The sequence below is a fragment of the Bacillus sp. RC51 genome, assembly GCF_044908115.1.
GTDB lineage: Bacteria > Bacillota > Bacilli > Bacillales > Bacillaceae_G > Bacillus_A > Bacillus_A mycoides.
Genome location: NZ_JBIYCW010000008.1, coordinates 115,344 through 173,014 on the forward strand (window position 1 = coordinate 115,344; position 57,671 = coordinate 173,014).

The following is a 57,671-nucleotide window of genomic DNA, read 5'->3' on the forward strand; positions in this document are numbered from 1 at the left end:
GAGGCTTTAGTCTCTGGCTTAGTATGTGCTGATAATTATAAAGTAAAAGAAGGCGAAATCACCGGAAAGATGATTGCAACTAAAAAATTAGCTATCTATGCTTTAAAAGAGGGCGGAACAGAGACAGGGCAGATTGAGCCGGCTCAGCAAAAGATTCAAACACTTACGGAACAACAAATAATACAACTAGCACGCATCGGAAGGCAAATTGAAGCTTATTTTGGTTGTCCGCAAGATATTGAATGGTGTTTAGTGGATGATACATTTTATATTGTCCAAAGCAGGCCGATAACGACTTTATATCCAATTCCAGAAGCAAATGATCAGGAAAATCATGTGTATATATCGGTTGGTCATCAGCAAATGATGACCGATGCGATGAAACCACTAGGATTATCTTTTTTCCTGTTAACGACTAGTGCTCCTATGCGTAAAGCGGGGGGCAGGCTATTTGTTGATGCTACACAAAGATTAGCTTCACCTGCTAGCAGAGATTTCTTAATAAACACTTTAGGAAAATCTGATCCGCTCATACGAGATGCATTAACAACTGTAGTCGAGCGAGATGATTTTATTAAATTGTTACCAGATGATAAAAAAGAAAAGAGTGTTGGTAAAAGTGGACCACCTGCAAGCTCGCAACCACAAATCGAAAACGATCCGGCAATCGTTACGAATTTAATAAAGACTAGTCAAGCATCACTTGAAGAGTTAAAACGAAATATTCAAACGAAATCAGGGATGGATGTATTTGATTTTATTTTGGAAGACATCCAGCAATTAAGAACAGTATTATTCAACCCGCAAAGTATAGCCGTCATTATGGCAGGTATGGACGCTTCATCATGGATTAATGAAAAGATGGAGCAATGGCTAGGTGAAAAAAATGTAGCAGACACACTTTCGCTATCTGTACAAAACAATATTACGTCAGAAATGGGTTTAGCATTACTCGATGTTGCTGATGTGATTCGGCCATATCCAGAAGTTATTGCGTATTTACAACATGTAGAAAATGATAACTTTTTAGATGAATTAGTTCAATTTAAAGGCGGAGAAAAAGCTCGAGATGCCCTTCTAACTTTTCTAAATAAATACGGAATGAGATGCAGCGGAGAAATCGACATTACGAAAACACGCTGGAGTGAAAAGCCAACTACAATTATCCCAATGATTTTAAATAATATAAGAGACTTTGAAGCGTGGGCGAGTAAGCGGAAGTTTGAAGAAGGACTGCAAGAAGCTTTGAAAAAAGAAGAAGAGTTATTAAATCGATTACAGCACTTGCCCGATGGTAAACAAAAAGTAGAAGAAACGAAGCGAATGATTCATAACATCCGGAATTTTATCGGTTATCGTGAATATCCAAAATACGGTATGATTAATCGCTATTTCATATATAAGCAGGCAATATTGAAAGAAGCCGAGCAACTCGTGCAAAATAAAGTTATTGATGAAGTAGAAGATATATACTATCTAACTTTTGAAGAACTTCACGAAGTTGTCCTTACGAATAAACTAGATTACGAGCTTATTCATAAACAAAAAAATGATTACAAATTATATGAAAAACTAACGCCTCCACGTGTAATGACGTCTGATGGAGAAATCATTACAGGTAAATATAAACGAGAAAATCTTCCGGCTGACGCGATTGTAGGTTTGCCTGTTTCTTCAGGAGTGATTGAGGGGAGAGCTCGCGTTATTTTAAACATGGAAGATGCGAATTTAGAAGATGGAGATATATTAGTTACTGCCTTTACTGACCCTGGATGGACACCATTGTTTGTGTCTATAAAAGGGTTAGTCACCGAAGTTGGCGGACTGATGACACATGGGGCAGTGATTGCACGTGAATATGGATTACCAGCAGTTGTCGGAGTAGAGAATGCTACGAAACGAATAAAAGACGGACAGCGAATCCGGGTACATGGAACAGAAGGGTATATTGAAGTGTTGTAATGAAATAAAAGATCATCCGCTATTATAGTGGATGATCTTTTATTATATAGCGGACTTATTTCTTTAAACCAGCCGCATAAAAAGGTCCATGAACTGCGATTGTTGATAAAATACGAGCAATCTCCTCAGGTGTTTCTTTTTGTCCATTATTTAACCATTGTTGAATGACACCTATATGAGCAGATGCCATATAAGAAGCTAAGTATTGGCTTGGGACAAGTAAATTCTCCTTATTAATGAGAGGACCATTCGTATCTTCAAATAGTGTTTTCCACATAAAGTCTTTCAGTTTCGTTTGGAAAGATAAATCTCCTTTTGGGCTTAGTACAGCTTTCATAAAATCACTATTTTCATTTAGAAATTCAAGAATAGAAGCTATAAGTATAAATGGCATTGTTGGGGAAGGGCTTGATCCAAGATCAGCAATAACTTCCGGTAATCTCTGTTTAGCAATGCTAGAGAATTCATACATAATTTCTTCTTGGCATTTTGTCATTAAATCAAATTTATCTTGGTAATGTGTATAAAATGTACCACGATTTATGTTTGCTTTCGTAGTAATATCTTTCACTGTAATGGCGTCAAAACCTTTTTCCTCAATTAATTCCACTAATGCATTTCGTATGGCAGTTTTCGTACGAATAACACGTAAATCTAAATTACTATCGCGCAAAGTATGTCCCTCCTTAATTTTAGCCAACACATTTCAAGGATGTGTCTTATAACCGACACATTCACGATTTTTGATTATTGTATAAGGCTCAACTCGAACATATAATTCAAATATAAATAAACAACACGTTGTTGGTTATTATAAATCAAATTAAAGGAGGAGAAAAGAAAATGTTTAAAAACAAACTTTTATTGTTATCTCCAGTTATTGCACTACTTGTTGTTTTTATTTTTTCATTAACATTATTTCCAACCGTTCAACCTAAGCCGAAAAACTTACCAATTGCAATTGTAAATGAGGATCAAGGAGTAGAAATTCCGAATCAACCGAAGATGAATATGGGGCAAACGATTGTTGATAATATGAAAAAGACATCAAAATCAGAGGAAGAACCTGCGGTAAAGTGGGTAGAAGTACAAAATAAAGAAGCAGTTCAAAAAGGCTTAAATAATCAAGAATATTATGCAGCATTGGTTATTCCGAAAGAATTTAGCACAAAACAAGCATCATTACGAACACCACAGCCATCTTCGCCAGAGGTAGAAATATTCATCAATCAAGGAATGAATACAGCAGCATCAACTATGGCAGGACAAATGTTAAATGCGATCGTTGATAATATGAACAATACTGTTCGTACACAACTATTAGAAGGATTGAAAGCAAAAGGAGCTACATTAACAGCAGACCAAGTTTCAAATGTAGTAACACCTATTACGAAGAAAGTGACAAATGTGAATGAAATCGGCAAAAATAGTGCGAACGGTAACTCGCCAATGTCTTTATTCCAGCCGTTATGGATTGCAAGTTTAGCGAGCGCAGCAATTATCTTTATTGCGATAAGTAAAATGCAAGTGGGTACAAGAAAAGAAAACTTTGTATTAAAACTAAAACAAATAGTAACAGGAGCAATTACTACACTTGTAATTGGATTTGGTCTTACATGGATTGCGGATGGAATGGTAGGATTAAATATCCCGAATTTCACGGATACGGCTTTGTTCTTATCCATTACTTCTTTTTGTTTCTTCTTAATGATTTCTGCGGTGCTTTCATTAGTTGGTTTAAAGGGAATCGGGTTATTTGCACTGTTACTTTTCTTTGGTGCACCGCTATTGGCGCTAGCGCCTGAAATGATGTCTCCATTTTATCAAGACTGGATTTACTCCTGGTTACCGATGCGATTTATGATAGAAGGTCTCAGGGAGATATTCTTCTTTGGGAAAGGGTTAACTTGGAATACTCCTACTACAGTGCTCGTTTGGATTGGAGTAGTAAGTATGTTTATCATACTAGGAAGTGCTTTAAAACGTAGTGCGGTAAAGGGGCATAAAACGGAATTAAATGCTTAAAAATAAAAACCGTTTCACTCGTAGTGAAACGGTTTTTTGTGATGAAATCGATAGGGAAATAATTCAATGATAGATAGGCTTTTTCGATGTTTTAAAGGTGAGTGAAGAACTAGTATTTGCTGTCCCTTTATGTATACATGCTCCTACTATTTCGAAATGCATAAAATGTTATGTGAAATAACGGAGGGGATACGATGTATAATTCGAATTATGATGATTGGTATAGACAGAATGATAAGCTAATTAGTGATATTGAAAAAGCTATAAACGGAGAGTATAGCGCTATAAGCTGCTATGCAAAATTAGCTAACATGGCTCCAAATCAAGTAGAACAAAAACAAATTCTTGAAATCCGTAATGATGAAATAAGGCATTTTCATCATTTTGTACAAATCTATACGAATTTAACTGGCAGACAGCCGAAACCACAGATTACGGAAAATTGCCCTAATACGTACTTACAGGGATTAGAGTTCGCTATACAAGATGAGCAAAAGACCGTAGATTTTTACTTAGAAATTTCAGATGAGGCAGCAGATGCATCTATGAAAGAGTTATTGCGCAGAATAGCTGCAGATGAACAAAATCATGCGGTGTGGTTTTTATATTATTTTGTGAAAACGAAGTGAGTGTTAAAAATGAATGGCTGATGTGCTGAACATATTAGAAATTATTTTAAAACGCAGTGCAATAATTGAATGGAAAACTTGAATATAAATAGAAAGAAACCGTTTCATAAGTAGTGGGACGGTTTTTTCGCGGTGAAATACAAGTTACATAGGTATCGACAAAATATAGTAGTTGAATTAGGTATATAATGTATGAAATGAAAACGAAAATAAATAAGCGAGGAGCAAACAAATGAAAAGAGGAATTACAGTAGATATTCCAAATGAATATGATAATTTACTTTGGAAAGTGTTAAAGTCGATTGATATTTCTTCATTTAATTGGTGGATGGGGAGTGAGGAGTCATACTTAGTAGCACGTGGTGGATTGGATGAGGCATTATTTCCAGAAGAACCAAGTATAGTGGAAGGATCAGATTTGAAAAGATTATTTAAAGACAATATATATTATGTTATTTTTGCAGATTTAAAAGCGTATCCAAAAGGAGAGGAAGTAGTAGATATTGAAACATATGAAGAATTTAAAGAGAGTAAGTGTGAATTAGTTTTACTAGTTGCGGATTGTACATACGTCACAGTTTACGCTAAAGACCAAGAAGCGATTGAATTGATGTATGAAAACGCAATTGATCAAGGGTTTTATGTTGAATATGTTACAGACGAAAATGACGGTAGAACGCGTTTATCCGTGTGATAGGTATATAAAGGGGGAAGGAAATGAATCATATTAATGCTGATTTAGTTAAAAGGTTAGTAGGGGCACAATTTCCAGAATGGGCCCATTTAGAAGTGAAGCCTGTAAAGTTTAGTGGGCATGATAATAGAACGTTTCATCTAGGGGATGAGATGAGTGTAAGATTGCCAAGTGACGCGGCATATGTACCACAAGTAGAGAAAGAAAATAAGTGGTTACCTCTATTAAGTAAGAATCTTTCTTTACCGATTTCTACACCAGTTGCGAAAGGAAATCCATCTGAAGAGTATCCGTGGCCTTGGTCTATTAATAAGTGGATAGAAGGAGATACTGTTACGAAACAAAATGTCCGTGACCTAAATGAATTTGCGGCGGACTTAGGAGCATTTTTAATAGAATTGCAATCCATTGATGCGAGTAACGGACCGATAGCTGGAGCACATAATTTTTACCGAGGTGGGCTTATATCTGTATATGATGAAGAGGCGAGAGGTGCTATCGAAAATAATAAGGATGTTTTTGATGAGACATTATTACAGCATCTTTGGGATTTAGCACTTAGGTCAACGTGGGAGCGTAAACCAGTTTGGGTTCATGGAGATGTTGCACCAGGAAATTTACTCGTTAAGGACGGAAAGCTTTGCGCCGTAATTGATTTTGGTATTTTAGGAGTAGGCGATCCGGCTTGTGATGCAGCGATGGCATGGACATTTTTGGATAAGAGTAGTAGAAAGGTATTTAAGGAAGTATTGCGCATGGATGAAGAAACGTGGAATAGAGCGAGAGGATGGGCGCTTTGGAAGGCGTTAATTACATATGATGCGAATAGGGATAGTAATGAGAAAGTAGCAGAAGAATCTTATCGTGTAATTCAAGTAATTGTGGATGATTATAAGAGGTAATAGAAAAAGCTTATTTTGATTGTATATTTCAAAATAGGCTTTTTTGCATGATTAAATATTCGGAATTAAAAGAAGGGATTTAATGTAATTATACAGAATATTTAGATAATAGGAGGTGTCGAATTTTGAGTGAAATTGAATTAAAAAGGAATGTAATTAAGACAGGGCGAGAGAAGGGGATTATACTTCGGTTTATACTTGCTAGTCTAGTTGGTGTGTTTATGTTTTTTGTTCCTGTTACGATAAACGGTGCTTCGTCTATTATGATTGATCATATCGTATCGTGGATAAGAGCTACGGTTCCTTCGGTAGTACCTTATTACGCACTACTTGTTATGGCAATGGGTGCGATTTATCCATTTTATACGAAGAAATGGAATGCATCTATTGTAGACATTTGTTTTTCTATTTTAAAAGTAGTAGGTGTTGTTTTTGGCGTATTATATTGTTTGAAAGTAGGACCAGCTTGGTTCTTTGCGCCAGATGTTGGACCGTTTTTGTATGAGAAGTTAGTTATATCAGTAAGTTTACTCGTTCCAATCGGCTCGGCTTTTTTAGCGTTATTAGTCGGGTACGGATTGCTTGAGTTTATTGGCACGTTTTGTCGTCCAATTATGAGACCGTTATGGAAAACACCTGGGCGATCAGCAATCGATGCGGTGGCTTCCTTTGTGGGAAGTTATTCGCTTGCACTTCTTATTACGAATCGAGTGTATAAAGAAGGAAAGTATACGACGAAAGAAGCAGCAATTATCGCTACAGGTTTTTCTACAGTATCCGCTACATTTATGATCATCATCGCAAAAACATTAGACATTATGCATTTATGGAATGTTTACTTTTGGACTACTCTTGTTGTAACATTCATCGTGACCGCTATCACCGTAAGAATCCCACCTCTTAGTAGAAAACCAGATACATATATTACGAAAGAAGGGTTCCCAGAGCCCGTTTATAAAGAGAAAATGTTAGAGCGAGCTTGGGAAGATGCATTAGAAGTATCGAAGTCTGCGCCAAGTATTATGAAAAATATCGCAGTGAATTTAAAAGACGGATTTATAATGACGATGGGGATTTTACCATCAATTATGTCAGTAGGATTAATTGGTATCGTCTTAGCAAAGTTTACGCCAATATTTGATTGGATTAGTTATATTTTTTATCCATTTACATGGGCTTTACAACTTCCAGAAGCAGACCTAGCTGCTAAAGCAGTATCAGTTGGTATTGCAGAAATGTTTTTACCTTCTCTTTTAGTTGTAAGTGCACCGCTTGTGACAAAGTTTGTTATTGCGGTTGTTTCGGTATCATCTATTTTGTTTTTCTCCGCTTCAATTCCTTGTATATTATCAACAGATATTCCGTTAAAAGTATCTGAGCTTATTATTCTATATGTGCAAAGAACGATTTTAACGTTGCTTATTATTACGCCGATTGCTTATTTGTTGCTTTAAAAAGGAAAGATATTATCAAAAGGGGAAAGTTGGAAACATATAAAAAGTAGATTTGAAAATCAATATTTGTGATAAAAATATTAGTAATATACATGTGTTATATAAATGCGGGAACAGTTATTTCTGAGTTTTAAAGAGATAAATCTATAATAAAGAAGGACCCTTCTATAAAGGGTCCTTCTTTATTATAAAGCGTTCGCTTGGATAAGTAACTTAGAAATGTTATTTACAGATCCTTGTTCAAATGCATTGATATGAGCATTGATAGCCCTTTTAAATTGTTCTATTTGACTATTACTACCTATATCAGATTCTAAATCTTGAACATGCTCAAGAACAAATTTCAAATCACTATTAATAGCTACTACATCATGTGTATTTAACTTTCCACCATTCATAGTTTTCCAAGAATTAATATTATCATTTAAACGATTAAGGGTGGTTTTAATCGCATCTTTCGAATAAGAGCCACCATTTACATCTGCTTTAGTGCCATTCGGAGTAGCTGGTGTTTTGGGTTGTTCTTTTTCTTTCTCTATTTGAGCAAGTTTTTGTTGTTCTTCAGCCTCTTTTTTAACTTTAGCCTCAGCTTCTTCTTGAGCTTTCTTCTCTTGTTGCTCTTGCTTTTTCTTTTCTAATTCAGCTTGTTTTTGTTGTTCTTCAGCCTCTTTTTTAACTTTAACCTCAGCTTCTTCTTGGGCCTTTTTTTCTTTAGCTTCCTTTTGTTTACGCTCATTTTCTTCTTTTTCTTTCTTTTCGTTTTCTTGCTGGATTTTTTTCTCTTCAGCTTTTTTCTTTTTTTCTTGCTCTTTAGCTATTTGTTGTTCTTCTCTTTTTTTATCCATAGCTAATTTTTCTTCCGGTGTAATAGATTTAGAAGCGAAATAACTAGCGAATATAAACGAAACAAGAATAGTAGGTACTGTAATTAATAATACCCGGCGGCGAGTACGAGTAGCACCCCAACGGATCACTCTTCCCGGCTTAATAAGACCTACCACTAAAGCTACTATCGCACTAATAGAAAGTAGCAAAAATAAAAACATAAATACAGTTAACAAATAAAAACAACTCCTTAAATATATTCCAATATTCAGTATAACAATTATACCGATATAATTTAAGGGATAATTTGCGAAAAGTAGAAAGAACATACCAATAAAAGACCTAAACTATCAAATAAAAAGATGACAAAAAATACTGTAGCGTTAAATAGTATTAAAAGTGTTAAAGATTTCTTGGACCAAATAAAAACAAAGCCTTCGCGAAAATCGTTCCAAAACCCACTGACTAAAGCACCACTTTATCGTAAAACATAGGTTTGTGAAATGTTTTTAATCCATTCGTATTATTAAGTAACGATGTGGTATTACTTTAGTTTTAGAATATTCCTTGACGGGAATATTCCTCTTTGGTTATAATCGATTCAACAGGAAAATAATATTAGTGATGATATTGATGTGTTATAACCGGAGACCATCACTTAACGAGGTGAGTGATATGTCGGGGAAAATTCCGGGCGTGAATATGACGACGTTGAGCGCTTTATCTGAACCGAATCGTATGAATATCGTTGAACTCTTGCGTGACGGTCCCTTAACCGTTGGGGAAATCGCCGAACATTTGGGATTAAGGCAACCACAAACTTCGAAACATTTAAAAGTGTTAAGCGATACAGGGATTGTGGAAGTGCAGGCTGAAGCTAATCGCCGGATTTACAAGCTCCGACCTGAGCCTTTCCAAGCACTTGATTGTTGGGTGCAGTCATTTAAGCGTGTGATGGAAGAGAGATTCGATAATTTAGATGAGTATTTGAAGGAATTGCAAAAAAAGGAAAAGTTATAAAATCAGTTCATATTTAAGGAGGAATTAACATGTCAAACAATACAATGGTATCAAGAGTAGAGAACGATCGAGTATTAGTACTGGAGCGTGTTTTCGATGCACCACGTGATCTTGTATTCAGTATGTTTAAAGAAGCAGAGCATTTGAAACACTGGTGGGGACCAAGGGGCTGGGAAATTCCAGCATGCACTGTCGACTTCCGTCCGGGAGGCGTTTGGCATTACTGTATGAAGTGTGTCGATCAGAACCTGGGGCAATTTTTTGGTATGGAATCATGGGGGAAAGCAGTTTATAAAGAAATTATTGAGCCAGAGAAAATTGTCTACACCGATTACTTTTCGGATGCTGAAGGCAATGTAAATGATTCTATGCCGTCAACCGAGATGACATTGGAATTCATCGATTTAGGTGGAAAGACAAAGCTAATAAACCGTGCTGAATATGTTTCCGAAGCAGCCCTTAAGACCGTTATGGACATGGGCATGCTACAAGGTATCACCGAAACTTGGGATCGTTTGAACGAGCGATTGGAGTCGCTGAAATAGATTTTTGTACCGCAACTTTATTTTCGGTGATAATTAGGTGTAAGTGTATGGAGTTTAATAAAAATTGTTTATAAAGGAGCGTTAAAATAAATGATTAATAATGTTGGTCAAATCATGTTGTATGTAAATAACCAAGATGAAGTGAAGGAATTCTGGACAGAAAAAGTAGGATTTATTGTAATTTCAGAGGAAGATAACGGTCAAGGAATGCGATGGATTGAAATTGCTCCAACTAAAGAAGCTGAAACAAGTATTATTCTCCATAATAAGGAGCTAATTGCTAAAATGCAGCCGGAGTTAAATCTTGGTACACCTTCTTTAATGTTCTTCTCAAAAGAATTCGATCGTTTATATAGTGATTTAGTAAACAAAAACGTTACAGTTGGAGAAATTGTAAATATGCCTTCAGGTAGAATATTTAATTTTGCAGATAGCGAAAATAATTATTTTGCGGTAATGGAAAAGAAGTAAATTTCAATTCAATTTATGAGTGCGATGCTTGAATAAAGGCATCGCATTTTTTATTTTAAAGATATATTTTATTCCTCAATATAAAACATTTTTATGTTATTATATAACAATATAACATTGATAGAGTATGATATAGTTACAACAAAGGGGGCTTACAAATGGAAATGATTCACGAAAGAGCAAAGTTACGGTTAATGGATAGCAATGATGTCGAAAAAATGTTTTCAATTGTGGAAGGAAATCGAGATATTTGGGCGTATTTAATCTCTAAAATGGATACTGTTCAAGATATGCAGCAATATGTTCAAAAGGCGATAAAAGCATATGGGGCAGGGAAGGATTTGCCATTTGTTGTTGTGGATCAAAAGACAAATGAAATAGTAGGGAGTACACGCTTATATAACATTTCAGTTGAAGATAAGACAGTGGAATTAGGGCAAACGTGGTATGACCCGAGTGTACAGCGTACGAGTATGAATACAGAATGTAAGTATATGTTATTACAATATGCTTTTGAAAAATTGTATATGCGGAGAGTACAAATTAAGACGGATGCACGAAATGAAAAAGCACAAAGAGCAATTGAAAGACTCGGCGCAGTAAAAGAGGGTGTACTTAGAAACGAAAGGAAATTACCGAGTGGGCATGTTAGAGATGCAGTTGTATATAGTGTTATTGCAAATGAATGGCCAGCTGTAAAGGAAAGGTTATTAGAAAAATTAGATTCATATAAAGAAAAACGATAATTCATATTAAGAAAGGTGTATTGATCGTCTAGTTGAAAAATATACCTTTTTTCTTACAAAACAGTTACTTCTTTTATTTACTTTTGTTTCATCATTCCATTATGATAAAAAATTCGTTACAATGTAGTTGTATGGTAATAAACTTATAAATTACATAAATGTAATGAAAACCGCAAACGAAAAATGAATTGATAATCCTCAATTTTAAATGAAAACCCTTTAATGCATATATATGATAAGAAAAATTCCTTCTTTTAAACAAATTCAAACAAAATGATTTGATATATACGTTTTTATATAGAAGTATGGATGATGTACGGAGGCAGTTATAAATGAAAGAAAATAAGAAAAGTAAGAAAAGAAGAATCTTGCAAGTATTCTTGCTTATGATTTGTTCTATTATTTTATATGTAAGTTATGCAGCTTACGATATTTGGAGTTATCGCTTTAAAACAGATGATGGTGTGAAGACAGATGCTGGTATCGTGCTGGGAGCAGCTTCATGGAACGGAAAACCATCTCCTGTATTTAAAGAAAGAATTAATCATGCAATTTCATTATATAAGAACGGTAATATTAAAAAGATTATTTTCACAGGTGGTACAAAGTTTGAGGCAGAGCTTGAAGAAGCTCGTACTGCTAGAGTGTATGCAATGAAACATGGTGTAAAAGAAGAGGATATTTTAATTGAAACAAAATCCCTTTTCACAGAGGATAATTTAAAGAATGCAAAGCAAGTTGGAATAGAGAACGGAATACGCACATATACGATTGTAAGTGATCCACTTCATATGAAACGTGCGATGAGAATTGCAAAACATATTAAAATTGAAGCGTATGCATCACCAACTCCAACGTCAGCGTATAAAACGTTAGATACAGAGATTCCATTCTTTTTTAAAGAATTATGCTCGTATATTGGATATGTAACCTCTTTGCCATTAAAGGCATTGAAAGGGGATTAATATAAGAAAAGAACCTATCCTTTTTATAGGAACTTTTCTTATTGTTCAAAAGCATTGTATTTTTATCGGAATAGTGAAACAATAGAGAAGTAACTTCATATAATCATAATGACAAAATGAACGGTTTTTGAATCGGACATAAAGGAGATTATGTATGGCACTCTCATTTGTTGAAACAGAAGAACAATCTTTAGTTATTGAGAAAATAAATAAATTGATTCCGAAGTTCATGGAAAGGGAGAATCAACTAAGTGAATTAGGATCATTTCCGTATGAAAATATTAATAATTTGAAAGATATCGGATATACGAAATTAACGTTGCCAAAAGAATGGGGAGGCAATGCGATTTCTTTATATGACTTCGTTTTATTTCAAGAGAAAATAGCAGAAGGCTGCGGTGCTACCGCATTATCGATTGGATGGCACCTTGGCATTGTAAAGGAATTGGCTGAAAATCGTTCTTGGAATGAGGAAATGTTCACTTGGTTTTGTGAAGAAGTACGTAATGGTGCGCTTTTTAATCGAGCAGCGACAGAGCCGAATACAGGTAGTCCTACGCGCGGCGGGAAACCAGAGACGTTAGCTGTCAAAAAAGGTGAGAAGTGGATTATAAATGGAAGAAAAACGTTTACGACAATGGCACCAGTACTTGATTATTTTATCATTTCAGCAAGTATTGAAGGCCAGGAAGATATCGGAGAGTTTGTCATTCCAAAGAATACGCAAGGCGTGACAATTGAAGAAACGTGGGATAGCATCGCAATGCGAGGAACTGCGAGCCATGATCTCGTTTTACAAAATGTAGAGATACCAGATCGCTTTTTCACTGATATAAAGGGTTCAAAAGTTAAAGCTAAGGGTATTGGCTGGTTGCTACATATACCAGCATGTTATTTAGGAATTGCACAATCAGCAAGAAATTATGCAATTCAGTTTGCGGTATCATACAAGCCAAACAGTTTAAATCATTCTATAAGTTTATTACCGAATGTTAGAAGGTTAGTTGGAGAATTAGAACTTGAGCTTATGCAAGCTCGTGTCTTTTTATATCAAATTGCGAAAAAATACGATGAGGCAGAAGATAAATTATCATTGCAAGCCGAACTAGCAGCTGCAAAATATATTGTAACGAACGCGGCGATATCTATTGTAGATAAAGCAATGCGTATTGTCGGGGCGAAAAGTTTATCAGAAAAAAATCCGCTTCATCGTTATTATTTAAACGTAAGAGCAGGACTACACAATCCGCCGATGGATGATGTAACACTGTCTATGCTGGCGGATGCGGCGTTTCGGTCGTAATGAAGAAATATAAAGTCTGTTCCGTTCAGGAACAGGCTTTTCGTTGTCGGTGAATCGGTATTCTATGTTGAATCGCTTATATAATTCCATGTATTATGTCATTGTTCAAAGAAGAGGGAATTCTCGTTTTACAAAATAAAAAGGCTATTCTTTTGATAAGAGGATAGCCTTTTTATTTTGTTCTATTGTGGCTGTACTTCAAGATTCATACTACTTTCAGAACCGTCTTGATTATGTGCAAATAATGAATACTCACCTGGTAAAGGATTGGCGATGAGTGAACGTAAAGGAAAGGATTCACTTTCATTTGGCTGTAACGTGTGTTTGACTAAACGATCTTCTTTGAATTTAATTGAATAGGTAAAACTGTTTGTACTAGTATTTTTAATTGTAATATGTAAGTCACCTTGGCCACTAAAGTCAAAGCCTGTACCAGTATCGCCTCTGAATACAGTTGAGTTATTAAATGAAGATGAACGAAAGGTTTGAGTTTCTTCTTTATTGCTTGATGAAAGGGTAATCGTTTCTGTTTCTATACTTGAAAGTGAGGAATCTAGTTTTGTATTTTGCTTTGTTAATAAAGTAATCGCGCAAAGTGATGCAATTACAATAAATGAACTAGAGATAACGAACCGTTTTTTTGTAAGAAACATATATTTATCTCCTTTTATAAGAATATAAGAATGTGTAATTTTAAGAAAAACATAACATATATGATATTTATTATCAATTCAATAAATCTTTCTTTTCATTCTTCTTTTTGTAGTTTTATAGTGGAATACTATGCTTCTTATTTCACCTACTGTATAATAAGAAAAAAGCACGAAAAGAGGTTATCTCATGCTAGAGGTTATTGCAACTTGTTTAGAAGATGTGAAGCGAATTGAAAAGGCTGGTGGAAATCGAATTGAACTCATTTCATCATATACAGAAGGTGGTTTAACACCGAGCTATGCTTTTATAAAAAAAGCAGTAGATGCAGTGCAAATACCAGTTCATGTTATGATTCGTCCGCATGCAAAGTCTTTTACATATACGGAAGAAGAAATTGAAATGATGAAAGAAGATATTGTAGTTGCTCAAAATCTTGGAGCTGCTGGTGTTGTATTAGGTGTGTTAAATGAACAAAATGAAGTTGATGAAGAGAAATTAGTAGATTTATTATCTGTTGTAGATGGAATAAATGTAACGTATCACCGTGCGATAGATGATACAGAAAATCCAGTAGAAGCGATGAAAGTTTTGAAGAAATTCAATAAAGTTACTCACGTTTTAACTTCAGGCGGACAAGGAAATGTAGTAGATAATATTCCGGTTCTTGCAGCAATGCAAAAAGAAAGTGAAGGGAATATACAGCTTGTTGTCGGAAGCGGAGTAACGAAAAAGAATGTAAAACAATTGCTAGATGAAACTGGAATTACGCAGGCGCATGTAGGTACAGCGGTTAGAGAAGGTAAGTCATGTTTTTCTGAAATTGACCTAAATTTAGTACAAGAGTTAGTTGAAATAATAAAGTAAGTATGTAAGAAAGAGGAGAGACGATGAAGACAAATACGAAGAAAGAATTGATCTCATGGATTAAGACGATAGGTATTACACTTGCGATTGCCTTTATCGTTCGTGGGGTGCTATTTACGCCGTCATTAGTACAAGGTGAATCGATGATGCCAACTTTAGAAAATAATGAGCGAGTTCTCGTGAATAAGATTGGTTATAGTATAAGCGGGTTAGATCGTTTTGACGTTATCGTCTTCCACGGAAAAGAAGGGTACGATTTAGTAAAACGAGTAATTGGTTTACCAGGTGATACAGTTGAGTATAAAGATGATGTTTTATATGTAAACGGAAAAGCGATGGAAGAACCGTATTTAAAAGAATTTAAAGAAAAGGCGTCAGGTCGTGTATTAACTCCTGATTTTACGTTAGAACAAATCACAGGGAAAACGAAAGTGCCAGAGGGCCAAGTGTTTGTTTTAGGAGATAATCGTGAAGTATCTAAAGACGGTCGTATGTTTGGATTTATTTCAGAAGATGAAATTGTCGGAAAAGGACAAGCTGTTTTCTGGCCATTGAAACAAGTGAGAGCGTTATAAAGTAAAGCAAAAGTATGGGAGAAATATTCTTCCATACTTTTTTTGTTTGTGAAAAATATATTGATAGAATTGAAAGAATATTTTATAATTTTAAATTATATCTTTGTTTCGAAAAACGGAATTGAAGTTCCGAAATTCGGAACAAGAAGGAGATAGGATGAGTATAAATAAAACGGCAGTTAAGACAATGGATATTTTAGAGTTGTTTTATGAGCATGAGGAGCTAGGTTTAACAGAGATGGTTCAGCTTACGAGCATGCCGAAAACATCTGTTTATCGTTTAATTGGCTCGTTAGAAGAAATGGACTTTTTACAAAAAACAGAAAAGGGCAAGTATCGTCTCGGAGTCGTTTTTTTACGATTCGGTCAACTTGTTTCGCAACGATTATCCGTAAGAAATATTGCAATTCCTTATATGAAAGAGCTTAGAGATAGTTTAGGGCAAGCAGTAAATTTAATTATTCAAGATGGTAATGATGCAATTTATGTTGAGAAGATGGAAGGAGCTCAGCCAGTACGTGTTTATACGGCGGTTGGAAGAAGAGCACCGCTTTATGCGGGTGCATGTCCGAGAATTTTACTATCGTATTTTTCTGAGGAAGTGAAAAGAAAGTACGTAGAGGAAACTGATTTAAAGCAGTTTGCAGATGGAACGATTGTGAATAAGGAGCATTTACTAGAAGTGTTACATATGGCAAAACAAGCTGGATACACAATTAGCTATTCTGAATTAGAAAATCATACAGCGGCTATAGCAGCTCCGATTTTTGCGAATGATGGAACGGTTGTAGCAGGTATTAGTATTTCGGGATTGGCAATTGAGTATAGCGAAAGTAACATTTCATATTTTACTGCGAAAGTGAAAGAAACAGCGAATCGTATTTCGAAAGAACTTGGCTTTTTGGCATAGAAAGAGGGAGTGAGATGAAATTTTCTGCGTTAGGGGATCAAGCAATTATTGTTACATTTGGTGAAGAAATTGGGATGGATATATACGAAAAAGTGCAACGATTATTTCAAGCGCTAAGGCGGCATCCATTTGTAGGAATGGTTGAATGCGTTCCGTCGTTTACTTCATTAGCGGTTTACTACAATTTGTACGAGGTATGGAAGGAAAATGATAGAAATATAAGGCCATATGATTACGTTTGCCAGTATATAAGGGAGCTATGTGATTCATATAAAGAAGAAGTGAACCGAGATGTGAAATATATTTCTATACCAGTGTGTTACGGGGGAGAGTATGGACCTGATTTAGAAGAGGTTGCGCATTATCAAGGCTTACAAGTAGAGGATGTTATTCGAATACATAGTGAAACAACATATTTCGTGTATATGTTAGGTTTTACGCCTGGCTTCCCTTATTTAGGGGGATTATCAAAAGAACTAGAAACACCTAGAAAAGAAACACCACGGTTACAAATCGCTCCTGGTTCAGTAGGGATTGGTGGAAATCAAACGGGTATTTATCCGCTTGAAACACCAGGAGGCTGGAATATTATCGGCCGAACACCTATTTCTCTATTTAATCCAAAAGAAGAAACACCAACATATATTCAAAGTGGTATGTATTTACGATTTATACCAATAACAAAAGGAGAGTACGTATCGCTTGAGGGGGCTAAAGAATGGATGTAGAGATTTTGCATGCAGGAATGTTTACAACAGTCCAAGATTTAGGGCGATCTCATTATCAACAATACGGTGTACCTGTTGGCGGGGCAATGGATAAAAATGCGCTCAGGATGATTAATATGTTAGTAGGTAATGAAGAGAATGAAGCTGGACTCGAAATTACAATAATGGGACCTAAAATGTTAATAAAGAAAACGACATTGCTTGCGATTGGCGGTGCGGATATGGAACCGTTATTAAATGGAGAACGTATTCCATTATGGCGTCCCATATTAGCTGAAGAAGGAAGCATGCTTTGTCTCGGAAAAGCAAAGAGTGGTTGCAGAGCATATGTGACTTTTGCGGGCGGTATAAATATTGATCATACGATGGGAAGTAAAAGTACTTACATACGTGCTGCTCTTGGCGGTATTGAAGGGAGAATGCTGAAAAAAGGAGATTATTTTCAAATTGGTACAGGGGCAGAAGTTGCAAGTCGTTTCATTCAAAATTTACAAGAAGAAAAGCGTATAAAAACGAAGTGGGAAATTTGTAACAATGCTTTACCAAAATATAAGAAGCATCCTATTCTTCGCGTCATAACAGACTTTGAATATGATCAATTTACAGAAGAAAGTATAAAGTCGTTTTTTTCGAAAGAATATAAAGTGTCCAATTATGCTGATCGCATGGGATATAGGCTTGACGGAGAGGTTTTAAATAGAGTTGAAGAGATAGAAATTTTATCGAGCCCCGTTACATTTGGAACAATTCAAGTACCGAATGGTGGACAACCTATTATATTAATGGCGGATAGACAAACGACAGGTGGTTATCCGAGAATTGGAAATGTAATTTCAGTAGATTTACCTCTTCTAGCGCAGCTGAAACCAGGAGACTATGTAACTTTTGAAAAAATAACTATGGAAGACGCTGCACAATTATATATAAAGCAGGAAACAAGTATGAGTCTATTAAAGAAATTTATCGCTTTACGAAGCTGAGATTAGGAGGAAACATCGTGACTACAATCGATTTAAACTGTGATTTAGGAGAAAGTTTTGGAGCTTATAAAATGGGGAATGATGATGAAATTCTTCCGTTCGTTTCCTCTATAAACGTTGCTTGTGGTTTTCATGCTGGTGATCCGGCCGTTATGCGGCAAACGGTTGAAAAAGCTCTGCAGCATAACGTAGCAATAGGGGCACATCCTGGATTTCCTGATTTAATTGGATTTGGGAGAAGGAACATGCACGTTTCAGCAAGTGAAGTATACGATTATGTTTTGTATCAAATTGGCGCATTAGACGGATTTGTTAAAGCTGCTGGAGGGAAAATGCAACATGTAAAACCGCACGGTGCCTTATATAATATGGCAGCAACGGATTCGGAAATTGCGGATGCAATCGCAAAGGCAATTTATCATATTAACCCTGGACTATTACTTTACGGATTAGCGAATAGTGAGGCATTTATAAAGGCAACAGAAAAATATAATATAACTCTCGTACAAGAAGCTTTTGCTGATCGCACGTATAAGCAGGATGGAACTTTAACGAGCCGTACAGAAGAAAATGCTCTTATAAAAAATGAAGATGAAGCAATAAAACAAGTACTTCAAATGGTGAAAGAAGGGTATGTAGAATCGGTCAATGGGGAGAAAGTAGCAGTTCAAGCGCAAACGATATGTTTACACGGGGACGGAGAGAAAGCAGTCCAATTTGCGGGTGTAATATACAGAACATTCGAACTTAACGGTATTTCTATTTGTGCACCGAAATAAAGTGAAACTTTAATTAGCGGGATTAAAAATGAGGGGAAGTGCTAAAATTGATAAAATTAATTGGGATTTTACTTGTTGCGGTTGGGTTTTTATTTAGGCTAAATACACTGTTAGTAGTAATGGTTGCGGGGATTGTTACTGGTATGGTTTCAGGCTTAAGCTTTTATGATGTGATCAGCATGTTCGGTAAATTTTTCATAGAAAACAGATATATGTCTATGCCAATCATATTAACTTTACCGGTAATCGGAATTTTAGAGCGTTATGGTTTAAAAGAAAGAGCAGAAGCACTTATAACGAAATCAAAAGGAGCAACAACTGGAAAAGTATTAATGTCATATTTTACGATAAGAGAATCATCAGCAGCACTTGGACTGAATATTGGAGGTCATGCGCAAACAGTGAGACCGCTCGTTGCACCGATGGCAGAAGGGGCTGCGCAAGGTAAATATGGTAAACTCCCTGATAAATTAAGAGAAAAGATTAAAGCAAACGCAGCAGCTGCGGAAAACACAGCTTGGTTTTTCGGAGAAGATATTTTCATTGCAACTGGTGCCATTTTATTAATGAAAGGATTCTTCGATTCAGTAGGTATGCATGTCGGTGTATGGGATATGGCGCTTTGGGGCATTCCAACTGCGATATCGGCACTGATTGTGAGCTGGATTAGGTTTAGAAGGTTTGATAAGTATATAGAGAAAACAATGAAGGCAGAAGAAAACCAAGAGAAGGAGGCTATATAAGATGAACATCATAACAATGGATACAATTTATTATGTATTAGGTATCATCGTTGCATTTATCGCTGTTCGTATTGCATTTGATCGTGAACATCCAAACCGATTCGGTTCTAGTTTATTTTGGGCATTGTTTGCAGTTACATTTATATTCGGAAATGTAATCCCTTCGTTTTACGTTGGTTGTATTGTGCTCGCTATGGTCGTTTTAGCTTCATTAAATAAAGTAACAAAATCCAAGGAGAAAGAAGTACCAGTACAAGAACGTGTGAAACATGCAGAGAAATTAAAGAATAAAATTTTCATGCCTGCACTATTAATTCCTATTTTTACGATAATCGGTACGTTAACGTTAGGGAAAATTAAATGGGGAAATGTCGCACTTGTTGATCCTGATAAAGTAACATTAGTTGCATTAGCGTTAGGAGCATTACTCGCATTCGTTGCGGCGATGCGTATTACGAAATCCAAAATAACAACGCCTGTTCAAGAAGGAAGTAGGTTACTACAGGCTGTCGGTTGGGCAGTTATTTTACCACAAATGTTAGCTGCACTTGGTGGTATTTTCGCGAAGTCTGGCGTAGGGCAAGTCGTTTCGGAATTAGTCGGACAAGTGTTACCGACAGAGTATCCATTCGTTGCTGTTATGGCGTATTGTTTAGGAATGATGCTATTTACAGTCGTAATGGGGAATGCATTCGCAGCATTTGCCGTAATTACTGGAGGAATTGGCTTACCTTTAATTGTGCAAATGCACGGAGGAAACCCAGCAATTATGGCAGCACTAGGTATGTTTGCTGGATATTGCGGAACGCTGCTTACTCCAATGGCAGCAAACTTTAATATCGTACCTGCGATGCTTTTAGAATTGAAAGATAAAAATGCAGTCATTAAAGCACAAGTACCAATTGCTCTTTCCATTTTTATTATCAATATGTTTATTATGTACGGCCTTGTATATCGTTTCTAATTAGGAGAGTGAAACTATGAAAACAGTATTAGTAACAGGATTTGATCCGTTCGGGGGAGAAAGTATCAACCCAGCTTGGGAAGTCGCAAAAAGTTTGCATGAAAAAACAATCGGAGAGTACAAGATTATTAGTAAACAGGTTCCAACCGTATTTCATAAATCAATAAGAGTATTAAAAGAGTATATAGAAGAGTTGTCGCCTGAAATGATTATATGTATTGGACAAGCTGGGGGCAGACCAGATATTACGATAGAGCGTGTAGCAATTAATATTGATGATGCAAGAATTGCTGATAATGAAGGAAATCAGCCGGTGGATATGCCGGTTGTAGAAGAAGGACCTAATGCGTATTGGTCTACACTTCCGATGAAAGCAATCGTGAAAAAACTTCGTGAAGAAGGTATACCATCATCTGTTTCACAAACGGCAGGTACATTCGTTTGTAATCATTTATTCTATGGTCTCATGCACGAACTAGAGAAACATGATAAGAAAATAAAAGGTGGATTTATTCATATTCCGTTCTTACCAAAGCAAGCGAGCAATTATCCAGGTCAACCGAGTATGTCACTTTCTACTATTAGTAAAGGTATAGAATTGGCAATTGAGGTAGCGATGGAAGTTGAGGTGGATATTGTGGAAATTGGGGGTACGACGCATTAAATAATAGTAGATTAAAGAGGGCTGATGCAGCCCTCTTTTTGTTTTTGTATGAAGATGTAGTATAGAATACAAAGAGGGAGATTGTTGTAATAGGGCAGTCTAACATATACGGAATTGTTTCAAATAAAAGGAAACTTTTTAAATAGTTTCTTAATGATGTCGAATTTTCGTCTATATGAATGGATAAAAAGTTAAGTTCTGATAAACTCAAAGACATACAAAGTAATGATTTTAAAATGGTGTGATAAAAATATCACACCATTTTTATGTAAAACAAACAGAGTGAATTTTTTTCCATTAGTAAAGTATAACTGGGTAAGAGATAATCATCAGAATTGTTAATTGTACTATGATTTTTCAAAACTGATAAATTTAAATATAAGTACGGTAAGAATGCGATATTTATCTAACTTTTACAAAAAAGAGTAACCCATTTGGCTACTCTTCACATAGAAACTTGTATTTGTTCATTTCAATAAGAGACCGTTATTGAAGTCCCTTCATGAAATTTTGGATTTTTGATGATAATGTAAACAGCAGGATGCTAACTAAAATGGAGATAGCACCAATAATACCAAAGTAAATTGCTTCTGTTGCAGGATTATACAGTTTAACAACTTGGGCATTTATTGCTTGCGCAGACGCAGTTGATAAGAACCATAAGCTCATGGTTTGCGAAGAGAAAGCAGCTGGAGCCAGCTTCGTCGTTATTGATAACCCTGAAGGAGATAAACAAACTTCTCCAATTACAATTAAAAAGAAGCTAAGGACTAACCACATAGGATTCACTAAAGAGTGAGTACCGTTGATTAAAGCCGGAATAATCATAACTAAGAATGATAAACCTGCGAATAGCAATCCAATAGCGAATTTTTTTGCCGTTGAAGGCTGCTTCTTGCCTAACTTTATCCAAACCCATGCAAAAATCGGGGCAAGCGTTACGATAAAGATTGGACTTAATGATTGGAACCAAGCGGAATGCAATGTAATTCCATTGAACTGTAATTGAGTTCGTTGATCCGCGTATGTCGCTAAGATAATAGCACCTTGTTCTTGTATAGACCAAAATATTGTAGCTGCAATAAAGAGTGGTATATACGCAAGAAGACGAGATTGCTCTACTTTTGTTGTTTTAGGACTACGATACATATAAATGAAATAATAGGTTGGAATAACAATCCCTAAGATACTAATCAGGAATGTAAAACGATTTATAGTTAACAACCCAGTTGGAATTGTAACCACACCTAGCAATGTTAATACAACCAGACCAAAACTGAAATACTTAATAGTCTTTTTTCTTTCCGAATCTGATAATGGATTAGGTACTTGCGTACCGACTAGACCAAGGTTTTTCTGTTTTGTTCCAACAAATACCCCTAACCCAATTGCCATACCAATTGCCGCAACTCCAAAACCAAGGTGGAAATTATATTGCTGACCTAATGTTCCGACAACTAAAGGTGCAAGTAAGGCACCTAAGTTAATACCCATGTAGAATATACTGAACCCTGAGTCACGACGCGCATCTGTTTCACTGTATAAACTTCCTACGATATTCGATATGTTAGGCTTTAACAACCCTGTTCCTAGAACTAAGAAGACCATAGAGATAAATAATGCACTTTTACTACCCGGTAAAGCTAAAATAAGATGGCCAATCATAATTAAAACGCCACCAAAGAATACGGTTTTACTTGGACCAAATAAACGATCCGATATCCATCCACCGATAATACTAGACATGAACAGTAAGGAACCGTAAATTGCCATTATCGAGGTTGCGGTAGATTGTTCAATTCCTAATCCACCTTTTGCGACTGAATAGTACATATAATACAGTAAAATAGCTCTCATTCCGTAATGAGAAAACCTTTCCCAAAACTCAGTGAAGAATAAAGAGAATAATCCTTTTGGATGCCCAAAAAATCCTGTTTGAGGAATACTTTGAACAAGTTCGTTTTTTTCTTTCATAATGTTAATATTACCCCTTGTTAATTTTTTATATTATACAAGTATAACTTAAGGGGCTCCCAGTAGTCCATAACTATCTAAGCCCATCCATGAAGAAAAGCAGCCTTCTGGCTGCTTTCTAAATGAATTGAAAAATCGTCATTTGCTCATTAGACACACCTTTCACTGAATCTACCTCTAAACAATCCAGAATTGATTGTGAGAGTGCTTTAGCTACTAAGAATGCTACGTATATTGTTGACTTAATTGAACAGTAGTTATCTTTGAAACTTTAATTACACCCAAAAAAGTTGGGGGTTAATTCATGCAATGAAGTAAGTAAAATGAATTGTACAACACCTACTGTAAACAACTGGTATAATAAGTATAGGAATATACATAGAGGTGATTTTTGTGCAATATGAGGAAGTACGTTCGATATTAGAAAAAGCAAAGAAAATTACAGTGTTAACAGGTGCTGGTGCAAGCACAGAAAGTGGAATCCCTGATTTTCGCTCAGCAAATGGATTATATGCTGATGCGAATGTAGAGATGTATTTGTCGAGAGGCTATTATAATAGAAATCCGAAAGAGTTTTGGAAGCATTATAAAGAAATCTTTCAAATTAATACGTTTCATCAATATAAACCAAATCGCGGGCATCGCTTTTTAGCGGAGCTAGAAGAACAAGGGAAAGACATAACGATTTTAACGCAAAATATTGATGGTTTGCATCAAGTAGGTGGTAGTAAACATGTAATTGATTTACATGGAACACTTCAAACTGCGCATTGTCCGAAGTGTAAAACGGGATATGATTTACAATATATGATTGATCATGAAGTACCGCGTTGCGGGAAGTGTAATTTCATTCTAAACCCAGATGTTGTTTTATACGGAGATACGTTACCACAATATCAAAATGCGATAAAACGTTTATATGAAACAAATGTACTTCTCGTAATGGGAACGTCATTAAAAGTGCAACCTGTCGCTTCATTCCCAGAAATCGCAAAGAGAGAAGTAGGCGCAACAACAATTTTAGTAAATGAAGAGTTAACAGGGCAAGAATACAATTTTGATTTTGTTTTTCAAAATAAGATTGGTGAATTTGCCAAAGGGTTATCTTCGATTAAATAAGTTTTTGTTTTCGTAAAGAAACTGAGGTGAATGATGTCTACCTCAGTTTTTTTTGTATGAATTATATTCATGTTATTGCGTATAAGGGGAATGGTAATAAATAGGATGAGAAAATCAAAAACTGAAAATTAAATCTTTTATTTCTTTTGTAATTAATATAAAATTCTATATATAGCATATAAATAAATTTAATACATAATGATTTTTGCGCAGAAATGTTAATAGAATGAAGCGAGGGAGCAAAATGAGACAGAAAAAGGAGAAACAGAAACAGTCGAAAAAGAAAAAAACTCATATTCCTTTTCGGTTAAATGTACTATTTTTTATCGTTTTTCTTTTATTTTCAGCTATTATTATTCAATTAGGTAAAGTACAAATCATTGACGGAGAAACGTATCGAAATGAAGTGAATAAAAAGGAAGATGTAACGGTGAGTACTCCAGTTCCGAGAGGGAAGATGTTTGACCGGGAAGGGAAAGTTATTGTAAATAATAAACCGTTACGAACTGTTACATATACGAAGATGAAAGGAGTGGACTCAAAAGAGGTTTTAATAGTGGCAAGAAATTTAGCGCAGCTAATTGAAATGCCGCAAGAAGATATGGACAAGTTAACAGAGACAGATAAAAAAGACTTTTGGATGCAGTTAAACGAAAAACGTGCAGCAACAAAAGTAACGAAAGAAGATGAGAGTAAATTTAGGAAACAGGAAATAGAAGGGAAAGACTTAGATAAGAAAGTAGAAGAGTTGAGACGAGAAAGAATTACACAAGAAGAATTAAACGAGCTTTCGAAAGAGGATATAGAAGTACTAGCAATTAAAAGCAAAATGAATGCGGGATATAAAATGACGCCACAAATCGTCAAAAAAGATGTAAGTCAAAATGAATATGCAGTAGTGAGTGAAAGATTATCGAGCTTGCCAGGCGTAGATACGACTGTGGATTGGGAGCGCGAATATCCAAATGATAAAATACTACGTTCTGTACTTGGTAGTGTTTCTACTGAGAATGAGGGATTACCAAGGGAGCAATTAGACTATTATTTAGTACGAGATTATAACAGAAATGATCGTATTGGTAAGAGTTACATCGAAAAGCAATACGAAGATGTGTTACATGGAACGAAAGAACAGTCTAAAAATATTACTGATAAAGCTGGAAATATTATTCGGACTGAAAAAGTGACAAAAGGAAAAAGTGGAAATAATTTAATGTTAACAGTTGATATGGATTTACAGAAAAAGGTGGAGGAAAGTCTTGAAAGGAATTTAAGGGCATTTCATTCTTCTGAACCGATGATGGATCGTGCATTCGTCGTTATGATGAATCCGAAAAATGGTCAAATTCTATCATTAGCAGGAAAGAAAATTGTAAATAAAGATGGCGGGATGCAAATAGAAGACTACGCTTTAGGAACGATGATAAGTTCTTACGAGTTAGGATCAACGGTGAAAGGAGCTACGGTATTAGCAGGATATCAAACAGAAGCGATTAAGCCATATACGCATTTCTTTGATGCACCAATGTACTTTAAAGGAAGTTCGAAGCCGAAGAAATCGTGGAAAGACTTTGGAGATATTGATGATTTAAGAGCATTGCAAGTTTCATCCAATGTCTACATGTTTAATACGGCGTTAAAGATTGCGGGGATTGATTATGTACCAAATAATCCACTAGATATTAAACAAGAAGCGTTTAATAAAATGCGTTATTACTTTAGACAATTTGGTTTAGGTGTACCAACCGGTATTGACCTTCCAAATGAATCGATTGGTCAAATGGGTAGAACCGATAATATACCTGGTTTTTTACTTGACTATGCGATTGGGCAATATGATACATATACGCCGCTGCAGCTTGCGCAATATATGTCAACGATTGCAAATGGCGGTTACCGAATGAAACCACAAATTGTACAAGAAATTAGAGAGCAACCAAATAGACCAGAGGAAGTCGGGAAAGTTATGCAATCGATGGAACCAGTCGTGTTAAATCGAGTGGATATGGATCTTTCATATATAAATCATGTGAAAGAAGGGTTTAGAAGAGTTTTCCAAGAGGTAGATGGGACCGGTGCTGGAACTTTTAAAGGATTACCTTATAAACCGGCTGGGAAAACAGGGACAGCAGAAACAGTGTACGGTGGAGAAAGTGATATTGGAAGAGATGAAAACAACTATCGAAAAAAATGTTATAATTTAACTCTCGCCGGGTATGCGCCATATGATGCTGATCCGGAAGTTGCTTTTTCTGTTGTTGTGCCATGGGTAAATAATGATAAATCAGGTATTAATTCTGCAATTGGTAAAGAGGTTTTGGATGCATATTTTGATTTAAAAACGCAGAGATCGGGTGTAAGTCCAGTCCCAGTAACACAATAGCCGAGTAAGGCACAGTAAAAAATTCAAATTGTAGTATATCACTGCGCAAATGAACAGGTGCAGTGATATATTTTTGAGTTAAAAAGTGTTTTGATAAGGTGGGAATGGATATGAAAGAGGAGAATAAGAGAGGTTGGGGAAAGTACATACTATTTATATTTGTCCTAGTAGTAACGTACCAGTCTTTCATTTTATGTAAAGTGGAAGGAAAATCAATGCAGCCAACTTTACATGAAGAAGACTACGTATTTGTAAATAAAGCTGCGGTACATTTTTCTAGCTTACAGCACGGAGAAATCGTCATTATTAAGGAAGAGGATGAGTCGAAATATTATGTGAAACGCGTAATAGGACTTCCTGGTGACGTAATTAACATAACGAATGGAACTGTATACGTAAATGACAAAAAGCAAGAGGAACCTTATATAAATAAAGATTTATATAATAATACACAAGTGTTTTACAACTTTCAAAAGACAAAGATTCCGCCAAATAAGTTATTTGTAATGGGAGACAATCGTGAACAAAGTAAGGATAGTCGAAATGGCTTAGGGTATATTGAAGAAGATAATATAATAGGAAAAGTGGAATTTGTGTACTATCCTTTTTCGAAAATGAAAATACTAGACTAGTTTAGTCTAGTTATTTTATTTTCTTCAAAAAACCATTCGGATTAAATGATATGAAAAATTTATGCCTTGTCTCATCTACTATGAAATTATTATTTTTTGTTAAAAATTCTTCCACAGCTTCCATCGGACCAGGGCCCCAATCAGGAAGAATAGGATTTCCGTTAATACATGTATCCTCGACAATCATGTAGCTACCAGTAGTTACAATTGATTTATATAATTGCAGTTCTTTTAATACATGTTCTTTACTATGATCGGAATCTAAAATAACTAAAATAACATCGTCAGGTTTTCGCATACTTAAAATAGTTTGGACAGCACTTACAGAAACAGAAGAAGCTGTTAAATACGTAATCCGATTATGTGATGGGCGATTTGGTTGCGGCGTTATATCAATAGTAAGAACGTGACCTTTTCCTATTAAATCTAGAATAGAAGCTAAATAAAGTGCGCTACCACCATGGAAAGTCCCGCATTCAATAATTAAATCCGGTTGTAAGTCGTAAATAATTTCTTGATATAAGAAAAGGTCAGAGGGAAGTTTGCAAATGGGGACACCGAGCCAGTTTGTACCGTTTGGCCATACATTGCTATCATAAAAGCATTTTAAAAATTCATTTCCTATGTTATCGATGTTGAATTCTCCTTTCTCAAAAGGATTCTTTCGTTGGACGTAAAGTGTTTACGTATGAAAGTTGTACTGTATATTATGTGAGGAGCAATGACAAGGAGAGTGTTTTTACGTGGAAATGATAAGAATTCCTCATGTAGAAAATGAATTTCTTACAGAAGAGGATGTAAAAGAAAGGAAATGACGATATGTATAAGTACACAATTTGCTTCATTAGAAAAGGGGATAACATACTCCTTTTAAATAGAAACAAGAAGCCAACAATGGGAATGTGGAATGGCGTTGATGCTACTCCATGCTCATCAACTTAAAAATATTAACTATCCCAAGAGTAAAAAATGCTATCCCTTCTTTATATTCATACTAAAAGAATAGCGTTTTTTCATTATTTAAATATGATTTCATCTGAATTTAATGGAGATTTCTCCTACAAAAGTAGTAGAGTTTTTATTTGAATTTGCTACCTCAGTTAGATTTATTATATTCCAATTTCGATATAATAATAGTAACTAGGTATATCGGATATGGAGATACATTACAATGATTATACATACTTCAGATTTATAATTATAGTAACTACTCAACCCGTAGTTACCAATAAAGAAAGGAATAAGCAGAATGATACGGAACATATACGAAACTCATTTACATGTAAGAGATTTAGAAAAGGCTATAGATTTCTATCAAAATAAGTTGGGGTTAGCATTAGCAAGAAAACTCTCCAAAAGAAAAGTGGCTTTCTTTTGGGTAGGAGAAAGTAAAAAGCAAATGCTTGGACTATGGGAGGTACATAACAATGAAGCTTTTGAGATGAAACACTTTGCTTTTGGTGTAGATTTAGAATTTCTAAAGACTTCTAAAGTGTGGTTAGAGAATCGTGGAATAGAAGTGGTAGGGAGCCAAGGGAAGGGAAATCAAGAACCAATTGTCCAAAGATGGATGCCAGCTGCAAGTGTATACTTTCTGGATTGTGATGGAAATAAATTAGAGTTTATTTCTATGTTACATGATAATCCAGATGAATTAGAATATGCATCCTATTTAAGTGAATGGGATGCGGAACACCAAGAAAAATAAATGAGATTGTATCCCGGAATATTGTTGATTACACAAGGTCTATTCTGACAGAAGATGATACGGAGAAACGATATGAAAAACATCTCGTTTCACAATAGGAAAAGACACGTTAAAATACAAAGAAAAAGCCAAATTCCAATAAAGAATTTGGCTTTTTTGTAAGGAATGCTAATTCAAGTTTTACTCTACATAATTCGCTTTTATAATAAAACGATGTTGCTGCACATCAAAATATCCTTTTTGCAAGATGATTTCATGTATGCGATATAATTCCTCATAATACCTTTCTACTGTAAAATCAGGAATTTGCCACGGAATTGCTTTTAAGTAATAGGCAACAGCACCGACATCATAAAAACGCTGAAGAGGGAATTCTTCTTTCGCTTCTAAAATAGTAAATCCATTTTGTTCTAATTCACTACATGCCGTTTCGAGTGACCAACTTGAAAATTCGCTATTCAGCGGTGTGCCAAACTGCTCATTCAGTTCCGCACAATCAAGACCACCGACTTGTTGTGTAAGAAATGTTCCATTGATGGAAAGACTTCTTTTCACTTCAGAAGCAGAATAGGATTCATGTTGATTCACAATTAAATCAAACTGACCATCTTGAAATGGTAAAGCAGTATCATCAGTCACTTCTACGACTATAACTCCTAAAGGTTCTAATTTCTTTCGTGCAATTGGGACATTCGGAGCATAGCCCTCAGTCGCATAAATAGTTGACGGGAACGGTTGTAACATAGATAAAAACTCTCCGCCACCAGTCCCCATATCTAGCATTGATTTTGCACGTTGCATAAGCTGGAAAGCAGTGCTACCGTATGACCATGATAGGGGCTCGCTATTCATACGGCCAGTTTCTGAAATGAAAGAGAAATCCCAGCCACTAAAATTTGTATTAGCACTTTCTAAAAAAGTTAAAAATAATGGATCGCGTTTCATATTGTTGTCCTCCTATTTTTAAAAATGAGTGATATGATGAGAAAAAAGGGAGGACCTCTTATTAAAATGAAGCGGTTTTACGTTTCGTGTTCGAATAGATTCATATGAATTAGCTCCTTGCGAGAATGGTTATTTATATATTCGGGAGTATCGAGTGAAAATCCTTTGAAATTATAGGGGAAGGCAGTTGTTTAATGAAAAATTGGATGGAGTTTACAGACAAAGAGTACGACCAAATATGGGATAGGGTATATAGTGAACTTAAGTTTTCGCCAAGTGATTCTACATTCCCATCATTTAAGGTACCAAGTCCCTTTATAACATATGATATTTCTCATTGCTTTGGAGAATCGATAGATTTAAATGTATATGACGATCTGGAAGAAAAAGCATTACTAGTTTTTAAAGAGAATACAGTATCGAATGAATATATAATGGCAATTGATTGGCAACATGAATGTTACTGGGTAAATCCACGTTTAAAGTTCGATAGAAATGAATTTGATGAGTGGACAATCCCGATTTTTCCAAATGGAGATTACTATTTTTTTATTCAGAAGGACTTTAAGTGGGGCTATTTAGGGCATCCGTGGGAGGAGAGTATAACGATATTTGGAAAAGAATTAATAGAGAGCTTTGAACAACGTAAGCCAGAAATGTTTCAAAATATTTTAAGGCAGGGATAATGTTTTAAAGAGAAAAAACGCTTATACTTCATTTTTGAAGCATAAGCGTTTTTGTATAAAATACTTAAAAAGAAAAATCTTTTGGTAAAGTACCATTTTTTATCACCGTTCTTAATCCATGTTTCATAATCCAAGGATTAACAGGATGGTTTTTATCGAGTAATTGTTGCAACCATTGAAAAACGAGTTCGTTATCTTCTTTCGTAATATCATTAATGTGATTGGCTACAGATTTTTGAACATACTTAGAAGGGTCATTCATTAATGGCTCAAGAAGCTTTAAATTATTTCTGAAGTCACCTTTCAGAGCTCCTATTTTTTTTGCCCAAGGAAGTCTTGGTCTAGTACCTTCTGAAACTAATCTCCTGATGTGGCTGTTTTCATCACGTAACCATTGCTGCAATATGTCCAAGGTTCCTTCATGGTATTTTTCAAGATAAGGACGAATGGCATATTCAGCAGTATTTCTTTTTGTTATTTCATACATGGCATTGAATGAGGATTCAAAATCGTTAAGTCCATATTTTTCAACGTATTTTGCAATAGGCATGTACATGTATCCGTTTGTAAATGTGCCTACTTCTGTAGTATTTTCTGGTCCCAATGTTTTCAGTAATATATGTATTGCTTCATTAAAATCTTTTTGTAATGTATTGTGTAATTCATCTGCTATTACTTCTATACGTTGCTTTAACTCTAAATTTTCAACTTTACATGTCACGGTAGATACAAAGTTTCTTTTAGAGAAATTAGGATCGTGTTTACAAATAGAATCAGCTATTTTTTCTGCTAATTCTTCGCTGAATAAAAATTTTAATGGAACATATTTGCCCATTTTTTCACCCCATTGGTCGGATAAAAACAATGTTTATTTTTTAATCGACAATCCATACACCAAAGTCTCATTAGGAGTCGTAATACTAAAACCTGTCGTCTTATAATCAAGTTTTAATGTACCACCAGTGTAGTCTTTCGTGAATGAGTCCATTTGTACAATAAGCATTTCATCTTCATATACAACATCATCCGCATTATATGTATCCCAAATTAAATCAACATCAACGAAAATGCTACAAGAGTTTGTCATTGTCCCTCTAATGCGAATAATCTTTTTGTCTTCACGTTCTAATCTATGTATAGCAGCTTTTGCTTCATCAGTAATACGAATGTTCATGTGATCCCAACCTTTAAGTGTATTTACTTTATTATTGCAAAAAGATAAGAAATAGGGAAGTAAATGGAATTGTAATAAAAAAACGAGCAAACAATTTTGTTTGCTCGTTTTGCTATACTCTATTTCAGTTCACATTTATCAAGTGGAATGACTTTCGTTTTCTTAGTAAATTTATAGCCCAACCATAGTACTAAGAAGAGTGGTAAACCGATGTAAGAAACGAGTACACCGTTCCAGTCGATAGATGCTCCTGTAAATGCTCCGTAGTTTTGGCCTAAAATAACGATAACACAAAGTGCAAATGCAAAGATTGGACCGAACGGGAACCATTTCGCTTGATATGGTAAATCTTTCAAATCTTTCCCTTGTGCAATATAGGCTTTTCGGAAACGGTAATGACTAATAGCAATTCCTACCCAAGCAATAAATCCTGACATTCCAGAAGCATTTAATAACCAAATGTATACAACACCGTCACCGAATAAAGAAGCGATGAAAGCGACGCTACCAACTACTGATGTTGCGATTAATGCGTTAACAGGTACACCGCGGCTATCTAATTTTCCTAAGAATTTTGGTGCTTTTCCTTGGCGAGCTAAATCCCAAAGCATACGAGTTGATGCATACATTCCAGAGTTACCAGCAGAAAGTACTGCAGTTAAAATAACAGCGTTCATAACAGAAGCAGCGAAGGCAACGCCCGCTTTTTCAAATACAAGTGTAAATGGACTTACTGTAACATCACTTGCTGCAAGGCTTTCAGTCGTATAAGGAATTAATAAACCGATAACGAGAATTGCTAAAATGTAGAATAATATAATACGCCAAAAGATAGAACGAATTGCTTTTGGAATATTGCGTTCTGGATCAGCAGTTTCACCAGCAGCTACTCCTAATAATTCAGTTCCTTGGAATGAGAAACCAGCAGCCATAAATACACCGATAATTGCCATGATGCCGCCATTAAATGGTGCATCTGCAACAGTGAAGTTTTTAAAGCCGACAGCTTCGCCGCCCATAATTCCAAAAATCATCATAAAACCGACAATTAAAAAGATAATAATAGTAACTACTTTAATAAGTGCGAACCAATATTCAGATTCACCAAAACCTTTAACAGATAAATAGTTTAAGAGAAAAATAATAGCTAAACAAAGTCCACTCCAAATAAGAGAAGGGGTATCTGGGAACCAAAATTTCATAATTAATGTTACGGCTGCTAGTTCAGCAGCGATCGTAATTGCCCAGTTATACCAATAGTTCCATCCAAGTGCAAAGCCAAGTGATGGATCAACAAATTTTGTTGCATAAGTGCTAAAAGATCCAGTAACAGGCATGTAAGCTGCGAGTTCTGCTAAGCTTGTCATTAAAAAATAAACCATAATTCCAATTGCGGCATATGCGACTAATGCACCGCCAGGACCAGCTGAATGGATAACACCACCACTGGCAAGAAATAATCCGGTACCGATTGTACCACCGAGAGAAATCATCGTAAGGTGACGAGATTTTAATCCGCGTTTTAATTCACCTTGTCCTTGTGTAGTTTGCGTTTTAGAGGTAGATTGATTTGTTGCGCTATTCATGTTCAACACTCCTTTTCTTGTAGGTTAGGAAGGAGCGGGGGAGAAAAATACAAAAAACCGCCAAAGGAATTAGGCGGAACGTTTCACAAATAACCACCCCATCATACCCTTCCGTTAAGATAGCACACCACGTTTACACGGTAATTTTGTAAACGTGACAGTTCTGTTCCTTTCGGAGACAGCCCCAGCTCATATTTCCAGAGAAGAAATATAAACTTCGGCAACTTTTCCTTTCAAACGGAGTCAGTGACATTCGCTGTGTCTCGTCCATTTTACTTTTAAAAGTCGCAACCTCTACCTCATCGGATTGATGAGGATTTATATATTGCTAAGATATTTAATATATGGCAATTGTAATGACTTTCTGAATATATTGCAAGGAATTTTGTTAGGAAAAGTCAAAAAATATCGGTTATTGTATAGGAAACGCTTGCATAACTCCACCCGAACCTACTTTTATGTAACAATAAGCAAAGAAAAAATTGTTATACAAATGTTTCGCAAAAAATATTGAAAAACCCTTTAAAATTAAAAGAAAATTCAGAAAATATAATTCGACATAACTATTAAAAGGGGATTATTCCTTAAATTCGTTTCAAAGAATAAGTATAAATCCAATAAATAGAATGAATATTCTTTTTATTTCTGATAAAATTGAGGTATTGTTTAATTGAAAAGGGGATATCATTATGAAATTAGAAACGGAAAGATTACATATAGTACCGTGTACAGAAGAATGGATTCAAATTGCGAATAATCAAGGATACAATAGTGGCCCACATATTGTAGGGCATATAGAAAATGTGAAACGAGATGTGGCTTCATTACCGTGGGGACCGTGGTATGTTATTCGGAAAGAGGATGATGTTGTTCTAGGTGATATAGGATTTAAAGGGAAACCGAATGAGCAACATACAGTAGAAATTGGTTATGGATTTATTGAGAAATATTGGAATAAAGGGTATGCAACAGAAGCAGTTAGTGAATTAATGAAATGGGCTTTTCAAACAGGGGAAGTGGAAATGATTATAGCGGAGACACTCCTTGATAACTATAGCTCCATTCGTGTATTAGAGAAATTACATATGAAAAGAGTAAATAGTACTGAAACGATGGTCAATTGGAAAATAGAAAAATAAAAAATACCGCTCGAAGTAAATCGGGCGGTATTTTTTATGATTATGGCAACATTTGTTTTTGATCTGCCGGGTATCCAATTGTTGAATGTTTCGAATGGTTACGAACAGCAATAAAAATAGAGATAATAACGATAAGGCCAACTGCAACGTAAGAAAGTGTAATAATAGTTGGATCAACTTTAAATGATGTAAGTAATGTACGTATATTCGTAAAGATAATAAGTCCGCCAACGAGTACGCCAAGTAAATGAGAAGGAACGATGCGTACTAACCATGCGGCGATTGGTGCGGCAACAATACCACCAAGCATGAGGGCAAATACCCAAACCCAGCTTATTTGTTCCCAACCAAGTGAGATGAAAAAGCCGATTGTTGCAGCGAGTGAAACGGGAAATTCGCTCGTATCTACAGATCCAATAACTTTTCTAGCATCATTTCCTTTTGCAAGTAGAACAGGTGTCGTAATAGGTCCCCAGCCACCACCGCCAGTTGAATCAACGAATCCTGCGAACAGACCGAGTGGTACAAGTTGTTTAGCAGACATACGCTTATTTGAAGAAACAATTTGTTTTTGAATGATGAATCGTAATAAAATATAAACCCCTAAAGTAAATAAAAATAAGGAAATGTACGGTTTAATTACATCGCCAGGTAAATTACTTAAAAAACATGCCCCAATAAATGCGCCAATTGCCCCTGGTAATGTAAGTCTGGAAGCTGTATATTTATCAACGTTTCCAAATTTGATATGAGATGCACCAGAAGCGGCGGTTGTAACGACTTCAGCTAAATGAACTGATGCGGAAGCTACAGCTGGTGCGATACCAAACATTAATAATAGTGAGGTAGACGTTACCCCGTACGCCATACCAAGTGCACCATCGATCAATTGAGCGAAAAATCCAATAATAGCAAAGACAATTAATTTCTGCATAAATAATCCCCCTGTAATAATAAATGAAAAAGACACTTTTCCCGTATGAGAAAAGTGCCTTTGGTTTTTCCAATCAGCAATAATTAAATTTGTTTCATTATAATACATATTAATCGTATAAATCAACTTGGTTTTAAAGTTTTTTGAATTGAACGAAAGAAAAATAAAATATACAATAAAAGGATGGAGAGAAAGGGGAGAAAGACTATGTTAGCATTTGATCATCTCGTTCACGCAGTACATTGTACACCGGAGGAAGCGGCAAAACAAATGCAGGAGCATGAATTTCATACTGCATTAGGCGGAGAGCATACGACTTGGGGTACTTGGAATAGTTTATGTTATTTTGATTTATCATATATAGAATTTTTAGCAGTTCAGCATGAAGAAAAAGCGAAAGAAGCGGAAAATCCATTAGTACAAGAAACAGTGGTGAAATTAAAAAATGGAGAAGGGATGCTACAAATCGCAATTCGAACAGATGCAATTGAAGAACTAGCAGTTAAATTTAATAAGCACGGCTTACATACGATAGGACCATTTGAAGGGAAACGGATGAGAAAAGATGGTCGGCTTTTAGAATGGAAAATGTTATTTGTAAAGCAAGAAGAGAATAGACCGAAATTACCATTCTTTATACAGTGGAATGAAACGGATGAAGAAAGAAGAAACGATTTACGTAAAATAGGGACGATTACTGAACATAAAAATAAAGTACAACAAATTGAAACGATTCATTACGCGGTGAAAAATGTTCGAGAAACAGTGCGGAAATGGAAAGAAGTAATGGGGCTAACTGCAAATTCAATCATACAAAATGAAGAATGGAATGCTGAGTGTCAAAGTATATCGTTTGGTGATGTTCATGTGCAGTTTTGTGAACCAGTTGGAGAAGGACTAGTACTAGAACGTTTGAAGCATCATGGCGAATATCCATTTGCAGTGGAGTTTAAAGGGGAAAATAAACGAGAGTATGAAGTGTTAGGTAGTTTGTTCGTATATTGATAGAGGTGAGTGTGTAGAAGAGATATTAAGAGAGATAGAAAGAAAACTAGAGTGGTCACGTATTGTAAAATGTACAGCAATTACAAAAGGTTTTTCACACGAAGAGAAGTATAAAATTGACCTAGAGAATCGAGAAACTTATTTTGTAAAAGTGTGTGATTCTTCTAATTATGAACGAAAACAAGAAGAATATATGTATATGAAAAAATTGGAGTTATTACATATTCCAACGCCGAAGTTAATTCATTTCATAAAACTTGAGGAATTAAATAAATGTGTTCAAGTATTTGAATGGGTCCAAGGTGTAAATGGAGAAGAGAGCTTAAGCAAGCTATCGGTGGAAGAACAGTATAATGCAGGAAGAAAAGCAGGGGAAATATTAAAGAGAATTCACTCGATAGAAAGAGAAAGTGCAAGTAATAAATGGGAAATATTTAGGTGGAATAAGTATGAAAGGTACATAGAGGCATTAGCAGATTATGAGGTGAATTTTCTCGATATGAAGCCAGTATTAACCTTTGTAGAAAATCATAAAGACTTATTGAAAAATCGGCCTATCACATTTTTACACGATGACTTCCATCCAGCAAATAGTATGATTCATAATAATGAATTTATCGTTATCGATTTTGGTGGATATGATTTTGGCGATCCAATACACGATTTTTATAACGTAGCGATTTTTACTACAAGAATAAGCAAACCATTTGCGGTTGGACAAGTTTACGGTTATTGCGGAGGTGAACCGTCAATCCATTTTTGGAAACTGTATTCATTATATGCAGCGATGACATTCCCAGCGGATATCGTATGGACAAACCGAAGCACGCCACACTTAGTAGATGATATGAAAGAGAGATTGAACCGAATTATAGAAGATCATAATCATTTTTCATCTTATATTCCAAAATGGTATCAATCACAACATGCGGATATAATAAACAATAAATAACGGAGGGATTCATTTGGATAAAATTGCGGTAATTTCAGACATACATGGTAATATTCCGGCATTAGAATCTGTACTAAAAGATATTAAATTAAGAGGAATTGAACGTATTATTTGTCTTGGAGATTTAGTAGGAAAAGGTCCTCATTCTAGCGAAGTAATTGAAATCGTTCGTAAAGAATGTGAAGGAACCGTAATGGGAAATTGGGATGATTTCATTACAAAACCGACTGAATTTGAAGCGTTAAAATGGCATCAAAAACAACTGTCAGAAGAACAAAATGAGTATTTAAGAAGCTTACCATTTTCAATTGAATTTTTTATGAGCGGCAAACTCATTCGTATGTTCCACGCTTCACCGAGAAGTTTGTATGAAAGAATTCAACCACACGCTTCAAGAGAAGAGCGTGTTAGTATGTTCGAAAATAGTGAGTTGACAGAGAATATAGAAGGGGAAAGAAAACCAGATGTCGTTTGCTACGGTGACGTTCATCAAGCATACGTTCAAAATTTCAGAGGGAAAACGTTATGTAATGCTGGTAGTGTAGGAAATCCTCTTGAAATTACACAAGCTTCCTATTTAATTTTTGAAGGAACTTACAATGAAAAAGAAGCAGCGAGCTTTTCCATTCAACTCGTACGAGTACCATATGATATTGAATTAGCCATCCGACTAGCTGAGGAGCTTGATATGCCAGAAATTGAAGAATACAAGCAAGAATTACGGACTGCTTTATATCGAGGTTTTAAGGGGAAATAAGGAAAATATAAATCAATAAAAATATATCTATCATAACTTAAAATATATCAACGATTTTTTCGATATATCGACGATTCGACAAAGGATATCGATTTACCGACAAATAGTGACATAAATTCTTACTCATAATAATGTTATGTAAACTAATTGTAGGAGGAAATATCATGAACCGAAAACAACGAATCAAAGAAATTGCAGATCACATTTTCAAATTAAACTTGACCCATCCAACAAGAGTTGGTGTAAGCGGTATTACAGCGTCGGGAAAAACAACATTTGCAAACGAATTAGCAGAGGAAATGAAAAAGCTCGGAGTTCCAGTAACACGCGCCAGCATCGACGATCTTCATAATCCGAGAGCAATTCGATACGTGCAAGGAAAAGAATCGGCAAGAGGGTATTACGAAGATGCACACGATTATACAGCTTTCAAAGAAAGGTTATTAAAGCCTTTAGGACCAGACGGGAATTTACAATATGAAACAATTTCTCATAATTTAAAAACGGATATGCCTGTACATAATGAGCCGTTAAGGGCCCAGCACAATATGGTACTAATAGTAGATGGAACGTTTCTATTGAAAAAAGACGTTGCACATTTATTTGACTATAAAATTTTCGTAGATACAGATTTTGAGACTGCGAGAAAACGTGGTGCAAAGCGCGAGACTGAGGCTTTTGGAAGTTATGAAAAAGCTGAGAAAATGTTTTTAAACAGATATCATGCGGCCTGTAAAATGTATATAGATGAGCATAATCCCAAAAGTTATGCGGATGTTGTATTTCGGAATAGTGATTTAGCAAATCCAGAAGTTGTATTTCATGAAAGAACGTAATACATAGTCAGAAATATATGTATAACCTTATATTTGTTGTTATAATTCTTGTATAATGAAATTAATTTTATGAAGTGAACAACAGGGGATAAGGTAATTAAAAAACGTAAAAAGGGTAACTAACTGTTACGATTTATTTAACCAATTATAACCAAAGTTAATTAAATATATCAGTAAGCCCTGCTAGTCAAGTGATTGGTTAGTAGTGAGGGTTAACTGCGGGCAATCCCTAAAGCTGATTGAACTACAGCGTGGCTAGAAATGGCGAGCGTGAATGTCGCGAAAGCAGAAAAAATCAATCAGATGGTGCAAGGTTAAATCCTAAACACTAGAACAATGGGTCTTCCGCCTCGAATCATCTAAGTCAAAATGGATAAGATGAACGTTCAACGACTATCTCGGATAACTGACGAGAGTACATCACAAGCCTATGGTGGTGGAAAAATCCTCTATCTCTAAGTAGATAAACATATAGTCTGCGCTCATGTGAAAACATGAGAAGTTCATAAGAGAACTGGCTAAGGAATTGCGCCCTTAGTTGAACAAGATAAATTTTATTGAATCTATCAAACTTTATTGAATTTATCGAACGTACGTGCTATGTTTGGTTCAATGAGGTGAGAATAATAATGAAATTTTCACGAGTTAGTCAAGTATCGGAATTAACAGGTTTGTATCCTGGTAGTCTCAGGAGAATGCTGGTGGAACACGCTACGATTCAGAAGAACAAATCTTTCATTAAAGAAGTTAAATTCTGATGATATTAGCGAAGAAAGTCAGACTGGTTCCAACGCCTGAACAAGAAAAAGTGCTTAGAAACCATGCTGGAGCTGCAAGATTTGCTTATAACTATTGTAAAAGAATGAGTGATAGATACTATAAGCTATTTGGAAAATCTGTTTCACAGTTAGCTTTACAGAAACGATTTACAAAGATCAAGAAGCGAAAGCAATATGAGTGGTTAAAAAATATCAACGCACAAGTTCCCAAACAGGCTTCAAAAGATTTTGACAAGGCGCGAAAAAATTCGTTCGAAAAGTACCAAAATGGTTATCACACTTCTTATAAATCCAAAAAAGATTTAATCCAAGGATTTTATGCCAATTATGAAAGGCTGATTATAGGAAAGAGAGTAGTTCATATTCAGTCTATTGGAGAAGTGAAAACAAGCCAACAACTACCAAGAAACAAAAAACCATCCAATCCAAGAGTTACATTTGATGGTCGTCACTGGTGGATGAGTGTAGGATTCCAAGAAGACTTTGAATTACAAGAACTAACCGATGAGTCGATTGGTGTGGATGTTGGTTTAAAAGAGCTGTTTGTAGCTTCTAATGGTATGAAAGAACGAAATATAAACAAAGATGCTAAGGTTAAAAAACTTTTGAAAAGGAAAAAGTCAGCGCAAAGAGATATGTCTAGGAGATTTAAAAAAGGTGTGAAATTTCAATCTGCCGGATATGAAAAAGCTAAAACTGAGCACCTTCGGTTATCTAGGAAAATTACGAATATCCGAAATAACCATATCCATCAAGCAACAGCTAAATTGGTGAAAACCAAGCCAATGAGGATTGTTGTGGAAGACTTATCTATCTCAAACCTGTTAAAAAACAAAAAACTATCGAAAGCATTTTCATTTCAAAAATTAAACTTCTTCTTTCAATGTTTGTCATACAAGTGCGAGAAGTATGGCATTGAGTATGTAAAAGCTGATAAATGGTTCGCCTCAAGCAAGATTTGTTCATGTTGCGGAGTAAAATACGACCATTCAGTTCAACCAGAAGGACAGTGGAGTTTAAAAATACGTGAGTGGCGTTGTGCTTCATGTAATAGCCACCACGATAGAGATTTAAATGCGTCGATAAATTTATCAAGATGGGTAAAATAAATGCTTGATAATAGGAGGTAACGATACTGCCTCGTGTGGAGTGTTATACCCCTCGTCCCTTTGGGGCTGCGAGAACACGATGAAGCACTAACTTGTGTAAATTTGATTGAATTGTATAGATTTAGTTAAGTTTATCGTATCGGGACAGGGAATATAATGACAGAAGTACTAGAACTAAAAGAAGAATTACAACAAATTCAAAATAATAATTATGCTGTGCCAGAAGACGTAGACGCATATCCATACGCACAGTGGATGCTAGATTATATCGGATCACCTGATGCTGAATTACGTGATGATTTGATTTATAGTACGCTTCACAAATGGATTACAAATGATGTATTTAGACAAAAAGAATTACGAGGATTAATGTTACAAGCGATTAGTCCTGATTATTTATTTTATAAAATTGGTGAAAAGGGCACAGACTCTGTATTTAAACGTGCGTTCTCCGTATTAATTCCGCCGCTTATTTTATCTGTTCATGAAAGAGAACCACTGTTATCTGAAGAACAACTGTATAGTGTAGCAGAACAAGTTCTGGAATATGTATATTTAGAAGAAGATGTAAGGGGTTACGTAGAAGGAAAAGGCTGGGCACATTCTACTGCACATGCGGCAGATGCACTAGATGCTTTAGCACGTACAATACAAAATCGTGAGTTTTCATATGCAATCCTTGCTGCTGTTCGTCAAAAAGTTCGTATGAGTGACTACGTATACATACACTTTGAGGATGAGAGATTAGTAACGCCAATTATGTCGTTACGTAATCAAAATCTTTTAACTGAAGAAGAGTGGAGCAACTGGCTACATAGTATAGCAACTGTTGAAGACATCCGACATCCTCAGCAAGCTATTTTAGTACAAAATATTAGAACTTTCTTAAGAAGTTTTTATTTTAGAGTTTTAGAGACAGAGGGTAGTACAGCCTTTACAGATGATATATTGGAGACTTTGAAGGATTTGCGTAGGTATTAAAAAAGCATTTGAATTAGAATATATGATTCAAAACTTATAATAAATAAAAATACATTTTGTTAAGAGAAAAGTACATAAAACTAATACCTTCCAAACATACTAATAAAATGTGTTGGAGGTGAAATTTATGGACAAAAAAGACTTTCAAAAAGTTTATAATGATTACTTACATCAAGGAGAAGAGCAAGCTCAATTTGAAGTAGACAATGAAGTCAATTCAGGAGCAGAACAAATTGTTGCCGTTCGTAAAAATGATGATGGGGATTTAATTGCTTTTAAAACATGTAGTGGAAGAGAGTTAGATTATATTACTGCTCTTGATGAAGCGAAATCAGGGAAGTTAGCTCATGTGGACGTATTTCATAAGTATGGTAGGGATATTATACGTAGTGAACCGGATGGTATAAAGGAAAATAACTTAGATAATTTACCTTCATTTTAAACGGGTAAACCTCAAGAAGAGAATGTTCATTTGGATATTCTCTTCTTTTTTATAAAGCTTTCCCTACAAATAGAAGGTTCATTTCTAAAGTGCAATCATACTTTTAAAGAGTGCTCTAAACTTCTCTTTATCTTCAGCTGTAAATGGTTTTGGTCCCTTTGTACGCTTACCGCTTTTTCGAACCATTGCACTTAAATACCGTGTTTGTAATAGTTGTTCAATGTTTTCATTCGTATACTTATAGCCTTTATGGTGTAGAACGATACAGCCTTTTGCTAAAGCTAGTGAAGCAAGACCATAATCTTGTGTTACGATTAAATCTTCTTTTTTGGCTAACTGCATTATTCGGTAATCCGCAGCATCTGCTCCGGAATCAACATAAATTGTTTCCACACCTGTTGGCTGCTTAGCATTAGAATAATGAGAGAAGCTAGTAACGAGGATAACAGGAATTTCGGCATTCGTAGCTTCATAAATAATCACATCTTTTACAGGACAAGCATCTGCATCAACGTAAATCTTCATTTTATCACTCCTATAAAGTGAAACTTTAATCAGTGGGGGTTTTGTTCATCCCTCACTGATTATTAGTTGAACCAATCGGGCGTTTACGGGCAGTTGATCTCCCACCTAACTTCTTTGTTCCAGCTGAATTTTGAGGTGGGAGTTTTACTGCCCGTTAATGCGGGATAAATAGGTTCGTGTTGATAATAATGGTAGATTTAGGTTTTGTCAAACGAGACTTCTTTACATAATGTTATTTCCCACAAACCAAAATAGCCTCACGCAAACGAGAAATGCCTTCTTCAATTTGATCAATATTCACTTTTCCATAAGATAAACGAATATAACCATCTTTCGCGCCGAAAATACTGCCCGGCATAAAGGCGATTTCTTGTTTTAAGCTTTGCATAATAAGCTGTTTTTCGTTTATCGGTTCGTTTAATTTTCCCCATATGTATATACCGCCAGTTGGGTTTGAAAAAGAGATTTTATCGTGAAGCTGTTCATTTAAAGCACGGACGATAATGTCTCTTTTTTCTGCTAGTTGCTTTCGTAAAGGAACTATATGCGACTGAAATGGAACTGTTTCGAAAAATTGTTGTATAAGCCACTGCGGGAATATACTCATTCCTAATTCCATTTGGTGACGCGCATCTGATAATCGCTCTACGACAGACTGCGGAGCGACAAGCCAGCCAACTCGTAACCCTGGCGCAATCATTTTAGATAAGGAATGTACATAAATGACAGTTCCATTTTCATCAATCGATTTTAAAGTAGGACAAGGTTGTTTCTTTTCTAACGTAAGTAAACTAGACGGATCATCTTCAACGATCGCAATTCGTAAGTCTGCGCAAAGTGATAACAATTTTTTTCTACGGTTTGGATGCAGCATCGTTCCCGTAGGATTTTGGAAATTTGGATTTAAAAAAATCATTTTAATACGATGTTTTCTATACAATTCCTGCACATCGTCTGGATTAATACCGTGTTCATCGACAGGTAATGGGAAAATACGAATACCTGCCGATTGGAATAATGGTAATGAGTAGCAGTGAGAAGGGCTTTCGAAAGCGACTGCGTCACCTGGATTTAATAAACATTGTACGATAAGGTGAAGTGCTTGCTGTGCACCAGATGTAATCATAATGGATTGTTCAGTCGCTTCAACTTTTAAATATTCCTTCATATATTTCACTACCGCTTGTCTTAGCGGGAGATACCCCTGGGGATGATCGTAACTTAATGACTGCGTTAACGGTTGTTCTCGCAAAATCGTTTGTAGTTGATCGTGAGGATAGAGGTTACAACCGAGCTCCCCGTTTGCAAAATCTATAATGTTGTCATTTTGTTGTACTTCCGCCCGAATATGGCGAAGTAACGGTAAGTTTGGTAAAAACGTGCCACCTTCTACGAAATTTCTCCAGTTCGGCGTTAAAGTTGGAGAAACACCCCACATATGTGTACTTACACGTGTACCTTTACCGGTCGTACTTTCTACAATTCCCATAGCACGTAGTTCATTATAAGCAGTCGTTACTGTACTTCGGTTTACATTTAACTGCGTAGCTAATTTCCGTTCGGAAGGGAGGAAGCTTCCTGGAGGAAGTTCTCCGTATGTAATACGTTTCTCAATAAAGTCAACTACTTGCTGATAAATTGGGATTTTACTGTCGTTATCTAGCTTCCATTCCATACAAACGCCTCCGCAAATCTTATATACATTAAGTATAACAAATTGGCTGGGTAAAAAAACAGCCAATTGGACGGTGTTATATCCAGCCAATTTTACTATGCTAAATAGGGAAGGGGAGATTCGGATGAAACGATGGCAAATGGAATGGCTCCTAGTATCAGTAGCATTAGTATGGGGAGCAAATTATACAATTGGAAAGTATGGCGTGGCATATATGTCATCCATTCAATTTAATAGTTTACGATTTTTAGTAGCATCACCGGTATTATTACTTATTACATTTTTAATGGAACGATCACTTCGCATTGAAAGAAAAGATTGGTTACGATTAGTAGCAGTCGGTATCGTTGGAACGACAATGTATCAAACGATGTTTATGCTATCTGTGAAATATACTTCAGCAACGAACGCCTCATTATTAATTGCGATGTCACCTATTTTTACAGGAATATTAGCAGTATTGCACAAACAAGAACGTTTTTCTATGAAAGTACAAATGGGTTCAATAGTAGCATTTATTGGTGCAGCATTCGTTTTATTAACAGGACATACAGGAGGAGCTACATACGAGTATGCATGGCTCGGAAATATAATTGGATTAGTCGCAGCAATTGCGTGGGGATGGTATCCCATTTTAGCGCAACCACTTATCACAAAATACTCCGCAATGAGAGTCACATCATGGTCTACTTTAATTGGAATTGTACCTCTCGTTATATACTGTTTATTCAACGTAAATACATTAACGTGGCCAGTAGATATGCCAAGCTGGGGATCACTAGCATATTCAATCGTCTTTGCGACAATCTTCGGACTTGCAATGTGGTATGTCGGTATTAGTAAAATCGGTTCAACGAAAGTAATGGTTTATATGTATCTCGTACCATTGTTCGCAGTTATCTTTGCAGCTGTAACAATTGGAGAGCAAATCAATATGATGCAACTCGTTGGCGGTCTTATAATCTTCATCGGCTTATATGTTGTAAAAAAAGGCGGAATCAAAAAGCCAGCTCTCAATTTGAAAAAAGTAAGTTAGTAGTAAAAATGATCTCTTTCATATAGAAGGAGATCATTTTTTATTTCGTAATAAAAGCGCTTGTTTAACAGCCCATTTTTGATGATCGTGAAGTAAATGTTCTATAGCAAGTGATGGAGACAGCCATTGTAAAATATGGTCTTCTTCATGAACTTCAACTTCATGTATCTTTTGTGCGATGTAAAAGAACCCGTCGTTTAAATAATATGTATCCTCTTTTTCGGCATAAAAATATCGTGCTGCATTACCGATATAACGATCAATTTCAATCGCCCAACCTAATTCCTCTAGTAATTCTCGCTGTAAACATGCTTCTTTCGTTTCCGTACCTTCCATACCGCCACCAGGTAAAAAGTAATGTTCTCCTTTTTCGATGATAGCTATTTTTGAGCAAGCATTATTAAAAATAACCGCATAGCAACTTGGCCGTAATACATACTGAACAGTAGGTTCTTTATAACCAAATGTAAGTTTTGAAATCATAAAACACGACCTTTCTCTATAAAATACATAAAAGGAATATTAAGACAAATATAGAATTATATAAGTATAATCTTATAGGAGTGGAGTGATAACAACATGATAAATCGAAAATGTTCAAGGTGTAAAGAAATAACAGGTACAATACATGGTGGTAAAAAAATAAATGAAGAATTTTTGTGTGAAGATTGTCTACAAAAAGGAATTGCGAGCGGGGAAATCGAATTATCACAAGTGGAAGAAGAACAAACTTCGTATCTTTCTATAAAAATATTAAAAATAATGAGTGTTATTTATTTAATAGTATCTATTATAACTGCTTTTTCTGCTGGAGCACTTATACAGGATCCAGGGCTTGGTGGAATATCATTTTCAATAACAGGTGCAGTTGGTGTTATGATAATTGGATCGATATTCCAGTCTGTTCTTGTATTTTCAGGTATTTGGGTATTCATTCTGTTAGTCGAAACGGTTATTAAAATATATGAAAAAATGAAGTGAGTGAGAGGGAGAAATACATGCGAGTAAGAAATATTCAAGGGGAAGATTATGTAAATATTCATTCTGTATTAAATGATTGGTGGGACGGAAGAGATATGGCTAGTATGTTGCCGAAGTTGTTTTTCGTCCATTTTCAAGAAACGAGTTTTATCATTGAAGAAGATGGAGAAACGTTAGGTTTCTTATGTGGATTTTTTTCACAAACGCATAAAGATGAAGCGTACGTTCATTTTATCGGTGTAAATCCGAAGTTTAGACGAAAAGGAATCGCATCGACGTTATATTCTTATTTCTTCGATAGCGCTCGTGCAAATAACCGTAAAGTTGTAAAAGCGATAACGTCACCAGTTAATAAAAAGTCAATTGAATTTCATCAAGAAATCGGATTTCAAATTGAAGCTGGGGATGATGAAATAGAAGGTGTATCCGTACATACAAATTATGATGGGAACGGCGGGAGTAGAGTTTTATTTTTAAAAAATGTGTAAAGTAGGCTGACGTAAAGTTAGCCTTTTTGTTGTGAGGAGGGATAAATATGGAGAGTTCTCAAAGTAGAAACGAGTATTTACGACGTGTTTATAAAGTGCAAGACTATATAGAATCACATATAAATGATTCACTTTCAATTGAAGATTTAGCTAATGTGGCAGGCTTTTCAAAATTTCATTTTCATAGAATTTTTAAAGGGATGATGGATGAGCCGTTATCTCGGTATGTGAATCGTTTGAAATTAGAGAGGGCAACACACCTTCTTACTTATCGTACAGATATGACGATTACAGACATTGCGTATTACTTCGGGTTCACAGATTCAGCAGTTTTCTCCCGGACATTTAAAAGTTATTACGGAGTAAGTCCGTCTCACTATAGAAATCACAATAGCAAGAATTGCAAAGACGTTAGCGAAGATTCTCAATACAATGAGTGTAAGAAGGTTCGAGGAGAGGTCGAAATTGTAACAGCGGACAACGTAAACGTCGCATACATAAGACATGTAGGTACATATAAAGATTTAGCTATAGATTTTCCAGAAATGATAGAAAAACTATTTCATTACGCATCGAAGCAGAAATATCATGTATTCGAGGATACGAAGGTATTAACAATTTACCACGATCATCATGAGTTTACAGAAGACTATCATTTAAGAACAAGTCTATGTGTAACAATTCCAGATGAGTCCGCAGTAGAAACGAGCGACATTGGAATAATGGTAATACCTTCAGGCAAGTATGCGGTAGGTCATTTTGAAATATTCCAAGATGAATATAAAGGAGCATGGGATTTCTTATACGGTGAGTGGCTTCCAAATAGCGGATATAAACCGAGAGATTCGTATCCTTTTGAAATGTATAAAAATGACCCAAAGCAGCACCCAGAAAATAAACATATAGTCGATATATATGTACCTATCGAACCTTTTTAATCATGGGTTAAAGGGGAATGAATAATGAAAACTGCTGAAAAGTTAGATCTGATTATAAAAGAAGAATACAAAAATATTAATGGTATGTTAGTAGTGCAGAGAGGTAATGTTGTTTTTGAAAATTATTATAATGGTTACAGTCCAGATAATGCGTTTCATGTAGCGTCAGTCACAAAAACGATAATCTCTGCGTTAGTTGGGATATGTGTAGATAAAGGGTATATAAAAAACGTTGATCAAAAAGTAATGGACTTCTTTCCTGAATATAATATTAAAACATCTGAAATAACAGTACGACACCTTCTTACAATGACAGCGCCATATCCTTATGTGGACTGGCAGGAATCGTTAGAAGAACTATGTACACAAGAGGATTGGGTGCAGTATACGCTAAATAGAATCGGACAAGGCGGAGAAATCGGATCTTTTAAATATTCATCTGCAGGGGCTCATTTATTATCAGCAATTATTACGAGTGTAACAGGGAAAAGTGCCCGTGAATTTGCGAACGAACACTTATTTCAGCTTATTGGTATGAGAGAAATTCCAAACTACAATATGAAAGCATTTGGATTCGATGACTTATTCGGAAAAGATGTAAAAGGATGGGTGCACGATCCAAATGGTATTTCGACAGGTGGATGGGGACTTACGTTAACAGCTAGAGATATGACTAAGTTTGGACAATTGTATTTGAATGAAGGTACGTATGATGGAAAACAAATTCTTTCAAAATCGTGGGTACAAGAATCAACAGCGATGAATTTAAATCAATATGGTTACTTATGGTGGTTACGAGAAGAAGATGGTGTCTATTCATACTGTGCAATGGGCGATGGTGGAAATGTGATTTGTTGTGTACCGGAGAAGGAACTGGTGGTGGTGATTGCATCTGAAATTGTACCGGAAGTCAAGGATAGATGGGAGCTAATTTATTCTTTATTGTATACAGCTAAATAATTGAATTTAGCAAAAAAGATGGTATGAATTGGAATTTCATACCGTCTTTTTTGCTATTATGTATAAGTAAGAGATAGAAAGAGATTTTTCTAGATGGATTAAAGATGTTGTGTGAAAGGTGAGGGTATGGTGACCAAATCTAATATTGTAGAAATTATTTCAGCTTTAGTATCTATTTTCGGTGTGTATATTCTTATAAATGCACCAGAAATGGGGAGTAAGGCAGCTAGTAGATCTGTTACAGAGCAGGGCGGTCATATGGATACAAGTACATATTTAGCTATATTACAGGGGTATGGAAATTCTTATACCATTCTAGGTGCGATTTGTTTATTTATGGGAGTGCTCAGTTTAATTTTGGTGATTTCAATTCAAGTATATAAAAGTAAATAGAGGTTAAAAAAGAAATGCTCCTGTCAATTTGATAGGAGCATTGTTTGTATGAATATGAATGATTTAGATTTATAGATTAATGAGTGGACATGAGCAACTAAGATTTAATATTAATCAGGTCTAAATCTATGAAAATGTTGAAAAGTAAACATTCTGTATAACTACAGAAGGCTTGTTTAAAACAGGGTATATTATTGGGATATTAATGATCAGCAAGTTGCTCATCTGAATGTACAGAGAGAAATAAAGCAGGATTAGGAAAAATCTTAGTGTATGAAAATCAACAGTCAATTTTAAAAATAGCGTAACTTAGATTTTATGTCATTTTATTATAAAAAATGTAAATATTGTGTAAAAAATGTAAAATTAAAGAATGTTCTCACTGCACTGTTGTTTTTTTTTGATATAGTGAGGTCACGGCCTAAGAATACTTAAATATTTAAGTGAATATTTTAAACAAGGGGGATTAGGGATATATGAAAAGCCTAATTAAAAAGACATTAGCTACTCTAGGTATTACAGCTTGTGCAGTAGGTACGGTTTCTTCAGTTTCATTTGCCTCAATTAGCTGGGATTCAAGTGCAGCATGGGTGGGTTCCGGAGCTAAAGCTTCTGCATCTGCTTATACGGCGAAAACAAATGAACCTCATTATTACAAGATGACTGTAAGTGCTCGTTTTAATGATGGATCCTCAGGTTTTAGGCAATTGCCTAATGCTTCAAGTTCTGATCGTGTAAGTGTCAATTTTACATCAAACGGACCAGTAAGCAGTGGTAACTCATCCCATGAATGGGTAATGGTTGGCGATAGTGCGTATACATCAAAGGTCATGACAATTAAGTAAGAACTATACAAATAATAATAAAAACCGTGAAAAAAGGATTTATACCTCTTTCACGGTTTTTAAAATCCGGAGGATATATGAATTTAGTATTAAAAGAAATAGCGGTGAACAAAAAAATATTCAGTATGTTATTTATTGGATTTGTATTAACGATATTGCCGATACTTATAGCTATATCAACTCGAGAGTATTATGATGAGAAATTTTATGATAGTAAAAATGGTTATTTTAATTATTACTACTCCATTGAGCTAACTGGTATGGGAGAAATAAATTTAAAAAAATTTCAAGAGTTAGCAGAATCTGATTTTATAAACTCTAGCGTTATTACAAATGATATTCGTACTACTATTCCAGATATCGGTCAAGTGACTATCGTTGGCCTTATTAATATGAACTGGTCCCCGCCTTTGCTCAAAGGTTCTCACATGAAACAAGGTGAAAAGAATAATGTAATTGTAGGAAAGAAAATTTATAAAGATTCTGCAACAATAAAATTATTTAATAAGGAATATACAGTTAAAGGTGTGAGTGGAGCAAATACTGGATATGAATATAATTATAAAATTTACGTCTCTCTAAATGATATGCCAGATGAGGTGAAACAAAGTATACAAAATGAAAACACATTTCAAATGATAGTTAGGTCTAACAAAGATCCTAAAAGAGAGATAGACACATTCATTCAGCATGTTAAGCAGAATAGAACAGATACATATGCTAAAGTGATAAATGAAAAAGAGAATTATGAGAAAGAAAAAAACTCAAGTCAAGCAGTGGAAGAATTACTAAATTTCCCATATAGACTTCTCATCATAGCTTTAATTAATTGCATAATTGTAAGTTATTTTTGGATTTATACGAAGAGAAAGAGTCTATCTCTAAGGAAAGCTTTAGGAGCAAGTAGCTCGAATCTTTTTGTATTTATATTTAGTCAACTATTCATATGTGCAATCACAGCAGCGGCTTGTGCAATAGGTATACAATGGATTTTAAGCACTTTGAGTAAAAGTATTATAGAATATACAAGTTATAATATTAGTTTAGGTATTTTTCATATTGTAATGAGTGTATTTGTCTCTCTTTTAATATCTTTCATTACCTCTTTAATACCATTCGTCTATGTGTTAAAAAGTGAACCTGCTAAAGCATTGAAGGAGTAAAAAATATGATGAGAATAAAAAGCGCTGTAATAGCTTTAAAAAAGAGATTTCTATTTTCACTGCTTCTACTAATACAATTTACGCTTGGATTATCAACTATAACGAGTTCTATTAATGTATTTTATAATTTATACTATCTCAATGACAATTCAAGTTCAGTGTTAGATTTGGACAACACATACTTAATTTCTTTTGATATGAATACAGATAGGTTAAGAAGCGATCAATTTAATAAAGAGCAAATTCAAGAGATTTATAATAAAATTCAACAAAATAAAGATGTGATTTCGTATGGAACATACGAAGAGAGGATAATAGAATTAGAATCAAGTAATAGATTACTTAAAAATAGTATGCTTGGTGATTTGAAAAATAAAACATTTCACGATGAAAGACCCACTATTAATACAATCATAGTAGATGAAAACTACTATAGATTACTCAATGTGTCTTTAAAAACTGGAAAGGGTTTTTTACACCAAGATTTCCTAAAAAAAGGTGAAGAGAGAATGAATGTTTTAGCTGGTTCTTACTTTAAGGAATATTTTCAAGTGGGGGATACAATTAATGATCGATATACGATTATTGGTTTTTTACCAGAAAATAAATTCATTGTAAATAATAATTCCACGAATACATATTTGAAGTTGGATAAAGCAATGATATTGCCTATGCCATCGGAAAGGTATGAAGAACATGAATCAATGTTTTTAAGGTTACATCAAAGCACCGTATTAACTCTACGAAAAGGTGCAGATATAAAGAAATTACAAGAGACAATTCAACTTAAAGGAAACGACGTTACGTTATATCTAAAAAATTTAGGGGAAGAAATAAATAAAGATGTTACTGTTAATAGCTATTCTGAAATCCCACAACTTATAGTAGGAATTCTATTTATTTTATTTTCAATAGCGGGAATTGTTGTAACCACCATAATCTCAATTATGATGAGGAAAAGGGAATTTGGTATAAAATTGGTTCTTGGAGACAGTAAAATTGGAATTTTTATTCAAATTGTTTTAGAAAACACTTTTGTTGGAATAGCTGGCATGGGGATGTCGCTAGCATACTTTTTATTTAGATATGGGGCTCTTCTACAAACAGCAAAAGACTTAAATGTGGCGTCTGTATTAGACTTTAAATTAAATCTGCCTATATTATTTTTAGTATTTCTATTCTTACTACTAATTATTATTGTTTCAAATTTCATTGTCTTCTTGTTTATTAGAAACCTTGAACCTAAAACATTAATAGGAGGGATGGAATAATGAGTTTAATTGAGCTAAAAGATATTAAAAAGGTGTATAGTAACAAAAATCACAAAACGTTCGCTTTAAACGGTATAAACTTAACGATAAAAAAGGGCGAAATTATAGCGGTAATGGGTCGATCAGGTTCAGGAAAAAGTACACTATTAAATGTTATAGGGTTAATTGATATGCCGAATGATGGGGAATATACTTTAAATGGAAAAACATTAAGTGAAATTAGAGCAAATAAAGTTCATAAAACAAGAAATGAAATGATTGGATTTATTTTTCAATATTTTGCGTTGTTAAAAGAACATAGTGTACTGGATAATGTAGCACTACCACTAACGTATAGAAAGCTAAAGAAACGTGAAAGAGAAAATAAGGCGAAGTTCTATTTAGAAAAAGTAGGTTTAAAAGAACATATGCATAAAACACCAGACGAGTTATCAGGTGGACAACAGCAGCGGGTAGCTATCGCAAGAGCGTTAGTGGGCGAACCAGAAATAATTTTGGCTGATGAACCGACTGGGAATTTAGATAGGAAGACCGGAGAAGAAATTATGAATCTGCTATTACAACTAAATGAAGAAGGAAGAACGATTATTATTGTAACGCATGATATTGAAGTAGCGAATCAGTGTAATAGAATAATTGAGTTAGTTGATGGGGAAGTTGTGCGGAGTTAAAGAATGAGAGTTAATAATTATTTATTATTTAAGAAACCATGCTGATTAACTTTTCAAAATGGTTTCTTTTTATTTTATAGAATTAAAATTGTAGTAAAAAGCTACATCCCACCCGTAACTTTTCAGAGCAAAAAATCGTTTAACAAAAGAAAGGATTTTCAATCACGAATGGGGGGAGAAACATGAAGATTTTAATTCTAGGTGGTACACGTTTTTTAGGAAGAGCTTTCGTAGAAGAAGCTTTAAAAAGAGGACATGAAGTTACATTATTTAATCGCGGAACGAATAAAGAAGTTTTTCCTGAAGTAGAGCAGTTAATCGGTGACAGAAATGATGATGTTTCAAGTTTAGAAAATCGAAAATGGGATTTGGTCATAGATACGTGTGGATTTTCTCCTCATCACATTAGGAATGTAGGAGAAGTACTTAAAGATAATATAAAGCATTATACATTCATCTCAAGCCTTTCCGTATATAAAGATTGGATTCCGTATCACATAAAAGAAGATTATAAATTACTACCTGAACCACCAAGTGATAAGGTAAAAGCTGTAGAGAATGGTGAAATATCTCCTTATGAGTATTACGGTGCGCTTAAAGTATTATGTGAAAAAGAAGCAGAGAATTATTGGCCGGGGCGTGTTTTACATGTAAGAGCAGGACTTCTTTCAGGGATGTTTGATTATACAGATCGGCTTCCATACTGGATTGGGCGTGTAGTAAAGGGAGGAGAAGTGCTAGTTCCAGGAAGAAAAGACCGTCCAGTGCAGATAGTTGATATAAAAGACGTGGCAAACTGGGGACTAAACATGGCAGAAACCAATAAAGCAGGTACATTCAATGTTACAGGTCCAAATTATGAATTGACGATGGAAGAGCTATTAAATACGTGTAAAAAGGGTACGAATAGTGATGCTGAATTCGTTTGGGTTGATGAATCGTTTATGAATGAGAATAAAGTACAGCCATGGACGGAAATGCCATTATGGCTTCCCGAAGCTTTTTCATTAGAAGGTGAAACAGATCCGTGGAAAGGTGGATTCTCTATTAATATAGAGGGCGCAGTTAAAGAGGGTCTTACTTTTAGAAGTTTAGAAGATACTGTTACAGACGTGTATGAGTGGATGAAAGAAACGAAACATAGGGAATTAAAGGCAGGTATTTCAATTGAAAGAGAAAAGGAGCTGTTAGATAAGTGGAATGAAACAAAGAGAGTGTAAATAAGGATTCTATGAAAACAGGACTCTGTCTATTGGTTAAACAGAGTCCTAATATTTATCTACCATTCAATTGGTTCTTCCCCATATATTTCCCATAACTTAGGAAACATCTTTTTCAAACCGTCTTCGTCATCTTCATTCCAGTCAAACTCGATATCTATATCGTCGAATTTTTCATTAGATAAGACATGATAAAGTGTAAAGTAAGTATCATTTTCATCCCCGTTTTTTTCTGCATATACAGTGTATCCAAAGTATAATGAAAGTTCTTCAATATTTGGTACGTCATACTCACTCAAATTTTCTAATACAGGAATTAACCGTTCTGGATCTTCAATACACGCTTCGTATGTTTCTTTTCCTTGATATAATAACCACCCGCGGAAGTAATCAAAACTATCATCCGAACAACCGCCCATAATTATATAAGCAGCCGCCCATAAGTGAGACGTATAGGAAGCTTTTAAAATATGGTGCATATGTGTGTCAAAAGCTACAATTTCATGTACTGTACGTTTAGCAAGGTGAGAAATGAGCCATTCTATTTGTTCTTCTTGGTCTTCGCCTTTCGTTTTTGCACGAGCGATTATCTCCCAAAATTCTTCTTCTGTTATCGTTTTTTCTTTTATGTAATCTTCCCCTAGAATAGGGTCGGTATATCCTTTTTTTCGTTTGGAAGCGATTAGTTTGTTAGCTTCTTTTATGCATTCTTCTTCTGTTTCAAATTCTTTCGCTTTCACACTACCAGCTGTGCCAATTTTTCCGTAAAACACAACGTAGTCTCTATCTTTCACAACGATTTTCCAAAACTTATTTGATTTCTCAGTTTGCTGGATTAATAACGTTTCTATTCGTACCCCCATATTGCTTTTCTAGTATGCATTGTGATTGTAACATATGTATAAATACCTGTAATGACGAAAAGGTAAGTGTAGTTTTCGGAAAGTTCGAAAATCATTGAATGCAATAGAAAAATTTAGTAATCTTATTTGTACAGCACATACATAATAGTTTTGTAATGATTTGATATTTAAATAATATATAGGGGGCATTCAGGATGGATCTTACGTTTAAAGTAGAAGAAACATGTTTTAATTACCGAGTCGGAGCAATTTGTAAATATGATAATAAAATACTTATCCTTCAAGATGAAGGTGAAGAGTATTGGTACGTACCAGGCGGAAGAGTGAAAATGCTAGAAAATAGTGAAGATGCGTTAAAACGAGAGCTTGCAGAAGAACTAGGCGTACCTATTGAAGTGAAGAGATTAATATGGTCAGTAGAAAACTTCTTTACACTTTCTGAGCGAAAGTTTCATGAGATTAGTTTTTATTATGAAGTAGAATTGCATGAATTACCTGCAAATGGGGCGGATCAATATATTCTTGAAGAAGAAGGTAGAAAATATTTATTTAAGTGGGTGCCGGTAGAAGAGTTAGATGCATATAACTTACAGCCAGCGTTTATAAAAGATAAAGTAAAGGATGTATCAGTTCATACAGAACATATCGTGTTACAAAAGTAAGCGTGCTTGGAGGGGAAAACGGTGAAGGGGACTAAAAAAGAGATACATATAGATGATAAAGTCATTCGTTACACACATATCGAAAAAGGTTCTAATACAATTTGTTTTATGTTCTCAGGTTCAGGCTACAATTATGACAAGCCGTTATTTTATTATGCAACGATGCTTATGCTTGAAAATAAAATAGATGTAGTTCATATTCATTATTCCTATGATGGACAGTTAATGGAAAAACCAATGGAAGAAGTAACGAAAGTAATGATGGATGATATTAATCCTATCATTAATGAAGTGCTAAGAAATGGACAATACAACGATTCGATGTTTTTAGGAAAATCACTCGGAACAATCCCGATTGCGAATGATTTAATGAAGAGAGAAGAATACTTACAGTCAAAAATGATATTACTTACACCTTTATTGACGTTTGATTCGATTTTTGATTCGATCTTACATAGTCATCACGACGGGCTTTTAGTAATTGGAGATAAAGATCATCAATATAATGCAAATCAAATAAATCAGTTACATAAAACGAATTTACAGATTGAAGTTGTCAAAAACGCTAACCATTCTGTAAATGTTGGAGAATTTGAAACCGAGAATTCGATCGAAGCGATAGCAAAAATAATAGAAAAACTTAAAGAAGTTGTTAGGAAAAACTAACCTATCAATACATGCAAAAAGAGGTGCGAATGGCACCTCTTTTTTATTTAATAAGCCTTCAAAACATGAAGCAAATAATCTTTCCGATTTAGCGGATTAAAGTCAACACGTTTTCGAGTAGGGAAGGGAGCTGTAAGCTTTGTGAAACCAGTTGGCTTTGTTATAAAGATACCTTCTCCTTCAGTAAATGAATGGAGCAGTCGTTTGAAATTTTCTGTTTTTGCAACAGGTAATGATCCTGTTAAATGGTAAGAGTCATTATAGAATATAGGCTCTGCAAAAGTTGCTGGGATGGCAGCTAGTTTATACATTGTGGTACTAATTGCGTGCTCTGGTACAGTTAATTCAAATTCGTTTAATGGCTCATATACACATGTTTCAGCCCGTTTCAAAGCATCCATTAATACGAGCGGTGTTAAGTTTCTAAAGTCACTCGCTGTTGTAACAGGGCTAGCATAACCAGTATGTGTTAACGTGACGATAATGTCAGTAACTTCCCATCCAAATAAACCTTGTTTTAACGTTTGAAATACTGTATCTTCAATCGCTTTATGAAATGCTAAAGGTAGTGATCCAAGTTCAACGTCTAAGTTATACGTTATGCCAGAGTTAAGTTCACCCCGTTCAACTTTGAAGCCGATTGTTGCGTAAAAAGGATTTTCTTTTTCACCCATTACTTCAACGCTATTCCCTAAGTCAATTGGTTTTTCAATACATACAACTCGCGTGTTTGAAAAGGTAACTTGTAGACGGTATTTTTCATAAAGTGTT

The 57,671-nt window shown here is 35.1% G+C and carries 63 protein-coding genes, 1 pseudogene and 1 riboswitch (2 of these 65 cut by a window edge); of the genes and pseudogenes, 49 read left to right on the plus strand and 15 right to left on the minus strand.

Annotated elements, in window-relative coordinates; genetic code table 11:
* Positions 1-1,962: the 3' portion of a phosphoenolpyruvate synthase gene (ppsA, locus tag ABH959_RS17280; protein WP_404492971.1), read on the plus strand. Its footprint begins 645 nt before the window's first position; 1,962 of the gene's 2,607 nt are visible here — the last part of the coding sequence; its start codon lies beyond the left edge, outside the window; its stop codon occupies positions 1,960-1,962.
* Between the two features lie 55 nt (positions 1,963-2,017).
* On the opposite strand, the gene ABH959_RS17285 is transcribed toward ppsA, so the two are convergent.
* A complete protein-coding gene (locus ABH959_RS17285; RefSeq protein WP_002084688.1) occupies positions 2,018-2,635 on the minus strand; it encodes a TetR/AcrR family transcriptional regulator in 618 nt (205 codons plus the stop codon).
* Between the two features lie 170 nt (positions 2,636-2,805).
* Here ABH959_RS17285 and ABH959_RS17290 point away from each other — a divergent pair, with 170 nt between their 5' ends.
* The 5 genes from ABH959_RS17290 (at position 2,806) to ABH959_RS17310 (ending at position 7,666) form a co-directional block, all read left to right on the plus strand.
* The gene (locus tag ABH959_RS17290; RefSeq protein ID WP_113935826.1) at positions 2,806-3,987 is read left to right on the plus strand and encodes a YhgE/Pip domain-containing protein; all 1,182 of its coding nucleotides are present in this window, start codon (positions 2,806-2,808) and stop codon (positions 3,985-3,987) included.
* A gap of 194 nt (positions 3,988-4,181) precedes the next feature.
* Positions 4,182-4,616, plus strand: coding sequence for a ferritin-like domain-containing protein (locus ABH959_RS17295; protein WP_002084692.1), 435 nt, complete (start codon positions 4,182-4,184; stop codon positions 4,614-4,616).
* Between the two features lie 232 nt (positions 4,617-4,848).
* Positions 4,849-5,310: a DUF2691 family protein gene (locus tag ABH959_RS17300; RefSeq protein ID WP_113935825.1), complete on the plus strand. Its 462-nt coding sequence runs from the start codon at positions 4,849-4,851 to the stop codon at positions 5,308-5,310.
* A gap of 23 nt (positions 5,311-5,333) precedes the next feature.
* The gene (locus ABH959_RS17305; RefSeq protein ID WP_113935824.1) at positions 5,334-6,212 is read left to right on the plus strand and encodes an aminoglycoside phosphotransferase family protein; all 879 of its coding nucleotides are present in this window, start codon (positions 5,334-5,336) and stop codon (positions 6,210-6,212) included.
* A 125-nt stretch (positions 6,213-6,337) separates the two neighbouring features.
* The gene (locus ABH959_RS17310; RefSeq protein ID WP_113935823.1) at positions 6,338-7,666 is read left to right on the plus strand and encodes a YjiH family protein; all 1,329 of its coding nucleotides are present in this window, start codon (positions 6,338-6,340) and stop codon (positions 7,664-7,666) included.
* Between the two features lie 185 nt (positions 7,667-7,851).
* Here the strand turns inward: ABH959_RS17310 and ABH959_RS17315 are convergent, their stop codons facing one another.
* Complete coding sequence (locus ABH959_RS17315; RefSeq protein WP_113935822.1) at positions 7,852-8,727, minus strand: hypothetical protein; 876 nt, start codon at positions 8,725-8,727, stop codon at positions 7,852-7,854.
* A gap of 439 nt (positions 8,728-9,166) precedes the next feature.
* Between ABH959_RS17315 and ABH959_RS17320 the strand changes: the two genes are divergently transcribed.
* The 6 genes from ABH959_RS17320 to ABH959_RS17345 all read left to right on the plus strand — a co-directional run bounded on the left by ABH959_RS17320 (position 9,167) and on the right by ABH959_RS17345 (position 13,541).
* Positions 9,167-9,511, plus strand: a complete 345-nt coding sequence (locus tag ABH959_RS17320) for an ArsR/SmtB family transcription factor (protein ID WP_012261209.1) — start codon at positions 9,167-9,169, stop codon at positions 9,509-9,511.
* Positions 9,512-9,540: 29 nt separating this feature from the next.
* Positions 9,541-10,056, plus strand: a complete 516-nt coding sequence (locus tag ABH959_RS17325) for an SRPBCC family protein (RefSeq protein ID WP_113935821.1) — start codon at positions 9,541-9,543, stop codon at positions 10,054-10,056.
* Positions 10,057-10,146: 90 nt separating this feature from the next.
* Positions 10,147-10,527 (plus strand): VOC family protein, encoded by a 381-nt coding sequence (locus ABH959_RS17330; RefSeq protein WP_002033018.1) that lies wholly within the window; start codon positions 10,147-10,149, stop codon positions 10,525-10,527.
* Between the two features lie 158 nt (positions 10,528-10,685).
* Complete coding sequence (locus tag ABH959_RS17335; protein ID WP_113935820.1) at positions 10,686-11,273, plus strand: GNAT family N-acetyltransferase; 588 nt, start codon at positions 10,686-10,688, stop codon at positions 11,271-11,273.
* 332 nt (positions 11,274-11,605) lie between these two features.
* A complete protein-coding gene (locus ABH959_RS17340; RefSeq protein WP_113935819.1) occupies positions 11,606-12,238 on the plus strand; it encodes a YdcF family protein in 633 nt (210 codons plus the stop codon).
* Positions 12,239-12,392: 154 nt separating this feature from the next.
* Positions 12,393-13,541 (plus strand): acyl-CoA dehydrogenase family protein, encoded by a 1,149-nt coding sequence (locus ABH959_RS17345; RefSeq protein WP_404492972.1) that lies wholly within the window; start codon positions 12,393-12,395, stop codon positions 13,539-13,541.
* 182 nt (positions 13,542-13,723) lie between these two features.
* Here the strand turns inward: ABH959_RS17345 and ABH959_RS17350 are convergent, their stop codons facing one another.
* Positions 13,724-14,194: a hypothetical protein gene (locus ABH959_RS17350; RefSeq protein WP_113935817.1), complete on the minus strand. Its 471-nt coding sequence runs from the start codon at positions 14,192-14,194 to the stop codon at positions 13,724-13,726.
* Positions 14,195-14,381: 187 nt separating this feature from the next.
* Here ABH959_RS17350 and ABH959_RS17355 point away from each other — a divergent pair, with 187 nt between their 5' ends.
* From ABH959_RS17355 to pcp, 9 genes are all read left to right on the plus strand, one after another.
* Positions 14,382-15,059, plus strand: a complete 678-nt coding sequence (locus tag ABH959_RS17355) for a copper homeostasis protein CutC (RefSeq protein WP_113935816.1) — start codon at positions 14,382-14,384, stop codon at positions 15,057-15,059.
* 23 nt (positions 15,060-15,082) lie between these two features.
* On the plus strand, positions 15,083-15,634 hold the full coding sequence (gene lepB, locus ABH959_RS17360; protein ID WP_002084707.1) for a signal peptidase I: 552 nt from the start codon (positions 15,083-15,085) through the stop codon (positions 15,632-15,634).
* Between the two features lie 157 nt (positions 15,635-15,791).
* Positions 15,792-16,544: an IclR family transcriptional regulator gene (locus ABH959_RS17365; protein WP_404492973.1), complete on the plus strand. Its 753-nt coding sequence runs from the start codon at positions 15,792-15,794 to the stop codon at positions 16,542-16,544.
* 14 nt (positions 16,545-16,558) lie between these two features.
* The gene (pxpB, locus tag ABH959_RS17370; RefSeq protein ID WP_404492974.1) at positions 16,559-17,272 is read left to right on the plus strand and encodes a 5-oxoprolinase subunit PxpB; all 714 of its coding nucleotides are present in this window, start codon (positions 16,559-16,561) and stop codon (positions 17,270-17,272) included.
* A complete protein-coding gene (locus ABH959_RS17375) occupies positions 17,263-18,252 on the plus strand; it encodes a 5-oxoprolinase subunit C family protein (RefSeq protein ID WP_113935813.1) in 990 nt (329 codons plus the stop codon). Before pxpB ends, ABH959_RS17375 begins: the two co-directional genes overlap by 10 nt.
* Positions 18,253-18,269: 17 nt before the next feature.
* Positions 18,270-19,031, plus strand: a complete 762-nt coding sequence (pxpA, locus tag ABH959_RS17380; RefSeq protein ID WP_113935812.1) for a 5-oxoprolinase subunit PxpA — start codon at positions 18,270-18,272, stop codon at positions 19,029-19,031.
* 47 nt (positions 19,032-19,078) lie between these two features.
* The gene (locus ABH959_RS17385) at positions 19,079-19,774 is read left to right on the plus strand and encodes a DUF969 domain-containing protein (protein ID WP_113935811.1); all 696 of its coding nucleotides are present in this window, start codon (positions 19,079-19,081) and stop codon (positions 19,772-19,774) included.
* A 1-nt stretch (position 19,775) separates the two neighbouring features.
* On the plus strand, positions 19,776-20,738 hold the full coding sequence (locus tag ABH959_RS17390; protein WP_113935810.1) for a DUF979 domain-containing protein: 963 nt from the start codon (positions 19,776-19,778) through the stop codon (positions 20,736-20,738).
* 16 nt (positions 20,739-20,754) lie between these two features.
* Positions 20,755-21,402 carry a pyroglutamyl-peptidase I gene (gene pcp, locus ABH959_RS17395; protein ID WP_113935809.1) on the plus strand — a complete coding sequence of 216 codons (648 nt, stop codon included), beginning with the start codon at positions 20,755-20,757 and terminating at the stop codon, positions 21,400-21,402.
* A 486-nt stretch (positions 21,403-21,888) separates the two neighbouring features.
* Here the strand turns inward: pcp and ABH959_RS17400 are convergent, their stop codons facing one another.
* Positions 21,889-23,376: a peptide MFS transporter gene (locus tag ABH959_RS17400; protein ID WP_113935808.1), complete on the minus strand. Its 1,488-nt coding sequence runs from the start codon at positions 23,374-23,376 to the stop codon at positions 21,889-21,891.
* Positions 23,377-23,769: 393 nt separating this feature from the next.
* Here ABH959_RS17400 and ABH959_RS17405 point away from each other — a divergent pair, with 393 nt between their 5' ends.
* From ABH959_RS17405 to lepB (ABH959_RS17415), 3 genes are all read left to right on the plus strand, one after another.
* Positions 23,770-24,495 carry an NAD-dependent protein deacylase gene (locus ABH959_RS17405; RefSeq protein WP_113935807.1) on the plus strand — a complete coding sequence of 242 codons (726 nt, stop codon included), beginning with the start codon at positions 23,770-23,772 and terminating at the stop codon, positions 24,493-24,495.
* A 226-nt stretch (positions 24,496-24,721) separates the two neighbouring features.
* Positions 24,722-26,878 (plus strand): peptidoglycan D,D-transpeptidase FtsI family protein, encoded by a 2,157-nt coding sequence (locus ABH959_RS17410; RefSeq protein ID WP_181777886.1) that lies wholly within the window; start codon positions 24,722-24,724, stop codon positions 26,876-26,878.
* A 110-nt stretch (positions 26,879-26,988) separates the two neighbouring features.
* On the plus strand, positions 26,989-27,510 hold the full coding sequence (gene lepB / locus ABH959_RS17415) for a signal peptidase I (protein ID WP_113935805.1): 522 nt from the start codon (positions 26,989-26,991) through the stop codon (positions 27,508-27,510).
* A gap of 10 nt (positions 27,511-27,520) precedes the next feature.
* On the opposite strand, the gene ABH959_RS17420 is transcribed toward lepB (ABH959_RS17415), so the two are convergent.
* Complete coding sequence (locus ABH959_RS17420) at positions 27,521-28,144, minus strand: cephalosporin hydroxylase family protein (protein ID WP_404493012.1); 624 nt, start codon at positions 28,142-28,144, stop codon at positions 27,521-27,523.
* A 185-nt stretch (positions 28,145-28,329) separates the two neighbouring features.
* On the opposite strand from ABH959_RS17420, the pseudogene ABH959_RS17425 reads away from it, so the two are divergent.
* Both ABH959_RS17425 and ABH959_RS17430 read left to right on the plus strand, forming a co-directional pair.
* Positions 28,330-28,425, plus strand: a pseudogene (locus ABH959_RS17425) (NUDIX hydrolase); the annotation flags it as partial.
* Positions 28,426-28,759: 334 nt separating this feature from the next.
* Positions 28,760-29,218 carry a VOC family protein gene (locus tag ABH959_RS17430; protein ID WP_113935802.1) on the plus strand — a complete coding sequence of 153 codons (459 nt, stop codon included), beginning with the start codon at positions 28,760-28,762 and terminating at the stop codon, positions 29,216-29,218.
* Positions 29,219-29,398: 180 nt separating this feature from the next.
* Here ABH959_RS17430 and ABH959_RS17435 read toward each other — a convergent pair whose 3' ends face one another.
* Positions 29,399-30,163 carry a class I SAM-dependent methyltransferase gene (locus tag ABH959_RS17435; RefSeq protein WP_113935801.1) on the minus strand — a complete coding sequence of 255 codons (765 nt, stop codon included), beginning with the start codon at positions 30,161-30,163 and terminating at the stop codon, positions 29,399-29,401.
* A 194-nt stretch (positions 30,164-30,357) separates the two neighbouring features.
* On the opposite strand from ABH959_RS17435, the gene ABH959_RS17440 reads away from it, so the two are divergent.
* The gene (locus tag ABH959_RS17440) at positions 30,358-30,849 is read left to right on the plus strand and encodes a DUF2716 domain-containing protein (protein WP_113935800.1); all 492 of its coding nucleotides are present in this window, start codon (positions 30,358-30,360) and stop codon (positions 30,847-30,849) included.
* A 64-nt stretch (positions 30,850-30,913) separates the two neighbouring features.
* Here ABH959_RS17440 and ABH959_RS17445 read toward each other — a convergent pair whose 3' ends face one another.
* From ABH959_RS17445 to ABH959_RS17455, 3 genes are all read right to left on the minus strand, one after another.
* Complete coding sequence (locus ABH959_RS17445; RefSeq protein ID WP_113935799.1) at positions 30,914-31,684, minus strand: DNA alkylation repair protein; 771 nt, start codon at positions 31,682-31,684, stop codon at positions 30,914-30,916.
* A 33-nt stretch (positions 31,685-31,717) separates the two neighbouring features.
* The gene (locus tag ABH959_RS17450) at positions 31,718-32,023 is read right to left on the minus strand and encodes an iron-sulfur cluster biosynthesis family protein (protein ID WP_113935798.1); all 306 of its coding nucleotides are present in this window, start codon (positions 32,021-32,023) and stop codon (positions 31,718-31,720) included.
* Between the two features lie 119 nt (positions 32,024-32,142).
* Entirely contained in the window at positions 32,143-33,609 is a 1,467-nt protein-coding gene (locus ABH959_RS17455) for an amino acid permease (protein WP_113935797.1), read from the minus strand.
* Between the two features lie 112 nt (positions 33,610-33,721).
* Positions 33,722-33,914, minus strand: a riboswitch (Lysine riboswitch).
* 384 nt (positions 33,915-34,298) lie between these two features.
* On the opposite strand from ABH959_RS17455, the gene ABH959_RS17460 reads away from it, so the two are divergent.
* Complete coding sequence (locus tag ABH959_RS17460) at positions 34,299-34,748, plus strand: GNAT family N-acetyltransferase (protein WP_113935796.1); 450 nt, start codon at positions 34,299-34,301, stop codon at positions 34,746-34,748.
* A 40-nt stretch (positions 34,749-34,788) separates the two neighbouring features.
* Here ABH959_RS17460 and ABH959_RS17465 read toward each other — a convergent pair whose 3' ends face one another.
* On the minus strand, positions 34,789-35,682 hold the full coding sequence (locus ABH959_RS17465) for a sulfite exporter TauE/SafE family protein (protein WP_113935795.1): 894 nt from the start codon (positions 35,680-35,682) through the stop codon (positions 34,789-34,791).
* Positions 35,683-35,889: 207 nt separating this feature from the next.
* Here ABH959_RS17465 and ABH959_RS17470 point away from each other — a divergent pair, with 207 nt between their 5' ends.
* The 8 genes from ABH959_RS17470 (at position 35,890) to ABH959_RS17505 (ending at position 42,543) form a co-directional block, all read left to right on the plus strand.
* Complete coding sequence (locus ABH959_RS17470; RefSeq protein WP_113935794.1) at positions 35,890-36,687, plus strand: VOC family protein; 798 nt, start codon at positions 35,890-35,892, stop codon at positions 36,685-36,687.
* Complete coding sequence (locus ABH959_RS17475) at positions 36,683-37,639, plus strand: aminoglycoside phosphotransferase family protein (protein WP_113935793.1); 957 nt, start codon at positions 36,683-36,685, stop codon at positions 37,637-37,639. Before ABH959_RS17470 ends, ABH959_RS17475 begins: the two co-directional genes overlap by 5 nt.
* 13 nt (positions 37,640-37,652) lie before the next feature.
* Positions 37,653-38,396, plus strand: a complete 744-nt coding sequence (locus tag ABH959_RS17480; RefSeq protein ID WP_113935792.1) for a metallophosphoesterase family protein — start codon at positions 37,653-37,655, stop codon at positions 38,394-38,396.
* A 164-nt stretch (positions 38,397-38,560) separates the two neighbouring features.
* On the plus strand, positions 38,561-39,232 hold the full coding sequence (locus tag ABH959_RS17485) for a nucleoside/nucleotide kinase family protein (protein ID WP_404492975.1): 672 nt from the start codon (positions 38,561-38,563) through the stop codon (positions 39,230-39,232).
* A 629-nt stretch (positions 39,233-39,861) separates the two neighbouring features.
* Entirely contained in the window at positions 39,862-39,990 is a 129-nt protein-coding gene (locus ABH959_RS17490) for a hypothetical protein (RefSeq protein WP_257475345.1), read from the plus strand.
* Positions 39,990-41,120, plus strand: coding sequence for an RNA-guided endonuclease InsQ/TnpB family protein (locus ABH959_RS17495; RefSeq protein WP_404492976.1), 1,131 nt, complete (start codon positions 39,990-39,992; stop codon positions 41,118-41,120). Before ABH959_RS17490 ends, ABH959_RS17495 begins: the two co-directional genes overlap by 1 nt.
* Before the next feature lie 156 nt (positions 41,121-41,276).
* Entirely contained in the window at positions 41,277-42,101 is an 825-nt protein-coding gene (locus ABH959_RS17500; RefSeq protein WP_113937622.1) for a DUF2785 domain-containing protein, read from the plus strand.
* Positions 42,102-42,228: 127 nt separating this feature from the next.
* On the plus strand, positions 42,229-42,543 hold the full coding sequence (locus tag ABH959_RS17505; protein ID WP_113937621.1) for a DUF3892 domain-containing protein: 315 nt from the start codon (positions 42,229-42,231) through the stop codon (positions 42,541-42,543).
* Positions 42,544-42,627: 84 nt separating this feature from the next.
* Here ABH959_RS17505 and ABH959_RS17510 read toward each other — a convergent pair whose 3' ends face one another.
* Together ABH959_RS17510 and pdxR are read right to left on the minus strand one after the other, a co-directional pair.
* The gene (locus ABH959_RS17510; protein WP_404492977.1) at positions 42,628-43,068 is read right to left on the minus strand and encodes a YaiI/YqxD family protein; all 441 of its coding nucleotides are present in this window, start codon (positions 43,066-43,068) and stop codon (positions 42,628-42,630) included.
* Between the two features lie 232 nt (positions 43,069-43,300).
* Positions 43,301-44,743 carry a MocR-like pyridoxine biosynthesis transcription factor PdxR gene (pdxR, locus tag ABH959_RS17515; protein WP_113937619.1) on the minus strand — a complete coding sequence of 481 codons (1,443 nt, stop codon included), beginning with the start codon at positions 44,741-44,743 and terminating at the stop codon, positions 43,301-43,303.
* 124 nt (positions 44,744-44,867) lie between these two features.
* Between pdxR and ABH959_RS17520 the strand changes: the two genes are divergently transcribed.
* Entirely contained in the window at positions 44,868-45,779 is a 912-nt protein-coding gene (locus ABH959_RS17520) for a DMT family transporter (protein ID WP_113937618.1), read from the plus strand.
* A 33-nt stretch (positions 45,780-45,812) separates the two neighbouring features.
* Here ABH959_RS17520 and ABH959_RS17525 read toward each other — a convergent pair whose 3' ends face one another.
* A complete protein-coding gene (locus ABH959_RS17525) occupies positions 45,813-46,262 on the minus strand; it encodes an NUDIX hydrolase (RefSeq protein WP_113937617.1) in 450 nt (149 codons plus the stop codon).
* Between the two features lie 96 nt (positions 46,263-46,358).
* Here ABH959_RS17525 and ABH959_RS17530 point away from each other — a divergent pair, with 96 nt between their 5' ends.
* From ABH959_RS17530 to ABH959_RS17575, 10 genes are all read left to right on the plus strand, one after another.
* The gene (locus ABH959_RS17530; protein WP_085311783.1) at positions 46,359-46,760 is read left to right on the plus strand and encodes a DUF3980 domain-containing protein; all 402 of its coding nucleotides are present in this window, start codon (positions 46,359-46,361) and stop codon (positions 46,758-46,760) included.
* A gap of 17 nt (positions 46,761-46,777) precedes the next feature.
* Positions 46,778-47,248: a GNAT family N-acetyltransferase gene (locus tag ABH959_RS17535; protein ID WP_113937616.1), complete on the plus strand. Its 471-nt coding sequence runs from the start codon at positions 46,778-46,780 to the stop codon at positions 47,246-47,248.
* A 47-nt stretch (positions 47,249-47,295) separates the two neighbouring features.
* Positions 47,296-48,186: an AraC family transcriptional regulator gene (locus tag ABH959_RS17540; protein WP_113937615.1), complete on the plus strand. Its 891-nt coding sequence runs from the start codon at positions 47,296-47,298 to the stop codon at positions 48,184-48,186.
* A gap of 24 nt (positions 48,187-48,210) precedes the next feature.
* Complete coding sequence (locus ABH959_RS17545; RefSeq protein WP_113937614.1) at positions 48,211-49,146, plus strand: serine hydrolase domain-containing protein; 936 nt, start codon at positions 48,211-48,213, stop codon at positions 49,144-49,146.
* Positions 49,147-49,272: 126 nt separating this feature from the next.
* A complete protein-coding gene (locus tag ABH959_RS17550; RefSeq protein WP_113937613.1) occupies positions 49,273-49,539 on the plus strand; it encodes a hypothetical protein in 267 nt (88 codons plus the stop codon).
* A gap of 476 nt (positions 49,540-50,015) precedes the next feature.
* Positions 50,016-50,384, plus strand: coding sequence for a hypothetical protein (locus ABH959_RS17555; protein WP_113937612.1), 369 nt, complete (start codon positions 50,016-50,018; stop codon positions 50,382-50,384).
* 77 nt (positions 50,385-50,461) lie between these two features.
* On the plus strand, positions 50,462-51,547 hold the full coding sequence (locus ABH959_RS17560; protein ID WP_113937611.1) for an FtsX-like permease family protein: 1,086 nt from the start codon (positions 50,462-50,464) through the stop codon (positions 51,545-51,547).
* A 5-nt stretch (positions 51,548-51,552) separates the two neighbouring features.
* Positions 51,553-52,818 carry an ABC transporter permease gene (locus ABH959_RS17565; protein ID WP_181777940.1) on the plus strand — a complete coding sequence of 422 codons (1,266 nt, stop codon included), beginning with the start codon at positions 51,553-51,555 and terminating at the stop codon, positions 52,816-52,818.
* Entirely contained in the window at positions 52,818-53,489 is a 672-nt protein-coding gene (locus ABH959_RS17570) for an ABC transporter ATP-binding protein (protein ID WP_113937610.1), read from the plus strand. Before ABH959_RS17565 ends, ABH959_RS17570 begins: the two co-directional genes overlap by 1 nt.
* Before the next feature lie 182 nt (positions 53,490-53,671).
* On the plus strand, positions 53,672-54,709 hold the full coding sequence (locus ABH959_RS17575) for an SDR family oxidoreductase (protein WP_404492978.1): 1,038 nt from the start codon (positions 53,672-53,674) through the stop codon (positions 54,707-54,709).
* 59 nt (positions 54,710-54,768) lie between these two features.
* Here ABH959_RS17575 and ABH959_RS17580 read toward each other — a convergent pair whose 3' ends face one another.
* Positions 54,769-55,560 carry a DUF4240 domain-containing protein gene (locus ABH959_RS17580; RefSeq protein ID WP_404493013.1) on the minus strand — a complete coding sequence of 264 codons (792 nt, stop codon included), beginning with the start codon at positions 55,558-55,560 and terminating at the stop codon, positions 54,769-54,771.
* A 206-nt stretch (positions 55,561-55,766) separates the two neighbouring features.
* Here ABH959_RS17580 and ABH959_RS17585 point away from each other — a divergent pair, with 206 nt between their 5' ends.
* Positions 55,767-56,234, plus strand: coding sequence for an NUDIX hydrolase (locus ABH959_RS17585; RefSeq protein ID WP_088009398.1), 468 nt, complete (start codon positions 55,767-55,769; stop codon positions 56,232-56,234).
* Between the two features lie 21 nt (positions 56,235-56,255).
* Positions 56,256-56,900 (plus strand): alpha/beta hydrolase, encoded by a 645-nt coding sequence (locus ABH959_RS17590; protein WP_404492979.1) that lies wholly within the window; start codon positions 56,256-56,258, stop codon positions 56,898-56,900.
* A gap of 47 nt (positions 56,901-56,947) precedes the next feature.
* Here the strand turns inward: ABH959_RS17590 and tet are convergent, their stop codons facing one another.
* Positions 56,948-57,671, minus strand: the final stretch of a protein-coding gene (gene tet, locus ABH959_RS17595) for a tetracycline resistance ribosomal protection protein (protein WP_113937607.1). The gene runs 1,220 nt beyond the window's last position; the window shows 724 of its 1,944 coding nt (coding positions 1,221-1,944); its start codon lies beyond the right edge, outside the window; its stop codon occupies positions 56,948-56,950.

Excerpts from the sequence above, each read along its gene's own strand:
- ABH959_RS17290 (WP_113935826.1), top strand. The coding sequence starts at position 2,806 with ATGTTTAAAAACAAACTTTTATTGTTATCTCCAGTTATTGCACTACTT.
- ABH959_RS17295 (WP_002084692.1), top strand. The coding sequence starts at position 4,182 with ATGTATAATTCGAATTATGATGATTGGTATAGACAGAATGATAAGCTA.
- ABH959_RS17300 (WP_113935825.1), top strand. The coding sequence starts at position 4,849 with ATGAAAAGAGGAATTACAGTAGATATTCCAAATGAATATGATAATTTA.
- ABH959_RS17305 (WP_113935824.1), top strand. The coding sequence starts at position 5,334 with ATGAATCATATTAATGCTGATTTAGTTAAAAGGTTAGTAGGGGCACAA.
- ABH959_RS17320 (WP_012261209.1), top strand. The coding sequence starts at position 9,167 with ATGTCGGGGAAAATTCCGGGCGTGAATATGACGACGTTGAGCGCTTTA.
- ABH959_RS17325 (WP_113935821.1), top strand. The coding sequence starts at position 9,541 with ATGTCAAACAATACAATGGTATCAAGAGTAGAGAACGATCGAGTATTA.
- ABH959_RS17330 (WP_002033018.1), top strand. The coding sequence starts at position 10,147 with ATGATTAATAATGTTGGTCAAATCATGTTGTATGTAAATAACCAAGAT.
- ABH959_RS17335 (WP_113935820.1), top strand. The coding sequence starts at position 10,686 with ATGGAAATGATTCACGAAAGAGCAAAGTTACGGTTAATGGATAGCAAT.
- ABH959_RS17340 (WP_113935819.1), top strand. The coding sequence starts at position 11,606 with ATGAAAGAAAATAAGAAAAGTAAGAAAAGAAGAATCTTGCAAGTATTC.
- ABH959_RS17345 (WP_404492972.1), top strand. The coding sequence starts at position 12,393 with ATGGCACTCTCATTTGTTGAAACAGAAGAACAATCTTTAGTTATTGAG.
- ABH959_RS17350 (WP_113935817.1), bottom strand. The coding sequence starts at position 14,194 with ATGTTTCTTACAAAAAAACGGTTCGTTATCTCTAGTTCATTTATTGTA.
- ABH959_RS17355 (WP_113935816.1), top strand. The coding sequence starts at position 14,382 with ATGCTAGAGGTTATTGCAACTTGTTTAGAAGATGTGAAGCGAATTGAA.
- lepB (WP_002084707.1), top strand. The coding sequence starts at position 15,083 with ATGAAGACAAATACGAAGAAAGAATTGATCTCATGGATTAAGACGATA.
- ABH959_RS17365 (WP_404492973.1), top strand. The coding sequence starts at position 15,792 with ATGAGTATAAATAAAACGGCAGTTAAGACAATGGATATTTTAGAGTTG.
- pxpB (WP_404492974.1), top strand. The coding sequence starts at position 16,559 with ATGAAATTTTCTGCGTTAGGGGATCAAGCAATTATTGTTACATTTGGT.
- ABH959_RS17375 (WP_113935813.1), top strand. The coding sequence starts at position 17,263 with ATGGATGTAGAGATTTTGCATGCAGGAATGTTTACAACAGTCCAAGAT.
- ABH959_RS17390 (WP_113935810.1), top strand. The coding sequence starts at position 19,776 with ATGAACATCATAACAATGGATACAATTTATTATGTATTAGGTATCATC.
- pcp (WP_113935809.1), top strand. The coding sequence starts at position 20,755 with ATGAAAACAGTATTAGTAACAGGATTTGATCCGTTCGGGGGAGAAAGT.
- ABH959_RS17400 (WP_113935808.1), bottom strand. The coding sequence starts at position 23,376 with ATGAAAGAAAAAAACGAACTTGTTCAAAGTATTCCTCAAACAGGATTT.
- ABH959_RS17410 (WP_181777886.1), top strand. The coding sequence starts at position 24,722 with ATGAAGCGAGGGAGCAAAATGAGACAGAAAAAGGAGAAACAGAAACAG.
- lepB (WP_113935805.1), top strand. The coding sequence starts at position 26,989 with ATGAAAGAGGAGAATAAGAGAGGTTGGGGAAAGTACATACTATTTATA.
- ABH959_RS17430 (WP_113935802.1), top strand. The coding sequence starts at position 28,760 with ATGATACGGAACATATACGAAACTCATTTACATGTAAGAGATTTAGAA.
- ABH959_RS17435 (WP_113935801.1), bottom strand. The coding sequence starts at position 30,163 with ATGAAACGCGATCCATTATTTTTAACTTTTTTAGAAAGTGCTAATACA.
- ABH959_RS17440 (WP_113935800.1), top strand. The coding sequence starts at position 30,358 with ATGAAAAATTGGATGGAGTTTACAGACAAAGAGTACGACCAAATATGG.
- ABH959_RS17445 (WP_113935799.1), bottom strand. The coding sequence starts at position 31,684 with ATGGGCAAATATGTTCCATTAAAATTTTTATTCAGCGAAGAATTAGCA.
- ABH959_RS17450 (WP_113935798.1), bottom strand. The coding sequence starts at position 32,023 with ATGAACATTCGTATTACTGATGAAGCAAAAGCTGCTATACATAGATTA.
- ABH959_RS17455 (WP_113935797.1), bottom strand. The coding sequence starts at position 33,609 with ATGAATAGCGCAACAAATCAATCTACCTCTAAAACGCAAACTACACAA.
- ABH959_RS17460 (WP_113935796.1), top strand. The coding sequence starts at position 34,299 with ATGAAATTAGAAACGGAAAGATTACATATAGTACCGTGTACAGAAGAA.
- ABH959_RS17465 (WP_113935795.1), bottom strand. The coding sequence starts at position 35,682 with ATGCAGAAATTAATTGTCTTTGCTATTATTGGATTTTTCGCTCAATTG.
- ABH959_RS17470 (WP_113935794.1), top strand. The coding sequence starts at position 35,890 with ATGTTAGCATTTGATCATCTCGTTCACGCAGTACATTGTACACCGGAG.
- ABH959_RS17485 (WP_404492975.1), top strand. The coding sequence starts at position 38,561 with ATGAACCGAAAACAACGAATCAAAGAAATTGCAGATCACATTTTCAAA.
- ABH959_RS17490 (WP_257475345.1), top strand. The coding sequence starts at position 39,862 with ATGAAATTTTCACGAGTTAGTCAAGTATCGGAATTAACAGGTTTGTAT.
- ABH959_RS17495 (WP_404492976.1), top strand. The coding sequence starts at position 39,990 with ATGATATTAGCGAAGAAAGTCAGACTGGTTCCAACGCCTGAACAAGAA.
- ABH959_RS17500 (WP_113937622.1), top strand. The coding sequence starts at position 41,277 with ATGACAGAAGTACTAGAACTAAAAGAAGAATTACAACAAATTCAAAAT.
- ABH959_RS17505 (WP_113937621.1), top strand. The coding sequence starts at position 42,229 with ATGGACAAAAAAGACTTTCAAAAAGTTTATAATGATTACTTACATCAA.
- ABH959_RS17510 (WP_404492977.1), bottom strand. The coding sequence starts at position 43,068 with ATGAAGATTTACGTTGATGCAGATGCTTGTCCTGTAAAAGATGTGATT.
- pdxR (WP_113937619.1), bottom strand. The coding sequence starts at position 44,743 with ATGGAATGGAAGCTAGATAACGACAGTAAAATCCCAATTTATCAGCAA.
- ABH959_RS17520 (WP_113937618.1), top strand. The coding sequence starts at position 44,868 with ATGAAACGATGGCAAATGGAATGGCTCCTAGTATCAGTAGCATTAGTA.
- ABH959_RS17525 (WP_113937617.1), bottom strand. The coding sequence starts at position 46,262 with ATGATTTCAAAACTTACATTTGGTTATAAAGAACCTACTGTTCAGTAT.
- ABH959_RS17530 (WP_085311783.1), top strand. The coding sequence starts at position 46,359 with ATGATAAATCGAAAATGTTCAAGGTGTAAAGAAATAACAGGTACAATA.
- ABH959_RS17535 (WP_113937616.1), top strand. The coding sequence starts at position 46,778 with ATGCGAGTAAGAAATATTCAAGGGGAAGATTATGTAAATATTCATTCT.
- ABH959_RS17540 (WP_113937615.1), top strand. The coding sequence starts at position 47,296 with ATGGAGAGTTCTCAAAGTAGAAACGAGTATTTACGACGTGTTTATAAA.
- ABH959_RS17545 (WP_113937614.1), top strand. The coding sequence starts at position 48,211 with ATGAAAACTGCTGAAAAGTTAGATCTGATTATAAAAGAAGAATACAAA.
- ABH959_RS17550 (WP_113937613.1), top strand. The coding sequence starts at position 49,273 with ATGGTGACCAAATCTAATATTGTAGAAATTATTTCAGCTTTAGTATCT.
- ABH959_RS17555 (WP_113937612.1), top strand. The coding sequence starts at position 50,016 with ATGAAAAGCCTAATTAAAAAGACATTAGCTACTCTAGGTATTACAGCT.
- ABH959_RS17560 (WP_113937611.1), top strand. The coding sequence starts at position 50,462 with ATGAATTTAGTATTAAAAGAAATAGCGGTGAACAAAAAAATATTCAGT.
- ABH959_RS17565 (WP_181777940.1), top strand. The coding sequence starts at position 51,553 with ATGATGAGAATAAAAAGCGCTGTAATAGCTTTAAAAAAGAGATTTCTA.
- ABH959_RS17570 (WP_113937610.1), top strand. The coding sequence starts at position 52,818 with ATGAGTTTAATTGAGCTAAAAGATATTAAAAAGGTGTATAGTAACAAA.
- ABH959_RS17575 (WP_404492978.1), top strand. The coding sequence starts at position 53,672 with ATGAAGATTTTAATTCTAGGTGGTACACGTTTTTTAGGAAGAGCTTTC.
- ABH959_RS17585 (WP_088009398.1), top strand. The coding sequence starts at position 55,767 with ATGGATCTTACGTTTAAAGTAGAAGAAACATGTTTTAATTACCGAGTC.